Source organism: Duodenibacillus massiliensis (genome assembly GCF_900128485.1).
In the GTDB taxonomy this organism is placed as follows: domain Bacteria; phylum Pseudomonadota; class Gammaproteobacteria; order Burkholderiales; family Burkholderiaceae_F; genus Duodenibacillus; species Duodenibacillus massiliensis.
On sequence record NZ_LT635844.1, the window covers coordinates 1 to 51,446 of the forward strand.

Annotated in this window: 50 protein-coding genes; 31 read left to right on the forward strand and 19 right to left on the reverse strand. The window is 53.4% G+C overall.

Annotated features, from left to right (window positions below; translation table 11 throughout):
* A partial coding sequence (locus BQ7486_RS12005) for a hypothetical protein (RefSeq protein ID WP_162272202.1) occupies window positions 1-279 on the forward strand: 279 nt, incomplete at its 5' end.
* A 168-nt stretch (window positions 280-447) separates the two neighbouring features.
* On the opposite strand, the gene BQ7486_RS00090 is transcribed toward BQ7486_RS12005, so the two are convergent.
* The 3 genes from BQ7486_RS00090 to BQ7486_RS00100 are packed head-to-tail and all read right to left on the reverse strand — an operon-like array spanning window position 448 to window position 3,278.
* Window positions 448-1,770, reverse strand: coding sequence for an AmpG family muropeptide MFS transporter (locus BQ7486_RS00090; protein WP_074008521.1), 1,323 nt, complete (start codon window positions 1,768-1,770; stop codon window positions 448-450).
* Between the two features lie 15 nt (window positions 1,771-1,785).
* Window positions 1,786-2,493: a pseudouridine synthase gene (locus tag BQ7486_RS00095; protein ID WP_022372713.1), complete on the reverse strand. Its 708-nt coding sequence runs from the start codon at window positions 2,491-2,493 to the stop codon at window positions 1,786-1,788.
* A gap of 2 nt (window positions 2,494-2,495) precedes the next feature.
* The gene (locus BQ7486_RS00100) at window positions 2,496-3,278 is read right to left on the reverse strand and encodes an exodeoxyribonuclease III (protein WP_074008522.1); all 783 of its coding nucleotides are present in this window, start codon (window positions 3,276-3,278) and stop codon (window positions 2,496-2,498) included.
* A gap of 121 nt (window positions 3,279-3,399) precedes the next feature.
* On the opposite strand from BQ7486_RS00100, the gene pyrE reads away from it, so the two are divergent.
* A complete protein-coding gene (gene pyrE / locus BQ7486_RS00105; protein WP_022372715.1) occupies window positions 3,400-4,080 on the forward strand; it encodes an orotate phosphoribosyltransferase in 681 nt (226 codons plus the stop codon).
* 58 nt (window positions 4,081-4,138) lie between these two features.
* Here the strand turns inward: pyrE and BQ7486_RS00110 are convergent, their stop codons facing one another.
* The 4 genes from BQ7486_RS00110 to gatC are packed head-to-tail and all read right to left on the reverse strand — an operon-like array spanning window position 4,139 to window position 7,832.
* The gene (locus BQ7486_RS00110; RefSeq protein ID WP_022372716.1) at window positions 4,139-4,558 is read right to left on the reverse strand and encodes a DUF805 domain-containing protein; all 420 of its coding nucleotides are present in this window, start codon (window positions 4,556-4,558) and stop codon (window positions 4,139-4,141) included.
* A gap of 36 nt (window positions 4,559-4,594) precedes the next feature.
* Window positions 4,595-6,046 (reverse strand): Asp-tRNA(Asn)/Glu-tRNA(Gln) amidotransferase subunit GatB, encoded by a 1,452-nt coding sequence (gene gatB / locus BQ7486_RS00115; protein ID WP_022372717.1) that lies wholly within the window; start codon window positions 6,044-6,046, stop codon window positions 4,595-4,597.
* Between the two features lie 23 nt (window positions 6,047-6,069).
* Window positions 6,070-7,527 (reverse strand): Asp-tRNA(Asn)/Glu-tRNA(Gln) amidotransferase subunit GatA, encoded by a 1,458-nt coding sequence (gene gatA / locus BQ7486_RS00120; protein ID WP_022372718.1) that lies wholly within the window; start codon window positions 7,525-7,527, stop codon window positions 6,070-6,072.
* Window positions 7,528-7,544: 17 nt separating this feature from the next.
* On the reverse strand, window positions 7,545-7,832 hold the full coding sequence (gene gatC, locus BQ7486_RS00125) for an Asp-tRNA(Asn)/Glu-tRNA(Gln) amidotransferase subunit GatC (protein WP_022372719.1): 288 nt from the start codon (window positions 7,830-7,832) through the stop codon (window positions 7,545-7,547).
* Window positions 7,833-8,021: 189 nt separating this feature from the next.
* On the opposite strand from gatC, the gene BQ7486_RS00130 reads away from it, so the two are divergent.
* From BQ7486_RS00130 to BQ7486_RS00140, 3 genes are read left to right on the forward strand one after another with little or no spacing between them, the layout of a single operon-like run.
* A complete protein-coding gene (locus BQ7486_RS00130; RefSeq protein WP_022372720.1) occupies window positions 8,022-9,377 on the forward strand; it encodes a septal ring lytic transglycosylase RlpA family protein in 1,356 nt (451 codons plus the stop codon).
* A gap of 6 nt (window positions 9,378-9,383) precedes the next feature.
* Window positions 9,384-10,796 (forward strand): M20/M25/M40 family metallo-hydrolase, encoded by a 1,413-nt coding sequence (locus tag BQ7486_RS00135; protein WP_022372721.1) that lies wholly within the window; start codon window positions 9,384-9,386, stop codon window positions 10,794-10,796.
* Window positions 10,797-10,808: 12 nt separating this feature from the next.
* Window positions 10,809-11,069, forward strand: a complete 261-nt coding sequence (locus BQ7486_RS00140) for a hypothetical protein (RefSeq protein ID WP_074008524.1) — start codon at window positions 10,809-10,811, stop codon at window positions 11,067-11,069.
* A 47-nt stretch (window positions 11,070-11,116) separates the two neighbouring features.
* On the opposite strand, the gene ilvA is transcribed toward BQ7486_RS00140, so the two are convergent.
* Window positions 11,117-12,667 (reverse strand): threonine ammonia-lyase, biosynthetic, encoded by a 1,551-nt coding sequence (gene ilvA, locus BQ7486_RS00145; protein WP_022372723.1) that lies wholly within the window; start codon window positions 12,665-12,667, stop codon window positions 11,117-11,119.
* A gap of 218 nt (window positions 12,668-12,885) precedes the next feature.
* On the opposite strand from ilvA, the gene BQ7486_RS00150 reads away from it, so the two are divergent.
* The gene (locus BQ7486_RS00150) at window positions 12,886-16,794 is read left to right on the forward strand and encodes a DUF3683 domain-containing protein (protein WP_074008525.1); all 3,909 of its coding nucleotides are present in this window, start codon (window positions 12,886-12,888) and stop codon (window positions 16,792-16,794) included.
* A 12-nt stretch (window positions 16,795-16,806) separates the two neighbouring features.
* The gene (locus BQ7486_RS00155; protein ID WP_022372725.1) at window positions 16,807-17,241 is read left to right on the forward strand and encodes an HIT family protein; all 435 of its coding nucleotides are present in this window, start codon (window positions 16,807-16,809) and stop codon (window positions 17,239-17,241) included.
* Here the strand turns inward: BQ7486_RS00155 and BQ7486_RS00160 are convergent.
* The gene (locus tag BQ7486_RS00160) at window positions 17,235-17,879 is read right to left on the reverse strand and encodes a hypothetical protein (protein ID WP_022372726.1); all 645 of its coding nucleotides are present in this window, start codon (window positions 17,877-17,879) and stop codon (window positions 17,235-17,237) included. The two genes, BQ7486_RS00155 and BQ7486_RS00160, sit on opposite strands and share 7 nt — an antisense overlap.
* Entirely contained in the window at window positions 17,876-18,646 is a 771-nt protein-coding gene (locus BQ7486_RS00165) for a type III pantothenate kinase (protein WP_074008526.1), read from the reverse strand. Before BQ7486_RS00165 ends, BQ7486_RS00160 begins: the two co-directional genes overlap by 4 nt.
* A gap of 249 nt (window positions 18,647-18,895) precedes the next feature.
* On the opposite strand from BQ7486_RS00165, the gene BQ7486_RS00170 reads away from it, so the two are divergent.
* From BQ7486_RS00170 to menA, 3 genes are read left to right on the forward strand one after another with little or no spacing between them, the layout of a single operon-like run.
* Entirely contained in the window at window positions 18,896-20,029 is a 1,134-nt protein-coding gene (locus BQ7486_RS00170; protein WP_143182969.1) for a D-alanyl-D-alanine carboxypeptidase family protein, read from the forward strand.
* Entirely contained in the window at window positions 20,026-20,331 is a 306-nt protein-coding gene (locus BQ7486_RS00175; protein WP_022372729.1) for a YbeD family protein, read from the forward strand. Before BQ7486_RS00170 ends, BQ7486_RS00175 begins: the two co-directional genes overlap by 4 nt.
* A 6-nt stretch (window positions 20,332-20,337) precedes the next feature.
* The gene (menA, locus tag BQ7486_RS00180; RefSeq protein WP_022372730.1) at window positions 20,338-21,264 is read left to right on the forward strand and encodes a 1,4-dihydroxy-2-naphthoate octaprenyltransferase; all 927 of its coding nucleotides are present in this window, start codon (window positions 20,338-20,340) and stop codon (window positions 21,262-21,264) included.
* Between the two features lie 77 nt (window positions 21,265-21,341).
* Here the strand turns inward: menA and BQ7486_RS00185 are convergent, their stop codons facing one another.
* From BQ7486_RS00185 to dnaA, 6 genes are all read right to left on the reverse strand, one after another.
* Complete coding sequence (locus BQ7486_RS00185) at window positions 21,342-22,010, reverse strand: BON domain-containing protein (RefSeq protein WP_022372731.1); 669 nt, start codon at window positions 22,008-22,010, stop codon at window positions 21,342-21,344.
* Between the two features lie 19 nt (window positions 22,011-22,029).
* Window positions 22,030-22,758, reverse strand: coding sequence for a cyclic nucleotide-binding domain-containing protein (locus tag BQ7486_RS00190; protein WP_074008528.1), 729 nt, complete (start codon window positions 22,756-22,758; stop codon window positions 22,030-22,032).
* Between the two features lie 687 nt (window positions 22,759-23,445).
* Window positions 23,446-24,387: a 5'-nucleotidase gene (locus BQ7486_RS00195; protein ID WP_022372733.1), complete on the reverse strand. Its 942-nt coding sequence runs from the start codon at window positions 24,385-24,387 to the stop codon at window positions 23,446-23,448.
* A gap of 32 nt (window positions 24,388-24,419) precedes the next feature.
* On the reverse strand, window positions 24,420-26,972 hold the full coding sequence (locus tag BQ7486_RS00200; protein ID WP_084765503.1) for a DNA gyrase subunit B: 2,553 nt from the start codon (window positions 26,970-26,972) through the stop codon (window positions 24,420-24,422).
* A gap of 187 nt (window positions 26,973-27,159) precedes the next feature.
* Complete coding sequence (gene dnaN, locus BQ7486_RS00205) at window positions 27,160-28,269, reverse strand: DNA polymerase III subunit beta (RefSeq protein WP_074008530.1); 1,110 nt, start codon at window positions 28,267-28,269, stop codon at window positions 27,160-27,162.
* 124 nt (window positions 28,270-28,393) lie between these two features.
* Window positions 28,394-29,746 (reverse strand): chromosomal replication initiator protein DnaA, encoded by a 1,353-nt coding sequence (gene dnaA / locus BQ7486_RS00210; RefSeq protein ID WP_074008531.1) that lies wholly within the window; start codon window positions 29,744-29,746, stop codon window positions 28,394-28,396.
* A 508-nt stretch (window positions 29,747-30,254) separates the two neighbouring features.
* Here dnaA and rpmH point away from each other — a divergent pair.
* From rpmH to yidC, 4 genes are read left to right on the forward strand one after another with little or no spacing between them, the layout of a single operon-like run.
* Window positions 30,255-30,395 (forward strand): 50S ribosomal protein L34, encoded by a 141-nt coding sequence (gene rpmH / locus BQ7486_RS00220; RefSeq protein ID WP_022372737.1) that lies wholly within the window; start codon window positions 30,255-30,257, stop codon window positions 30,393-30,395.
* A gap of 44 nt (window positions 30,396-30,439) precedes the next feature.
* Window positions 30,440-30,880, forward strand: coding sequence for a ribonuclease P protein component (locus BQ7486_RS12335; RefSeq protein ID WP_074008533.1), 441 nt, complete (start codon window positions 30,440-30,442; stop codon window positions 30,878-30,880).
* A 4-nt stretch (window positions 30,881-30,884) separates the two neighbouring features.
* Window positions 30,885-31,136: a membrane protein insertion efficiency factor YidD gene (gene yidD, locus BQ7486_RS00230; RefSeq protein ID WP_074008534.1), complete on the forward strand. Its 252-nt coding sequence runs from the start codon at window positions 30,885-30,887 to the stop codon at window positions 31,134-31,136.
* Between the two features lie 44 nt (window positions 31,137-31,180).
* A complete protein-coding gene (gene yidC / locus BQ7486_RS00235) occupies window positions 31,181-32,914 on the forward strand; it encodes a membrane protein insertase YidC (protein WP_074008535.1) in 1,734 nt (577 codons plus the stop codon).
* A gap of 24 nt (window positions 32,915-32,938) precedes the next feature.
* Here yidC and BQ7486_RS00240 read toward each other — a convergent pair whose 3' ends face one another.
* A complete protein-coding gene (locus tag BQ7486_RS00240) occupies window positions 32,939-33,265 on the reverse strand; it encodes a hypothetical protein (protein ID WP_074008536.1) in 327 nt (108 codons plus the stop codon).
* A gap of 92 nt (window positions 33,266-33,357) precedes the next feature.
* On the opposite strand from BQ7486_RS00240, the gene mnmE reads away from it, so the two are divergent.
* The 16 genes from mnmE to BQ7486_RS00325 all read left to right on the forward strand — a co-directional run bounded on the left by mnmE (window position 33,358) and on the right by BQ7486_RS00325 (window position 48,322).
* Window positions 33,358-34,728, forward strand: a complete 1,371-nt coding sequence (gene mnmE / locus BQ7486_RS00245; protein ID WP_074008537.1) for a tRNA uridine-5-carboxymethylaminomethyl(34) synthesis GTPase MnmE — start codon at window positions 33,358-33,360, stop codon at window positions 34,726-34,728.
* An 871-nt stretch (window positions 34,729-35,599) separates the two neighbouring features.
* The gene (gene mnmG / locus BQ7486_RS00255) at window positions 35,600-37,510 is read left to right on the forward strand and encodes a tRNA uridine-5-carboxymethylaminomethyl(34) synthesis enzyme MnmG (RefSeq protein WP_074008539.1); all 1,911 of its coding nucleotides are present in this window, start codon (window positions 35,600-35,602) and stop codon (window positions 37,508-37,510) included.
* Window positions 37,507-38,154: a 16S rRNA (guanine(527)-N(7))-methyltransferase RsmG gene (rsmG, locus tag BQ7486_RS00260; RefSeq protein ID WP_074008540.1), complete on the forward strand. Its 648-nt coding sequence runs from the start codon at window positions 37,507-37,509 to the stop codon at window positions 38,152-38,154. The genes mnmG and rsmG overlap by 4 nt, the downstream gene beginning before the upstream one ends.
* Before the next feature lie 45 nt (window positions 38,155-38,199).
* A complete protein-coding gene (locus tag BQ7486_RS00265) occupies window positions 38,200-38,856 on the forward strand; it encodes a MarC family protein (protein WP_022372744.1) in 657 nt (218 codons plus the stop codon).
* Window positions 38,857-38,883: 27 nt separating this feature from the next.
* Window positions 38,884-39,669, forward strand: coding sequence for a ParA family protein (locus BQ7486_RS00270; protein WP_022372745.1), 786 nt, complete (start codon window positions 38,884-38,886; stop codon window positions 39,667-39,669).
* Entirely contained in the window at window positions 39,669-40,565 is an 897-nt protein-coding gene (locus BQ7486_RS00275) for a ParB/RepB/Spo0J family partition protein (protein WP_022372746.1), read from the forward strand. Before BQ7486_RS00270 ends, BQ7486_RS00275 begins: the two co-directional genes overlap by 1 nt.
* A gap of 99 nt (window positions 40,566-40,664) precedes the next feature.
* Window positions 40,665-41,042 (forward strand): ATP synthase subunit I, encoded by a 378-nt coding sequence (locus BQ7486_RS00280; RefSeq protein ID WP_022372747.1) that lies wholly within the window; start codon window positions 40,665-40,667, stop codon window positions 41,040-41,042.
* A 21-nt stretch (window positions 41,043-41,063) separates the two neighbouring features.
* Window positions 41,064-41,897 carry a F0F1 ATP synthase subunit A gene (gene atpB, locus BQ7486_RS00285; protein ID WP_074008542.1) on the forward strand — a complete coding sequence of 278 codons (834 nt, stop codon included), beginning with the start codon at window positions 41,064-41,066 and terminating at the stop codon, window positions 41,895-41,897.
* A gap of 56 nt (window positions 41,898-41,953) precedes the next feature.
* Window positions 41,954-42,196, forward strand: a complete 243-nt coding sequence (gene atpE / locus BQ7486_RS00290) for a F0F1 ATP synthase subunit C (protein WP_022372749.1) — start codon at window positions 41,954-41,956, stop codon at window positions 42,194-42,196.
* 96 nt (window positions 42,197-42,292) lie between these two features.
* A complete protein-coding gene (locus BQ7486_RS00295; RefSeq protein WP_022372750.1) occupies window positions 42,293-42,763 on the forward strand; it encodes a F0F1 ATP synthase subunit B in 471 nt (156 codons plus the stop codon).
* 2 nt (window positions 42,764-42,765) lie between these two features.
* Window positions 42,766-43,317, forward strand: a complete 552-nt coding sequence (locus BQ7486_RS00300) for a F0F1 ATP synthase subunit delta (protein WP_022372751.1) — start codon at window positions 42,766-42,768, stop codon at window positions 43,315-43,317.
* A 16-nt stretch (window positions 43,318-43,333) separates the two neighbouring features.
* Window positions 43,334-44,875 (forward strand): F0F1 ATP synthase subunit alpha, encoded by a 1,542-nt coding sequence (gene atpA, locus BQ7486_RS00305; RefSeq protein WP_074008547.1) that lies wholly within the window; start codon window positions 43,334-43,336, stop codon window positions 44,873-44,875.
* A gap of 25 nt (window positions 44,876-44,900) precedes the next feature.
* Window positions 44,901-45,785: a F0F1 ATP synthase subunit gamma gene (gene atpG, locus BQ7486_RS00310; RefSeq protein WP_022372754.1), complete on the forward strand. Its 885-nt coding sequence runs from the start codon at window positions 44,901-44,903 to the stop codon at window positions 45,783-45,785.
* Between the two features lie 26 nt (window positions 45,786-45,811).
* On the forward strand, window positions 45,812-47,215 hold the full coding sequence (gene atpD / locus BQ7486_RS00315; RefSeq protein WP_022372755.1) for a F0F1 ATP synthase subunit beta: 1,404 nt from the start codon (window positions 45,812-45,814) through the stop codon (window positions 47,213-47,215).
* Between the two features lie 75 nt (window positions 47,216-47,290).
* On the forward strand, window positions 47,291-47,701 hold the full coding sequence (locus tag BQ7486_RS00320) for a F0F1 ATP synthase subunit epsilon (RefSeq protein WP_022372756.1): 411 nt from the start codon (window positions 47,291-47,293) through the stop codon (window positions 47,699-47,701).
* 213 nt (window positions 47,702-47,914) lie between these two features.
* Window positions 47,915-48,322: a universal stress protein gene (locus BQ7486_RS00325; protein ID WP_022372757.1), complete on the forward strand. Its 408-nt coding sequence runs from the start codon at window positions 47,915-47,917 to the stop codon at window positions 48,320-48,322.
* Here the strand turns inward: BQ7486_RS00325 and BQ7486_RS00330 are convergent.
* Window positions 48,319-48,684, reverse strand: a complete 366-nt coding sequence (locus tag BQ7486_RS00330) for a DUF167 domain-containing protein (protein ID WP_084765504.1) — start codon at window positions 48,682-48,684, stop codon at window positions 48,319-48,321. The genes BQ7486_RS00325 and BQ7486_RS00330 overlap by 4 nt on opposite strands.
* Here BQ7486_RS00330 and hemE point away from each other — a divergent pair.
* Window positions 48,683-49,747: a uroporphyrinogen decarboxylase gene (gene hemE, locus BQ7486_RS00335; protein WP_074008543.1), complete on the forward strand. Its 1,065-nt coding sequence runs from the start codon at window positions 48,683-48,685 to the stop codon at window positions 49,745-49,747. The genes BQ7486_RS00330 and hemE overlap by 2 nt on opposite strands.
* A gap of 302 nt (window positions 49,748-50,049) precedes the next feature.
* Here the strand turns inward: hemE and BQ7486_RS12435 are convergent, their stop codons facing one another.
* On the reverse strand, window positions 50,050-50,583 hold the full coding sequence (locus tag BQ7486_RS12435; RefSeq protein WP_084765505.1) for a zinc ribbon domain-containing protein: 534 nt from the start codon (window positions 50,581-50,583) through the stop codon (window positions 50,050-50,052).
* Window positions 50,584-51,446: the final 863 nt, after the last annotated feature.

Here is a 51,446-nt window from a genome sequence, read left to right on the forward strand (position 1 = left end):
CTGAAGGCTGAGCAATCAGCGCTTGCGAGGCTCAAACAAGTCTCAGGGAACGCCGGATCGATAGTGCAGTACAAACCAGCGAATCGGCAAGACGAAGCAGTCCTTCGCCGGAACCGACGGATCGAGCTGATGAAGCCCGTACCCGTAGAGCGGTTGCGTTTTAATTGTTCCTGTGGTGCAGGGGACGCCCGGGCAGACAAGGCCTCAAAAACCTTGGCTGTTACGGGAAAGCCTGCACTGTGTCAGCAAACTCCGCGCTTTCAAGCGCGGGTTGTTTAGATTGTTGTTGTCAGCAACGGGAGCGCCAAACGCCGTCGTCAGGCGGCTGACAAAATTTTTGATCGGATTAGCCATACGTACCTCCTATAGGGGTCAGCGCTTTAATAAGCTTTCTTAATCGCACAAGCTAATTCAATAGTTTTTGTCTTGTTTTAAGAAAATATTAAACTATTTCAATGCATTAGCATTCTCTGTCGACCGCGTAAAAACCGCGCGGGCACGGGCTGCCAGCCCCGTCAGAATCAGCACCGGAACCCCCAGACAAGCCGTTGCAATGAAAAATCCGGAATAACCGAGTGCCTCAACAGCCACCCCGGAAAAGCCGGCCAGAAACTTCGGCAGTATCAGCATGACGGAACTGAAAAGCGCGTACTGCGTTGCCGAATAGGCTGTGTTGGTAAGTCCCGACAGATAGGCAACAAAGGCTGCCGAAGCCATACCGCCCGCAAGGTTGTCCGCGCTCACCGTGACGATGAGAAAGGCGGTGTTGTGTCCGAGCTGAGCCAGTACGGAAAAAAGCAGGTTGGTGGCTGCCGACAAAAGCGCTCCGAGGAAAAGTACCTTCATCACACCGCAGCGCATGGTGAGAACTCCGCCGACAAAGGCGCCGGCCAGCGTCATCAGAACGCCGAAAACCTTGCTGACGGCCGCCACTTCTTCTTTGGTAAAGCCCATGTCGCTGTAAAACGGATTGGCCATTACCCCCATTACGATGTCACTGATGCGGTAAGTGGCAATCAGAAGCAATACAACCAGGGCCCACCAGCCGAAACGGCTGAAAAAATCCGCAAAGGGCATCCATACCGCCTCTCTGAGCCAGGCTTTCACGCCGCTTCTCCGGGCCGGTGCTCCGGAACTTTCCTGCACCTGCGGCTCAGGGCTCACGAGCACCGTTACGATTCCCGTCAGCAGACTTGCCGCCATCACAAGGTAAGCAATCCGCCAGCCTTCTCCGCTGCCCGCATCAAAAGCTGCTGCAATCGCCAGAGCTCCGGCGCCCGACCACAGCATCGCAAAGCGGTACCCCGTCTGATACATCGCCGCAAATGCGGCCTGCTCCTTCTCGTTACCGGACTCAATACGGAAAGCATCGAGCGAAATATCCTGTGTGGCGCCGAAAAAAGCCGTCACAAGCGCACAGGCAATGACGGTATCAAGGTTCCTTGCCGGATCACAGAACGCCATGGCCGCAAGTCCGGCGGCAAGCCCGATCTGCGACAGCAGCAGCCAGGCGCGTCTTCTGCCGAGGCGCCTGGTCAGCAACGGGATTCTCAGTCTGTCCACAAGCGGAGCCCAGACCCATTTAAGCCCCCAGCAGAGCCCCACCCAGCTCATAAAACCGATCGTCTTTAAGTCAATGCCGCTTTCGCGCAGCCAAAATGACAGCGTTCCCAGCACCAAAAGCAGAGGTAGCCCCGAGGAAAATCCCAGAAAGAGCATCCTCAGACTGGCCGGTTCCCGGTAGACGGACAAAGACCCGAAACGACTCACATTGCCTCCTGCGTCTTACTGTTTTTTCTGCACCAACGCGAGCTCATCCGCGTTAAGCCAGTCCCACGCACCGGGAATCAGTGTTGCCGGGAGGTCGAAAGCGCCGAACATTGTGCGCTGCAGCGCTTCCACACGGTTGCCGGCTGCCGCAATCATCCGTTTGACCTGGTGGTATTTGCCTGAGGTGATCACAAGCCTCACCGTGCGGCTGTCCGTGATCTCACAGCTCGCCGCCCGGGTAAGGTCTTTTTCTCCGTCAAGAAGCACCCCTTCGGTGAGTTTTTTACACATAGCCGGCGACACATCTTCTGCACAGCGGGCAACATAGGTTTTCGGAACGTGCTTTTTGGGGTGCGTAAGCCGGTGCAGCAGCGCTCCGTCATCGGTCAGAAGCAACAGTCCCGTGGTATCTGCGTCAAGCCGCCCCACAGGCTGCACCCCACGTCTTCTTAACGGAGGCGGCAGCAATGTCATGACGGACGGGTGATGCGTGGGTTTCTGAGAACACTCGTAGCCCGCAGGTTTATTGAGAACAATGACGGCTTTCTCATGATACGGCCACGCCGTACCCTCCACAGAAAACACTTTTCCCTGCGGATTAACCTCACTGTCGGGGTCCGTGGAGAGCACTCCGTCAAACGTTACCCGTCCGAGAGAAATCAATCCACTGCACTCATGGCGCGTACCGAACCCCTGGGTGAACAGAATATCCTCAAGCCGCACCGTCACACTCCTTCGGGCCAGTCATAGTCCACAGTGAGAGGCGCATGGTCGGAAAACTTTTCATCGCGGCAAATCGATGTGGCGCGCGCCGTTGCCGCCAAAGCCGGCGTAGCAATTTCATAATCGATGCGCCAGCCCACGTTTTTGGCACGGGCCTGACCGCGCTGACTCCACCAGGTGTACTGATCCGGCCGGGGATCAAGTCTGCGGAACACGTCACACCAGCCGAGCTCATCAAAGCAGTGCGTGAGCCACGCTCTTTCTTCGGGCAAAAACCCCGTGTGTTTGAGATTTCCTCGCCAGTTTTTAATATCGATTTCCTTGTGCGCGATGTTGACGTCACCGCAAAAGGCAATCTCGCGTCCAGTCTTTCTGAGTTCAGTCACATGCGCTTCAAAGGCGCTCAGAAAGCGGTACTTTGCCTCCTGACGGTCATCTCCGCTCGTTCCGGACGGAAAATACACGGAGATCACGGAAAGCCCCTTAAAGTCCAGGCGTACATAACGCCCTTCGGCATCAAATTCGGGGGAACCGAAACCGATCACGACATTTTCCGGTTCAATCCTTGACCAGACACCCACACCCGAATACCCTTTTTTCTGCGCGCAGTGCAGCCAGCTGCGGTACCCTTGCTGATCTCTTACCGCGGCCTGCAGATCCTGCTCCTGCGCCTTTAATTCCTGCACACACAGAATGTCGGCGTTCTGGCCGTGAAACCATTTCCAGAAGCCTTTATCTGCGGCCGAACGGATGCCGTTGGCATTAAAGGTCATGATGCGGAGCACTTTTTATTCCTTTCCAAGATCTTTCAGACTGCCTCATTGTACTGTTTAAGCCTCTGCGCCAACACGCCAAACCGTTAAAATTCAGTGTTCTGTCGTTTCAACTTTTGTGTCGTCATTACCTATGTCCGACAATCACTTTCAGTTCATCGAATTTGCGCTTAAAGCCAACGTTCTGCGTTTCGGCGAATTCAAAACAAAAGCAGGGCGTTTAAGCCCCTACTTCTTTAATGCCGGACTGTTTAATACCGGCTCCTTACTTGATCAGCTCGGTCACTACTACGCCACCGCGCTTTTAAACGCCAAAAAAGCCGGCCGCATTGACTTTGACATGCTTTACGGACCGGCCTACAAAGGTATTCCCCTTGTCGCCACCGTGGCCATCAATCTCGCCCGGCTGGGGCTTGATGTCCCTTATGCCTTTAACCGTAAGGAAGCCAAGGATCACGGCGAAGGCGGCACCATCATCGGCGCTCCCCTGAAAGGCCGCGTCGTCATCATCGACGACGTGATCAGTGCGGGAACTTCCGCGCGTGAATCCGTGACGCTGATTAAAGCCAACCAGGCAACGCCCGCCGGCATTCTGATTGCCCTTGACCGCATGGAAAAAGGCGGCAACGCTGAAGTGATGACCGAAACCTCCGCCGTTCAAGATGTTGAGAAAACGCTCGGCATCCCGGTCGTTTCCATCGCAAACCTCAACGATCTGCTGAGCTTTATGGACGGGTCCTCAGAAGCCGCAAAGACTGCCGCCGCCTATAAAGAGGCCGTAGCGGCCTACCGCAGCCGTTACGGCGCCTGCTGATAAAGCCCCGCTCAGAAGAAAATAAACCGCGGAAACGCTCTGTCGCTGCCGCGGTTTTTTATATTCGGTCCCAACGGTTGAATCCGGCCGACGGCGCCGCAAGAAAATACGCCGTAAGCAGCCAGCCGACAACCGGTACAAAAATGAGCAGCAACCGTATTCCGCTCATACCGGCGTCATGCAGCCGTCGTCTTGCCGCTCTGAAAAGGCAGACCGAGAGCACGGCAAACAAAATAAGCCACGTACAGAGCCACACCCGCAGAAAAAGACTCTCGGGCTCAAGCTGTAGTCGATAGGCAATTTCCAGAGGCACAAAAAACGTGAGCAGCAGAACCACTGCATCGGCGGCCGCTGTTTCCCAGAAAATACGGCGTGACAAACGTCCGAAACGGCAACGGTCAAAAAGCCGGCCGGCCGAAAAGCCGTGCAGCAGGTAACGGAAACCGGCAAACAAAAAGGACAGCGGATTTTTTGTCATCGCAGCTGTCCTTTCCGTTATCCCTCAGATTCGGTCTCAGGCGCCGAGTCTGGCGCGCAGAATCTCGTTGACCTGCTTGGGATTGGCCTTACCCTTGGTGGCCTTCATTGCCTGACCGACCAAAGCGTTAAAGGCCTTTTGCTTACCGGAGCGGAATTCCTCCACCATCTTGGCATTGGCGGCAAGCACTTCGTCGATAATGCCTTCAATCGCGGAAGCGTCTGAAATCTGCTTGAGGCCTTCTTTTTCGATCAAAGCGTCAACGCTCTCCGCTGCGCCGCCCCAGATGAGCTGGAAGAGCTTCTTGGCACCCTTGGCGTTGACGGTCCCGTCGGTGAGCCGCTTGAGAATTTCTCCGAGCACTTCAGCCTTCACAGGAGCCTGGGCGTAGGTCATATTCTCAACGGCATTGACGTTGGCAGCCACTTCACCCATCACCCAGTTGGCGGCAATCTTCTTGTCGGCAACGGCGCTGCTTACCTTCACAAAATAGTCCGCCACATCGCGAGAAGCCGTCAGAACCGCCGCATCGTACTCGGTGAGACCGAAATCACGGACAAAGCGCTCGCGCATTTGTCCCGGCAGTTCGGGCATGCTCTTGGCGACTTCATCCTTCCAGCTCTGCGTGATTTTGACCGGCAGAAGATCAGGATCCGGGAAATAACGGTAATCCATCGAATCTTCCTTGGTTCTCATCTGACGCGTTTCATTGCGGTCCGGGTCATAAAGACGCGTGGCCTGCACGACTTTTCCGCCCGCTTCGATCAGTTCAATCTGACGGTTGACTTCGTAGTCAATGGCGTCCTGCAGGAACTTAAACGAGTTGATGTTTTTAATTTCGCAGCGCGTGCCGAACTTTGTTTCGCCCATGGGGCGCACCGACACGTTGGCGTCACACCGGAAGTTTCCTTCCTGCATATTGCCGTGCGAAATACCGAGCCACACGACCAGCGCGTGCAGTGCCTTGGCGTAGCCCACGGCTTCAGCCGAACTTCTCAGCTCCGGCTCCGTCACGATTTCAAGCAGCGGCGTACCGGCGCGGTTTAAGTCCATACCAGACTTATGCGCGACAATGCCGTGAATACTCTTGCCGGCATCTTCTTCCAGGTGCGCACGCGTGAGGTTGATGGTCTTGACGTAGGGTTCCCCGTTTTTCGGCTCTACCGTAAAGGTGAGCTTGCCGCCCTTGACGACCGGCAGATCAAACTGACTGATCTGATAGCCCTTGGGCAGATCCGGGTAGAAGTAGTTTTTACGGTCAAAAACCGATTTTTCAGCAACTTCCGCACCGATTGCCAGACCAAAGCGGATCGCCTTGTCAACGGCGCCGATATTGAGAACCGGCAGGGCCCCGGGCAACGCCAGATCAATGTAGCAGGCCTGCGTGTTGGGTTCGGCACCGAAAGCACAGGAGGCACCGGAGAAAATTTTTGAGGCGGTTGAAAGCTGAACGTGCGTTTCAAGTCCGATCACAACTTCCCATTGCATTTTCTGTCTTCTTCCTCAAATTCTCAGAAACCGTTCGGATGGCGCTTGTGCCAGTCGGTGGCGTTCTGCCAGGCCTGGGCAATACCGAGCATCTTGGCTTCGTTAAAGCGGGCGCAGGTCAGCTGCACGCCGATCGGACGGCCGTTGGAGTGAATGCCGCAGGGCATGCTCATGCAGGGCAGTCCCGCCAGAGACGCCGGCACCGTGTAAAGGTCTCCGAGGTAAGCGGCAACGGGATCACTCTTGGCGCCGAAGTCGTAGGCTGTGGAAACGGTCACCGGACTCAAAATGGCATCCACCTTTTCAAAAGCCTGATCGAACTCACGGGCAATCAGACGGCGTACCTTCTGGGCCTTGATGTAATAGGCATCGTAATAACCGTGCGAGAGCACGTAGGTACCGATCAGAATACGGCGCTTGGGTTCGGCTCCGAGCCCTTCATTACGGCTCTTTTTGATCATGTCCTGAATATCTTCATATTCAGCGGCACGGTAACCGTAGCGCACGCCGTCAAAACGCGAGAGGTTGGAACTTGCCTCAGCGCAGGCCACAACGTAGTAAACCGACACACCGAGATCGGCGTTGGGCAGATCAATATCCACAATCTCTGCCCCCTGCGCGCGGTACTCGGCAATCACCTTCTCAATTGCGGAGGCCACTTCCGGATCCAGCGACTTCGCAAACCAGGCTCTGGGCACACCGATGCGGGTTCCCTTAACACCCTTTTCAAGGTCACGGGTGAAGTCTTCGGCCGGCATGTTTTCGCTTGTGGAATCCCACGGTTCAAACCCGACCATGTCACCGAGAACCCAGGCAATGTCTTCAACGCTGTGCGCCATCAGACCGGCCGTATCAAGGCTTGAGGCAAAGGCAATCATGCCGAGACGGCTCGCACGTCCGTAGGTAGGCTTTACGCCGGTAATGCCGGTAAAGGCCGCAGGTTCACGGATGGAGCCGCCCGTGTCGGTTGCCGTGGCAATCGGAGCAAGGCCCGCAGCCACGCAGCTTGCTGAACCGCCGGAACTGCCGCCCGGCACAGCCTTTGGATCCCAGGGGTTGAAAACCTTACCGTAGGCAGAATTTTCGTTGGCAGAGCCCATTGCGAATTCATCGCAGTTGAGTTTGCCGAGGGTCACCATACCGCTTTCAGCGAGCTTACGGACAACGGCGGCATCAAAGGGGCTCATGTAGCCCTTGAGCATTTTGCTTGCCGCGGTCGACGCCCAGTCACGCGTCACAAAAATATCCTTGTGCGCAATCGGAATACCGGTCAGACGTCCGGCCTTTCCTTCGGCAATGCGCTTATCGGCGGCCTGCGCCTGCGCGAGCGTCACTTCCGGACGCACGTCCAGAAAACAGTTCAGGTCTTTATGCGCTTCAATCCTTTCCAGATAGGCCTTGGCAAGTTCAACGGCACTCACCTCTTTGGCCTGAAGCGCACGGGAAAGCTCAACAACGGAGCTGAATTTCACATCATTCATGAATTTTTCTCCGCCCGTTATTCCACAACACGGGGCACCAGGAAGAGCCCTTCATATTCTTCGGGGGCATTTTTCATGTTTTCCGCCCGATCGTTGCCGAAGACCACGCGGTCTTCTCTGAAACGCTGCACGCCGTCATGCGGGTGCATCATCGGCTCCACCCCTTCCGTATCGACCGCCTGAATGCGTTCGATCATCTTAAAAATATCGTTGAGTTCCCCCTGCATCTGCACGGCCTGCTCCTGCGAAATATCAATGTGAGCAAGCTCAGCAATGCGGCGGACGTCATCCAATCCAAGGGACATGTTCGTACCTGCGTTACAAGTAATGTCGAAAAAATCGATGCGCTCAGAGGCTGGAGGCTTCCGGATCTGTAAGATAGGAAGCTCAGCAGCTTTCAAAAGAGTAACAGTCTAGCATTACGCCCTGACATGGCACGTGTTTTCAGACGTCTTCTTCGTGTTTTTCCATTCTGCTGACCGGACTTCGTTTTTATGTCTATGGCTACATCGATCAAAGCACAAAATACCTCCGGCCCCGCACGGCATATTTTCTGGCTGACACTGTTGCTGAGCTTTTGCCTGACCGGGTGCGCCGGCAGCGCCAACACCGGCAAATACTATGACCGCGACGGCCCTCCAGGACTTACGGGTACGCTTAAAGCACATAAAGCCGATGAAATCGTCATTAAATCGGAAAAGCCCAACAAATGGGCCAACCGCCCCTACACCGTCATGGGGCAGCGCTTTTACCCGATGACGGGAGATAAACCCCTGGTACAGACGGGCACTGCAAGCTGGTACGGCAAACAGTTTCACGGCAAAAAGACCGCAATCGGCGAGATCTATGACATGTACAGCCTCTCGGCAGCTCACCCCACCATGGAGCTGCCGAGCTACGCACGCGTCACAAATCTCAATAACGGACGCAGCGTCATTGTCCGTGTCAATGACCGCGGCCCCTTTATCGGAGGACGCGCCATTGACATGAGTTACGCGGCTGCCGTCAAACTCGGCTACCAGAAAAACGGCACAACCCGCGTGCGTATTGAACGCATTACGCGCCGGCAAATTGCGCTCGGCAACATTCCGTCGGCCACACACACGTCAACCCAGTTTGCCGAAGCTTCCGGCAGCAAGCTCTCCACAGTGATTTATACCGTGCAGGCGGTTGCAGCTTCAGGCTCAGAAAGTAAAACAAAGAGCGATCTTGCCGCTGTCGCCGTCAAGGAAACCATCCGTCTGATCGGGCAGAAAAAATCCGGCAGCTCAACAAATTCAGTAGCTGCTTCCGGTGAGCACATTGACAAACTGGCCGCTGTCGTAGGTACTGCCTTAGCCGTTAAGGCAACAGTCTCTGAGGCTGACAAGGATCCCCTGGCACGCATTGCCTCCGTGGAGACATTTCCCTCGGCCGTGGATGAAACACAGTCCGAGAACAGTGAACCACTGACTGAAGGCATCACAGAAACCGCGGCTCCCCCTCAGGAACCCGTCATCCCGTCCGTTTCCGAAGGTGTTGTACAGGGCGTGGTGGCAAGTTCCACTGACGTCAATGCCCCCGCGGCGCCGCAGGCAGGCCAAAAAGAACTGCAGTCGCTTGACTCCGTTAAACAGGCCTGGGGCGCACAGATCGGCGCATTCACTCAGAAAGCGAGTGCTCAGGAATTTGCCGCGCACGCCGAAATGATGCTTTCCACGGAAAATATCAGAGACGGTGTGCGCATTGCGCAGTCCGCGGGCAACTGGTGTGTTCTCGTCGGCTCTGCCGCGGATGCACCGCAGGCCCGGGCCATTGTGGAAAACGTTTCAAAGATTCTCGGTATTCAGGCTTTTGCCGCTTATAAGTAAATCATCATGTTTAAAAAAGTAGATCAGACCGTCGCACAGCTTTGGAAAGAAAGCACATTGCCCGCATTGGAAGATTTCGTGAGACTTCCGGCCAAATCACCGGCATTTGATGCCGACTGGGAAGCGCACGGCGTGCTGCTTGATGCCTGCCGCAAAGCGGCCCGCTGGGGACAGATGCTTTTCCCGCAGGCAACGTTTGATGTTTTGACGGCCCCCGGCATCACACCCTGCCTTTTCTTTGACATTCCCGCTTTTGGTACTGATGCGTCCGAAGCTTCCGTGCTCTGCTACGGGCACCTCGATAAACAGCCGGAAAATTCCGGATGGACCGGAAACAGGGCTCCGTTTAAGCCGGTGGTGGAAGACGGCAAACTTTACGGCCGGGGCTGCGCTGATGACGGCTACTGTGTCTACAGTGCTCTTACCGCCGTTAAGGCACTTGAAGTCAACGCCGTTTCTCACCCGAGAATCTGCGGCCTGATTGAAACCGGTGAAGAATCCGGCTCTCCGGATCTCAGTTACTGGCTCAGGATGACGGCGCCGCGCATGAAAAACACGGCACTGATTCTGGTGCTTGACAGCACCGCCGGCGACTATGAAAGACTCTGGATCACATCAAGCTTCCGGGGTACTGTCGGCGTCACTTTGCGTGTGAAAGTTCTCAATCACGGCGTGCACTCGGGCTCAGCCTCAGGAATCGTTCCGGAAAGCTTCATGATCATCCGCGAACTGCTGGACCGCCTGGAAAACAGCCGTACCGGAGAAATTCTTCTTCCGGAATTTCACTGCCGGATTCCGGAAAACCGAAAGGAGCAGATCAGGGCTGTGGCCGATCTGATCGGCGGTGATCTCTGCAGTCACTTCCCCTGGGCCGGACAGACCGCCATGCGTTATGACTCGGCTGCTGAAAACATTCTTGAGCAGACCTGGAAGCCGCAACTTGCCGTGATCGGTGCTGAAGGGCTTCCCGAGCTGCAGCATGCAGGTAACGTCCTGCGCTCTGAAACAGCGCTGCGGCTCTCCATCCGCATTCCGCCCTACACGGAACCGCAGGCTGCCCTTGACGCAATGCGGGCCAAACTGACCTCAGACGTTCCTTTCAATGCCCAGGCCTCACTTGAAGACGCAAGCATTGCCAAAGGATGGGATGCTCCGCAGGAAGCGCCCTGGCTTACCCGTGCGGTGGAAAGCATCGGACGGGAAGTCTTCGGGAAAACCTCGGCCTACATCCCCGAGGGCGGCTCAATTCCGATTCTCAATCTCTTTGCCCAGACCTTTCCGCAGGCACAGTTTGTGGTCACCGGTGTACTCGGACCGCACTCCAATGCCCATGGTCCCGACGAAATGCTTGACCTTAACTATGCGGAAAAACTCACCTGCGCCGTCGCACGCTTTGCCGTTGCGGCAGGCAGCCGTTAAAAGGAGCCCGCCATGCGGCGCGATCTTGTCGTTCAGGTAATCGTCGACTACGGCGACTTTTGGGAAAACTTCGCCACGGCCTACGAAGCGGAAAGTTTCATCAACGCCAACATCGATGAACTGGATCTGCCGCTTTCGGTGTGGCTTGAGGATATGCGCGGCAATAAAAAATGGGACTACGACGTTGTGGACGACGGCTCAGGCACATTTCACCTCGTTGACCGCCCCATAGAAAAGGGACTGCGGCGGTTAATCCGCAATCCCTCAAACTGAAGCTCACCAGGAAAAGCACCGGTACCTTTTAAGACTGCCGGTGCTTTTTACAGGAACTCCCCCAAAAAGAGCTTATAGGCCGGATTTTGAGTTTCATCCCAAAAACGGTAACCAAGCGTCTTTAAAAACGCCTCAAATGCCTCGTTATCAGACTGCGGCACCTGTACCCCGACAAGCACGCGGCCGAAGTCAGCACCGTTGTTGCGGTAGTGGAAAAGCGAAATATTCCACTGCGGCGCCATCGACGTCAGAAACTTCATGAGCGCCCCGGGGCGTTCCGGAAACTCAAACCGGTAGAGCCTTTCATTGGTCGCAAGCTTGCTGTGTCCGCCGATCATGTGCCGCAGATGCAGCTTGGCAAGTTCATCGTGCGTGAGATTGACAGTGGGCAGATGAGACTTTTCAAACGCCTCCACCAGTTTGTCGGCATCTCGGGAATTAGCTGTCTGAATCCCCACAAAAATGTAGGCCTTTTTCGGATCGCTGATACGGTAATTGAATTCCGTGACGCTGCGGTTGCCGATCGATTCGCAAAAACGCCGGAAAGAACCGCGTTCTTCCGGAATCGTCACGGAAAAAAGCGCTTCACGCTCTTCACCGTATTCAGCACGCTCGGACACAAAGCGCAGACGGTCAAAGTTCATATTGGCGCCCGAGGTAACCGCCACCAGCGTTTTGTTGCTGATGTTGTTGCGGCGGACCCAGGCTTTAAGTCCGGCAAGCGACAGCGCCCCCGAAGGCTCCACAATGCCGCGCGTGTCTTCAAAGACATCCTTGATGGCGGCACAGATTTCATCGCTGTCAACGAGGATGATGTCATCGAGATTTTGCCGGCAGAGCCTGTAGGTTTCGTCCCCCACCTGCTTGACGGCCGTACCGTCGGAGAAAAGACCGACGTCAGAGAGCATGACGGGGTGACCGGCCGCAAAGGCCTGCTTCATCGCGTCACTGTCTTTGGTTTCCACACCGAAAACCTTGATGTCGGGGTAAAGCGCCTTGATGTAGGTTGCCACACCGGCAGCGAGTCCGCCCCCGCCGATCTGCACGAAAATCGCATCGGGACGCGAGCCGTCTGCGGGCTGATACTGCCGCAGAATTTCCATACCGATGGTGCCCTGGCCGGCAATGACAAACGGATCATCAAAGGGATGAACAAAGGTAAGCCCTTCTTCCTGCTGCATCTTGACGGCGTGCGCGGCGGCGTCAGAAAAGCTGTCGCCGACCAAAACGACTTCGCCGCCCAAATTCCGGACCGCCTCAACCTTCAGGTTCGGCGCAGTCACGGGCATCACAATCACGGCACGGCACCCCAGGCGCCTTGCCGCCAGTGCCACGCCCTGTGCATGGTTACCGGCTGAAGCACAGATCACGCCGCGGGCGCGCTCTTCAGCCGTCAGATGAATCATTTTGTTAAAGGCACCGCGCAGCTTGAAGGAAAACACGGGCTGCGTGTCTTCGCGTTTTAAAAGCACCTTGTTGCCGATTCGTTTGGAAAGGCGCTTGGCTTCTTCAAGCGGCGTTTCTTCGGCAACGTCATAGACGCGGGCCGTGAGAATACGGCGCAGATAATCCTGGGTTGACATGTCGGTTGCTGCCATCTGATTTTGTCTCCCGTTCAAAATAGGCACAGCATCAAAAAAGGACTCCAACTTTAGGCCACCCTCCTGCTGTTTTCAATCCGATACATTCTTTCTTCGGTGTCTCAAAGCTCGCCGACACCGGTCAGACGCAACTTGTACAATGGTTCTTGTTGCCGGCAAAAATTAAAGAGCTCTTTTCCGGCAAGCTTTGCCCCCCCAACTGAGACCCTAAAAACATGCAGGAAACCGGATTGACTTCTGTTACGGCTGCCGCCAATGAACGCATTCGCGAAATTCCGTACAACTACACATCGTTTTCCGACAGAGAAATCGTCATCCGGCTACTCGGAGAGAAAGCCTGGGAAATTCTGACCGAACTCAGAAACTTCCGCAGAACCGGCCGGTCTTCCCGAATGCTCTATGAGGTACTGGGCGACATTTGGGTTGTCAACCGCAATCCCTACCTGCAGGATGATCTGCTTGAAAACAGACGCCGCCGTGTGCTCCTGGTCGACGCCATGAAACACCGTCTCAATGAGATGGAAAAACGCCGGGATCCGACTGTGCCTGAGCGCGATGCCAAGGTGGCAGAACTTCTTACGCTCGCACATAAAGCCGTGGAAAAGTTTGATGCAGACTTCATTAAGACCGAACGTCTGCGCGGTAAAGCCCGGCGGCTTTTTAAGCAATTTACCTCGGAAGACAATATCCGGTTTGACGGTTTTGCCAGAGCCAGTCACGTCACCGATGCCACCGACTGGCGTGTGGAACTGCCTTTTGTCGTTCTGACACCGGACTCGGAAAAAGAAATTCCGGCACTGGTCAGGGCCTGTATTGAACTCGGTCTTGTCATCATCCCCCGCGGCAGCGGCACGGGCTACACGGGCGGCGCCGTACCGATGAGTGAGCTGAGCGCCGTGATCAACACGGAAAAAATGGACGCAATCAGCGCAGTAACGCTCGAGCAACTCCCCGGCGTTGCCGACGATGTTCCGGTGATCCGTACCGGAGCAGGCGCCGTCACGCGCCGCGTCACGGAAGCCGCAGCCCTTTATGACTACGTTTTTTCCGTCGATCCGGCCAGTGCCGACGCCTGTTCGGTTGGTGGCAACATCGCGGAAAATTCGGGCGGCAAAAAAGCCGTCCTGTGGGGTACCGCGGTCGATAATCTCGCGCAGTACCGTATGGTGACACCCGAAGGCAACTGGCTTGAGGTCACCCGCATCAACCATAACCTCGGCAAGATCCACAAACAGGAAGAAGTTGTCTGGGAAGTGACGCTTAAGGACGGTCAGGAAAAGGATCCGGAAAAAGCGCGCGTACTTCACACCGAAACGCTCAGAATGCCCGGTGCGTCGTTTCGCAAAAAAGGGCTCGGCAAAGACGTCTCCAACAAGTATCTAGGCGGGTTGCCCGGCGTACAGAAGGAAGGCACCGACGGGTTGATCACGTCAGCCACCTGGATTCTGCACAAAATGCCTCCCTGCGGCCGTACCGTATGCCTTGAATTTTTCGGTGCAGCAGGACTTGCCGGTCCCGCCATCGTCGAAATCACAAAACTGCTGGATTCGCATCCGCAGGGCTGCATGCTTGCCGGGCTTGAACACCTTGACGACCGCTATCTGCATGCCGTCAATTACCCGGTCAAAAGCCAGCGCGGCGAATACCCGAAGATGGTTTTGGTGGGTGACATAGTCGGCTATGACGAAAAAGCGCTGGATGAAGTCACCGAAAAAGTCATCCGGATCTGCACCGACCGTAACGGTGAAGGCTTTATCGCCAAAACGGAAACCGAGCGCTTTAAGTTCTGGCATGAAAGAAGCCGTACCGCAGCGATCAGTGCGCATACCAATGCCTTCAAACTTAATGAAGACGTTGTGATTCCGCTTGATAAGATCGGCGAATACACACTGGTGTGCGAGCGCTTCAACATCGAGTGCTCCATTCAGAATAAGCTCGATATGCTCGAAGCTGTCCGCAGCTATCTGCAGGGCTACATTTCCCTCGGCAACCCCTCCATGATCACGGGCATCACCAAGCAGGAGCTGCTGGCAAAAACCGTGCCCGAAGCCCTGCGAAAGCTCGACGAAACCAAGGAGCGCTGGTCATTTGTTCTTACGCATCTAGACGATGCCTTTAAAGACGTCCTCAGCCGTCTTCTGACGCTCGGCATTGCCGCTGACAGCGAGGCCTTTAAACCCTACGCAGGGAAAAAACTCTTTGATGCGGTTTATGACAGAGTGCTGCGGATTTCCTGGAAGCGGGAGATCCGCAGTGAACTCGACCGTATTTTCGGCGGTGATGCGTTTGAAAAAGTCAGAGCCCAGATCGATGAAATCCACAACAAGGTCCTCAGAGGCCGCGTATTCATCGCGCTGCACATGCATGCCGGCGACGGCAATGTCCACACCAACATTCCGCTCAATTCCGACAACTATCAGATGATGAAGCTCGGCGAAAAAGCCGTGCATCTGGTGATGAAAACCGTAAAGGGGCTCGGAGGCTCCGTTTCCGGTGAGCACGGTATCGGTCTCACGAAAATCGAATTTCTGGATCCGGCCGATCTTGCGCCTTTTTACGACTATCTTGACCGCGTTGATCCCGAGCGGCACTTCAATCCCGGCAAACTCTTAAAAGGGCTCGAAAACGCCTACACGCCGAGTTTTAATCTTCTCACCTCTGAATCGCTCATCATGCAGCAGTCGGAATTAAAGGAGATTAACGACGCCGTCAAAAACTGTCTGCGTTGCGGTAAGTGCAAGTCCCGCTGCTCCACGCACGTGCCGCGGGCAAGTCTGCTTTACTCTCCGCGCAACAAAATTATTGCCGTGGGACTGCTCACGGAAGCGTATCTGTACGAAAGTCAGACGCGCCGCGGCCTCAATCCCGAGCATTTGAGCTCCTTTACCGACATTTCCGATCACTGCACGCTGTGCATGAAGTGTCTGCAGCCCTGCCCGGTCAAAATTAATTTCGGTGAAGTCACCGTTTTGCTGAGAAACTTTCTCTCCCGGATGAACTTCACCTCAAAAAATCCGATTAAAAAGGCGGGGCTTGATTTTCTGTCGCTCACCAATCCCCGGGGGGTGGAAATTGCCCGCAAGGCTATGATCGATATCGGCTTCAGGGCTGAGCGCAAGGCCTCAGATGCCCTGAAGCATCTAGCGCAACCGCATATGAAGCGGCCGCCCAACACCACCGGCAAACCCAAAATCAGGGAACAGATCATCACGCTCGTTAACCGCAGGCTGCCCGAGCCCCGCATGCATAAAACACTGCGTTCGCTCTTAAAGCTCACGGATCCGACCACGGTTCCCATCATCCGTAAAAAAGAATGCCGCGACGCCGAGGCCGTCTTTTACTTCCCGGGCTGCGGCAACGAACGGCTTTTCCCTGAGGTGGGAGCCGCCGTTCTCACCATGCTTTATGCCTCCGGTATCCAGACGGTGATTCCGCCCAAATTCCTTTGCTGCGGTTATCCGCAGAAAGGTAACGGTCAGGCTGAATTTGCGCGTCAGATCGTCACCAACAACCGTATTCTCTTTCACCGCATCGCCAATACGCTCAATTACCTTGACATCAAAACGGTGATTACGTCATGCGGCACCTGCCTCAAGCAGCTGAGGGACTACCACTTTGAGGAAATTTTCCCCGGCTGCCGCATTTTGGACATTCACGACTATCTCGCGGAAAAAGGTGTCTCGCTTGTCGGTGAAGAAAATACCCGGTATCTCTTTCACAATCCCTGTCATACCCCCTTTGCAGGGAGTACGCCGCTTCTGACCGTAAACCAACTCATCACGGCCGGCGACGGCACGAAGGTTGAACTCACAGACCGCTGCTGCGGGGAATCCGGCACATTTGCCGTAAGCCGCCCTGACATTGCCAACCAGGTACGCTTCAGAAAGGAAGAGGACATCCTTCTCAGAAAAACGAGGCTTGAAAGTGACGGCTTCTCCGGAGAGGTGAAAATTCTCACCGCCTGCCCGGCCTGTCTGCAGGGGTTAAGCCGCTATAACGACGCCACACAGACTGAAGCGGAGTTTCTGGTGGTTGAAATGGCGCGGCTGCAGTACGGCAAAAACTGGCTTCCGGATTTTCTGCATGACGTCAGTAAAGACGGCATCGAACATGTACTCGTTTAGGAAACTCAAACCATGAGTGAAAATTGTCCTTTATGCGCTTTGCCCGCCGGACAGATTCTCTGGCAGGACGAACTTGTCTGCGTCATCAATCCCGGTGAAAACCGTATTCCCGGCTTTACGCGCGTCGTCCTGAAAAAGCACATTGCGGAGATGAGTGCGCTGAGCGAAAAAGAGCGGATTCACGTCATGAACGCCGTCAACGCGGTTGAGACTCTGATGCTGCGCATGATGCGGCCTGACAAGGTGAATCTTGCCTCTTTGGGCAACATGGTGCCACACCTGCACTGGCACGTTATTCCGCGCTGGAAAAATGATCCCTGGTTTCCTGATTCTGTTTGGTCGGCCGCACGCCGCAGCGACAATGCCGCCGACACCAAAGCCAGGCAACTTCTGGCAGAGCAGTTTTTCAAGGCACTGCCCCGGGCCCTCAACGCCGCCTTTCAGTAGCAGCTTTTGAGCTCTGCTGCGGGATAAAGCTTTGTCAGATTTCTGATGCGGTCCTCCTCCTCAGAAGTGACCGCATTAAAAACAAGATCAACCTGTCCGCTCGGCTCTCCGAGGCGGTTGGTAACCTTAATTCCCTTCATGTCGGGCGCACGCCCGCTCACCAGATATTTTTCAGCGGCCTCTCTTGAAGAAAAGGAAGCTATCTCCACACCGTAGGAAAGTTCTCCTTCAAGAATCGGTTTTACCGTACGGATACCCTGCTGACGGAATTGCTTCACAAAGGCTCTCACGGCCGTCGTGTTGTCATAGGGCCCCAGGTACGCAATAAAGCGTTCCGGCAGAAAACGGTCTGCCACAACCGCCTTCTGTAAAAGCCCACTTCGTGTCAGACGCTCCTGCACGCCGGGCAGATCCTTATGGGCAAAAGGACCGAAAAGCACGCAGCGAAGCGTCTCGCTTGCGGTCTCAGACCGTGCCGTCGGTCCCGCGGTAGCTTGCAGGGGTGCGTCATCCCGCAGCAAAGCAACCGAGGCCCGCCCCTCAAGACGCAACGCACCGTACTGAGACGCATCCTGCATCAGATAAAACGCCGCTGCCCCAGCCAGCACAACCGTTAATACCGCAAGAAGCCCCTTCATGCGGTCAGTCCCTGTTGTGAGGCCTGCTGTGCCAGACCGCGCAGCACCAGGTTATGTTTTAAGACAGCCTGAGGAAAGCGGGCCCGGATGTACGGCGCCAGAAGCGGTGCAGCGCCGCCGGCGAAAACGATTTTGACGTCGGATCCTTTGTCCTGCATTGCTGCCCTGGCGTGCTCAATAACCCCGAGGTGTGCTTCCAGAATGCCGGTGGAAATTGCGGAGTCCGTATTCTTCGGAAACGGCTCGACTGCACCGATTCCGTTCGGACGGCAGCGCGTGCCCTTTACGAGTGACTCATACATCATGGCCGGCCCCGGCAGAATCCGGCCGCCGCAAAACACCAGCCGACCGTTTTCAGAGACGACGGAATCCACAGTTGTGGCTGTTCCCATATGCACCACCAGCAGAGGCTGTCCCGGATAGAGGCTTGCCGCGCCGATGGCGGCAAACCAGCGGTCGCTGCCGAGCTGCCTGCAGTTTTCATAACCGTTGGTGAGCTCAAAATTTCCGCGAAAGACCGGTTCGGAATGAAGCCACTCCCAGGGAATGCCGTGAGCGTTAAAAAACTTCGTAAGTGAGAGCGCAAGCATTTCGCTTGAAACCATGCAGCCGACCACACGGGTTGGTTTGAGCGCTGACCAGGTACGCAGCAGTTCATCCGGAGGCGTTCCGTGTCCTCCGTGCACATACGTCTGAGGCTCTTCCGGCTTATCAAGCGTCGTCCACTTCAGAGCCGTATTTCCCAGATCCAGCAGTAAAACCGTCACAATATGCGTTTCCCGTCCAAACAAAGGCGCCGACCACGGCCCGAAACAAGACCGATTCGTCTGCACGAACTGCATTGTATGCGGCTTACCGCTGAAAATAAACGCACACGGATAACGCGTCATTGTCAGCGGTAAAATCCACTGCTTTCAAAGGATTTTCCGCTCTAAAAGCGGTCCGCAATCCTTGTTTTTTGTGAACTTTCATCATCAACTGTCGTGATCTCACGTTTTCTCGGAACTCTCGCTTTCGTGCCGGTTGTTTTTTGTCTTCTGACGACCGGTAATTCCGCCCTGGCGTTGTCACTCACGCTTTTTGACTCCGTCAGCGGCATGGTGCTCATTGAGAAAGAACAGCATAAAAAACTCAATCCCGGCGATTTTGTGCAGCTGATGACGCTATACACAGCATTGCGGCTGACTGACGGAAAAGACCGTTTATCCCTGACGGTGACTGTGCCGGAAAGCAATATTGCGGCACGGCAGAATGCCCGCAGGCTTTATCTCAGAGCAGGACAAACCGTTTCCTTTAACGGTCTTATTAAGGCGGTTGCCGTCACCAATGCCGAGGAGGCCTGTCATGTCCTTGCCGGTACGAACGGACTCAATACAAGGGAATTTGTGGAAAAAATGAATTTTTATGCCGCAGAAGCCGGCATGAAAAACTCCCTGTTTACCTCCCCGGTGACTGCCCCCGGACAAGTATCAAGTGCATACGATCTGGCGCTGCTCACACAGGAAATCAGAACCCGTTACCCGGACATATTTGCCCTGTTTTCAGAAAAAACATTTTCCTTTGCCGGCAACAATCAGCGCAACAGGAATCTGCTGCTGTGGCGCGGCGACGATATTGACGGCGTGATGAGCAACAAAACATCAACCGCTTTTATCGCCTCTTCGGTTCATAAAAAAATCACAGCTGATACGGAACGCAGACTGATTGCCGTTTACCTCCCTGACAGAAATGCCCGGACCGATGTCTCGATCAATCAGGTGCTGACGCTGTTTCGCAAGGGAAGAGCCGACTTCGAAACAATCCGGCTTTTTACGGCAGGCACTCCGGTTTCAGCGCTTGAAGTACTGGGCGGCAACCGCAACCGGCTCGAAGTTGCCGCTGACAAGGATATCTGGGTTTCCATCGACCGGGCCAAGCTCGCCGCACGCGGCACAGGCGGTATTACCGGCCGCGTGGAATACAAAAAGCCCGTGCTTGCTCCTGTGCGTAAAGGCGATGAAATTGCCCGGCTTCATGTGGAATTTGAAGGAAAAGAACTGTCGTCTTTTCCGCTGAGAGCCATGTACGATATCGGCGAAGGCAGTACCCTGAGCCGCTTTATTGATTCGGTGCGGCTCAAACTCAATGCCGAACCGACGGAGAAAAAATGACTGAACAGAAAACCGACCGCGTCACAATAACGGAAACCTCCGGTGAAGACTCACTTTTAAAATTTCCGACGGAGTTTCCCATTAAGGTGATGGGACTTACCACGCCGGATTTTGCCGAAGTCATCGGCAGTGCCGTCCGGGAAATCGCACCGGACTTTGATCCGGCAGGCATCAAAACCGAATATTCCAAAACCCGTAAATACACATCCCTGACGGTTGTTGTAAATGCTCAGAGCAAAGATCAGCTCGACACCATTTACCGTATGCTCACCTCGCACCCGATGGTCAAGGTTGTTCTCTGATACCAAATGACTCCGGATAAAACCGTAAAGCCCGGCAGTCTTGCTGCCTGGGTAGCCTGCGCCCGCCCGAAAACCTGGCTGATTGCCGTCTCCCCGGTATTGGTAGGGTTACTGTTTGCCTTGGCTGAGACAAAGACACTTGATATCACCACAGCCGCTGCCACGCTCTTAATTGCCGTGCTGATGCAGGTCATCAGCAATATGGAAAACGATGCCGGCTACACGAAACGAAAGGCCGAGCGATCGACACGCAAGGGACTGCCCCGTGCCACCGCAAACGGCTGGCTCACGGTTAAGGCCGTGGAAAATGCCATCCGCCTGCTTGCCCTCGTTGCTGTTCTGGACACAGCCTTCCTCGTTTATAAAGGCGGCTGGGTTTTTATTCTGATCTGTCTGGCTTCCGTCATTGCCGCCTACTGTTACATGGGCGGCCCCAGACCGATTGCCTACACCCCCTTCGGAGAAGCGGTTGTCTTCATCTTTTTCGGGATTACCGCTGTCTGCGGCACCTTTTATCTGCAAACACTGTCGCTTAACACGGAAGTCGTGATTGCCTCTGCGGCTCTGGGCCTGCAGGCAGCGGCCGTTTTAGCCGTAAACAATTTCAGAGATCTTGAGCATGATGCTTCGGTCGGAAGAAAAACGCTCGCGGTGCTTTTAGGTCATCAAGGAATGCTGACCGCCTACCGCGTACTCATTCTCGCACCCTACGCTCTGATTGCGCTTTTAATCGCTATTGAGCCCTCCTACTGGCCCTGCCTGCTTGGCGCCGTCACCGTTTTTTCCGCACTGAAACTTGCCCGGGATCTCGGCCTAAAAAAGGGACTCGAACTTAATGATGTGATGTTCGGCACCATTAAACTGGAACTTCGCTTTGCCGTGTGCCTGATGACAGGAGCCCTGGTGACGTTTCTGCTCACAAACGGTTTTTAAAAAAGGCCGCACTGTAAAAGGCGGCCCGTCCCAAACAATACGGCCGGGGCTTTACACCTGCCGCAGTCAGTACAGAGTTATTCCTGACTCATCCGTTTCTGATGCTCTTCCTGTTCTCTGCGGATCTGCTCAAGCCTCAGGGCACTGAGTAACTCAACATGCGACACAACCCGCACGACGCCGCCCGTTGCTGCCGCCGTTCGGCAGGCTGCCTCATTTTCCTCACTGCTTAAAAGCCCCGTGAGATAAACAATACCGCGGTCCACCGTTACCTTCATCTGATTAATGGAGACGCGTTGGTTACCGATCAGGTTGGCCCTGACCTTGGCGGCCAGTGTTGAATCACTCATACGCTGTCCGAGACCGGAGGGCGTCATCACCGCAAGTTCATTAATGACGCGCTTTACGTCAAGGCTCACTCGGGCCGTGTTTTCCGCGGTCTTTCGGCCTTCTTCCGTCGGTACCTCACCGGTGAGAAGCACCCAACCGTTATAGGCCGTCACAGTGATGTGATTTTGCTCAGCCGCTCCGAGCGCACGGGAGATCTCCCAGCCGACACGCTTTTCGAGCACTTCATCATTTAAGACGGCCCCGGTGGAACGCCGGTCAGCCATTGTTGACACAGTGGTGCTCCCGACAGCCACGGCGCCGCCGAAAATCAGCGGGGCACACCCCGACATCAGTAAAGAAGTACCTGCGGTCGCGCACATCAGCACCGCGCAGACAGCTTTTCTGTTCATTGCCATATCTTTCTATCCATAACTGTTATCTTTCAACGTCAGGCATAACCATCGTATCAGGGACAGCCACCGACTGCTCGATATCTTTCTGCATCTGCAGAAACGGTTTAAGCCATACCCAGTGGTCCAGAAGCTCTGTTCTGCGCATCCATAAGGCTCCGGAAGAATGCATAAACAGATCTCTCGCGATCCAGTCCCTGATGATCTGATCAATCGTTGCGGAGGAACAGGAAATCACGGAAGCCATGAGCTTTCTTGAAGGCAGTGCCGGAAGCCGGATCCATGTGTTCGAAGACTCAAGCTTTGGAATCACGCTTTTAACAGCGCTCACCAGAGCCGCCGTCAGAAATACGCCGAGCCGCCGCTCGGGCTTGGCCACATGACACACCATAAGCCCCAGCCGTTCACTGACGGCTCTTCGCATATGGTACGACGTAAGCTCGTGATTCCATCCGGCATCAACTTCCGCCAGGCGCAGCAAAATCGAAGGATTGACCGTCAGAATCTCTGACTGCGTCAGTGCCCAGTACTTTCTCGGCAGATTATCCAGCCGGCTGAAGGCATTCGTAGTTACGGCAAAACTGCCGGGGCCGGAAAGCGTCAGCATAAACGGAGAATGGCTTCCGGGATTCAGCAGCGCCTGAGCCAAAAATCCCCTTTCCACAAAAACAACGTGGTTAAACCACGTGCGCCCTGCGGCATCCCCGGGCCACAGAGTGAGGCGTCTGCCCAGGTTATGCATGACACGCATCATCTCCGGCGATAAAACCGGCGCGAACCAAGGCATTAGTTCAGAGTTCTGCATGTACTGCTTCTATTCATACTCTAACGACAGACGGACAATACTGTCTAAAACCAAAGACTGCAAGAGCCGGAGCTGCCTTCAGTGGCACCCCTGTGTGAACAAGTCTGTGGAAAAGGCTGAGGATAAAAGAGAATGCCGAAGGGAAAAGGGAAAACTCAAAAATCAGGACAAAGTTTTACACACAGCTCTCCACAGGGTTTCCACAAAGCATTTCAAAGCTTATCCAACAGGTTATCCACAAGCTAACGCATTGAATTTAAAGTTGTTTATTGAATTATTAACAGTTTTTTCCACACCTATTGTTTACTACTGTTAATTTAAAGATTTAAAAACAAATAAAACCCAAGAACAACAAAAATCTCAAGGCCGATACTCACGGAAAATATAGAAAACAAATAAAAATCAATAAGATAAGAAAAACACCCGATCGCACATAAAAAATGGAGCAACCAGTCTTCCGGCTGAACGATGTGCAGTCAAAAACAAGACGGAACTTCTATAAAGCGATGCAATCAGAAGTTCCGTCTTGTCAGGATCAGAAGTTGAGTTTTTTATTAATAAACGGGATATAGCGTTATTTTGCTGTCAAATAACACGATCTTCTACTAACTATTTAAAACAAATATGTGTTTTAAATCAAGATTTCTTGCCGAAATTTGTAATTCCGAACGGTACAAGGACGCTGGGGACTGTTGTTGCCGTTTTCTCGAGGTGTGTGAGCTGATCGTCAAAGAAGATATGGGGTTTGAGCGCAGCGAGAATGTTGCTCTTCGGGAGCCCGTCCAAAAGAAAGAGCTCTGCAGCACTCATCCCCAGAGTCTTTAACGTGGTGATGAGCCGCTGTTCGCTCGGCGCTCCGCGGGAAGTCACAATGGAGACACGGATGGCGGGCTTGTAATAAGGATCATTCTTCCCCCGCTGCGCATCCATTTTCTGAAACGCTGCAATCTTGGTGAAAAGCCGGTTTAAAGGCCCCGGCGTATGGGGCGTATTGGCCTTGGTGACTTCAAGGTGCTGAAATCCGGCGAGTCCCTCTTTCTGATATTCCCGTTCGGCCTCATCATCAATGATGACACCGTCAAAGTCGAAGGCGATCCGAAGCTCGTTGTCGTCTCCGTTGTCTTCTTCGGCCTTCTTTCCGCTCGGAATAACCCACCCGCCGGGCAAACCCTGCTGGATCGCATACATGACGTTTTCCCTGTTGGCGCTCAGAAAAAGCGATACGTCAAAGGATTTGATGTAGGGAAACGTAGATTGCCCGGAAGTGAAGGCACCGGCTTTGACGGGAAGATTGTAGTGGCGGCAGGAGCTGAAAAAGCGCTCACCGGTTTCCGGCGAATTGCGGCTTAAAACAACCACACGGAAGGGTTCGGCCTCGCCGAACAGTTCGTTAAGCTTTAACAGGCGTTTGATGAAGGGAAAGGCGACGCCCGGGGCAAGTGGATCGTCCTTATGACTTTCCTGATAATCCCTGTAGGCGGCGATTCCCTTTTCTTCAAACAGCCGGTGCTCGCTTTCCAGATCAAACAGTGCGCGGGATGACACCGCGACAACGAGTTGGTTTTCTGTTGTTTTCAAGGTGTCCTCCCGGAACTTAAAGGTCAGTGTGACTAGACGTCGATGTTGCTTGCAAAGAGCGCATTTTCTTCAATGAAGTCACGGCGCGGTTCCACTTCATCGCCCATCAGCATTGAGAAAATGTCATCGGCTTTACCTGCGTCTTCAAGGCGCACACGCAGCAGGCGGCGTGTCTGAGGATTCATGGTCGTTTCAAAAAGCTCATTGGCATCCATTTCCCCCAACCCCTTGTAGCGCTGTTTTCTCACACCGGCTTCGGCCTGATCAAGCAGCCAGCGCACAGCGTCTCCGAAGTTTTTCACCTGCTGTGTTTTCTCGCCGCGCACGATACGGGCGCCTTCGCCGATGACGCCCTTCAGAGCCTCTGAGCACTCCGTAAGGACGGCGTAGTCGCGGGAACGGAGAAATTCCGGTTCCAGGTAACTGTGGTGCGTGTTGCCGTAGATGTGATGACTGATGCGGATGTGCCAGCGTTCTTTATCGGTATCCCAAAGGGCTTCGGCTTTGATCTCAGGATCCCGCATATCGCTTTGAAGAGCGGCGGCGCTTGCGGCGGCCTTCTCTTCGTCACTCAGATCGATGCTTACGCCCGAAGAAATCGACAAGAGCGCAGCCCGGTCGATAACCTGGCTCAGGCGTTCGATCACGGACTTAGAGGCTTCAAATTCCTTGATGAGATTTTCCAGTTCGGTACCGCGCAGCCCGATGCCGCTTTCAAAATCGGCTTCGCTCTTATAAAGGATGGCATCCTTTAAGGCGATATTGAGCAGATAACGCGCCATTTCCGCGTCATCTTTGAGGTAAATCTTGCGTTCTTTGTTCGTCTTTTTGTCGCGGCCGCCGATCAGAACACCGTAAAGCGGAGGTTGGGCGATGTAGACGTGGCCTCCCTCGATGAGTTGCGGCATCTGACGATAGAAGAACGTGAGAAGCAGCGTACGGATGTGCGCACCGTCCACGTCGGCATCGGTCATCAGAATAATGCGGTGATAACGCAGTTTTTCGAGATTGAACTCATCCTTGAGCTGCGTGCCGAGCGCAAGAACCAGTGTGCGGATCTGCTCGGAATCGAGCAGTTTGTCCACAGAAGCTTTTTCCACATTCAGAATCTTGCCGCGCAGCGGAAGAATTGCCTGGAATTCACGCTTTCTGCCGGTTTTGGCCGAGCCGCCTGCCGAGTCACCCTCCACAATGAAGACTTCGCTTGCGGCGGGGTCTTTGCTGGAGCAATCGGCCAGTTTGCCGGGAAGGCCGCCGCCGAAAATCTGTTTACGTGTGACTTCACGGGCTTTACGGGCCGCCTCACGGGCGCGTGCAGCCCCCACGATTTTGTTGCAGATTTCCTTGGCCTGATCCGGATTTTCTTCCAGGAATGTTTCAAGGCCTTCACTGACGGCTGCGTAGACCGCGGGCTGCACTTCACTCGTGACAAGTTTGTCTTTTGTCTGTGAGCTGAAAGAAGGCTGCGGGACTTTGACTGACAAAACACAGGTGAGACCTTCGCGCATGTCTTCACCGGAAATTTCAAACTTATCGCCTTTTTTCAGAAAATCATTGTTGGCGATGTAGTTCTTAAAGACCTGGGTCATTGCCAGGCGCAGACCGGTGACGTGCGTGCCACCGTCACGCTGAGGAATGTTGTTGGTGTAGGCGGCAAGCGACTCGTTGTAGGAGTCATTCCACTGCAGAGCCACTTCAACGTAAACCGGAATTTCCTTGGTGTTGTCCTTGGCGGTTTTCTGTTCAATGGTCTTTTGGATATAAATCGGATCTTTATGAATAGCCCGGCGCGTCGTGTTTTTATAAAGTACAAAGGAGCGGACGCCGCCTTCGCTTTCAAGGCGGACATGCTTTCCCGAGCGCTCGTCGCTTAATTCAATATCCACACCGGAATTGAGGTAGGAGAGCTCTCTTAAACGCAGCAGCAGCGTGTCGTAGTCAAAATCAGTGACAGGTTCGAAAATGGACTTTTCCGGCAGAAAATGAACTTCAGTGCCGCGTTTTGTGGTCTCGCCAAGATCCTTCATGGGGCTGACTTCCACCATTTCACCGGTCAGAGGCGACTTGACGGTTTCAATGCGTCTGTCGACAACGACGCCTTTTTCAAAGCGCAGAAAGTGCGTTCTGCCGTCACGGTGAACTTTGAGTTCAAGCCAGGAGGAAAGCGCGTTGACGCAGGAAACACCGACGCCGTGTAGACCGCCTGAAATTTTGTAGCCGTTGTCGTCGAATTTGCCGCCGGCATGCAGTTCGGTCAGTGCAATTTCAGCAGCCGAACGCTTGGGTTCGTGTTTGTCGTCAAATTTGATGGCGGTGGGAATGCCGCGGCCGTCATCAACAACGCTCACGGAGTTGTCCATGTGAATTGTGACGAAGATATTTTTGGCATAGCCGGCCATGGCTTCGTCGATGGAATTGTCCACCACCTCATAGACGAGATGGTGCAGACCGGAGCCGTCGGAGACGTCGCCGATATACATGCCGGGGCGTTTCCGTACGGCTTCCAGACCTTCAAGGATTTTGATGTTGGTCTCGTTATAAGTGGAAGACGTATTGCCGGCTGTGTTTTTTTCAGGAGATTCCATATCAGTCACAAAATATTCACTAGGCGGATAAAAAGCTTTTTTCCGGCGGCGGTTATGTCACTTGCACCGGTTTGTTCTTCAGAAAAAATGTTACTCAGATACGCACTACGCCAATGCAGCTGACTCACACAGTCTGCATTGGCGCAGTTCTTGCCGGACTCTCTGACGGAGTTAACCGTCACTGCCGTCAGATGCGCATCGGCATCAGTACGTAACGGAACTGTTCGCTCTCGGGCATTGTCAGAAGCGTCGCCCCCTGAGAAGAGGAGAACGCAAAGCAGACGTCGCTGTTTTTCAGATTACCGAGCACGTCAAGCAGGTACGTCACGTTAAAGCCCAGATCGAGATCGGGGCCTTCATAATTGATCTTGATGTCTTCCGAGGCCTCTTCCATCTCGTTGTTTGCGCTCTGGATATGGAGCTTGCCCGGTGTGATGACCCAGCGCAGGCCCTTGAATTTTTCGTTGGCCAAAATGGCGGCGCGGCGCAGGGCTCCGATCAGTTCCTCGCGGTTGACAAGAAAGCGCTTGTCATTGTTGGTGGGAATAACGCGGCTGTAATCGGGGTACTTGCCGTCAATGAGTTTTGTCAGAAACTCAATTTCACCGAACGTGAAGCGGGCCTGCTGCGGCCCCATGTCGATCGTCACGGGATCATCATTGTCAGGCAGCAGTTTCATGAGCTGCTGAATGGTCTTGCGTGGCAGAATCGCTTCGACTTTTTCCGTGACTTCCATGTCCATTTCAGAGTCGCAGCACGCCAGGCGATGGCCGTCGGTGGCAACCGCACGCACCATTTTCCCGTCCAGCACAAGAAGCATGCCGTTCAGGTAGAAGCGCACGTCCTGCTGAGCCATGGCAAAGTGCACCATCTGAATCAGATGCTTTAAAACCGATGCGGGCAGTGTGATGTGCACGTCCATTTCGGAGACGGGCAGCTGAGGATAACCGTCAGCCGGCAGTGGCACGAGGCTAAACTTGGAAGCATTGGCTTTCAAAAGGATATGACGGCCGTCATTTTCAAGGCTGACTTCCGTGCCGTTACCGGAAATGGCGTTTAACAGTGCCGTGAGTTTGGCTGCCGGCAGCGTGGTGCTGAAATCGCCTTCTCCGCAGCCGACGGCGGCCTTGGTTTTGGTCTGAATTTCAAGATCGGTTGTTGTGAAGTAAACCGTCTCGTTTTGCTTTTCGATCAGGATGTTGGACAAGATGGCGACGGTCTGACGCCCTTCCACAATCCCGCCGACAGTCTGCAGCGGTTTCAGAAGTGCTTCGCGGGTGCACTGAATAAACGGCATTTAAGAATTCCTTCTGTTCAACAACAAGTCGTGATGACTTGAATTTTCAATATTATCAGTGGATTTTAATCGAAAAAACGTCCGAAAACCCTTGTTTTCCGTACTTTTCACGGGAAGAACCGGGTTAGTTCTTCAGGCGTTGTTCCAAAATGTTGAGTTCGTGTTTCAGAGCTTCGTCCGTATTGCGGCTTGTCATGACCTTTTTACAGGCATACATCACGGTAGTGTGATCTTTTTTACCGAAAAACGAAGCAATTTCCGGAAGACTCTTTTGAGTGAGTTCCTTAGCCAAGTACATGGCAATCTGTCGGGCATACACCACAGGGCCCTTGCGGGATTTCGAATACATGTCCGAAACCTTCAGGTTGTAGTACTCGGAGACGACCTGCTGAATATTTTCCACCGTCACGGGAACCGCACTCACATTAAAGACGTCACGCAGGGCGACTTTGGCGGTTTCAACGGATACCGGAAGATTGTGGAAATTCGTGTAGGCCAGAATCTGCTGAACGGCACCTTCGAGTTCGCGTACGTTGCTTTTAAGCCGTTTGGCAATGATGACGGCAACTTCTTCCGGCATTTCAAGCCCGGATCTGTCGGCTTTCTGCAGCAGAATCTGAATACGCATGTCCAGTTCCGGCGGCTCAACCGAGACAACCAGCCCCTGCGTCAGACGTGAAAGCAGCCGTTCCTGGAAAGCCTTCAGATTGCGGGGATAGGTATCGCTTGTGAGCACAATCTGTTTGCCGTGCGGCACCATACGCTCAAAAGCAAGGAAGAAGTTTGTCTGAGTACCTTCGCGGCTTGCAAAGCTCTGAATATCATCGATAAGCAGAAGATCGAGATTTTGGTAGCGGTTCTCGAAGGTCTGCATTTTCTCCGGATGATTGTTGTTGAGCCCGCGGACGGCATCGGTAAATTCATTGATGTACTGTTGGGCCGAAATACAGCGGACGCGGGCACCGGGATGCGTTTTGATGTACTGATGGCCGATAGCCTGCATCAGGTGTGTTTTACCCAGACCGACGCCGCCGTAGATAAAAAGCGGGTTGTAAATGGCATTGGTGCTGTTGGCCACCTGCTGAGCTGCGGCATAAGCAAGCTGGTTGGCCTTACCCTCAACAATGTTTTCAAACGTGAGGTTGGGCAATAACCCCGTATCCTGCAATGCCGTCTGAACTGCCGCCGGTGCAGACTCGGCGGTAAACGGTGCCGTAGCGGGCTTTACTTCGGATTCGCTCACTTCCCAGGTAATGTCGATTTCCCGACCGGCCGTCTGGTTGATGACCGTCTGAATCTGAGCGCCGTACGAAGTCTGCAGTGTGCGCGCCTTTGCGCCGGAATCAGCTATGAGCGTGAGCGAGCCGCTCTCAAGCCCCGTTTCATCTGCCTGAAGATCGGCAAACCAGTTTTGAAAGACTTCCTGCGCGTATCTTTGACGAAGTTCTTCTAGGCAACGATTCCAAAATTCAGACATAAAACAACCACACTTCTGTTTTTTCGGGGGCAGGACAAAATCTTTGCATAGCAGCCCGGAACGGCAGTCCGTACTGACGCAAAAAGCAGACAACACCCGGATCTTTGAAAAAAGGTTTGAAATTTTAGACGCTTGCAGGGGATTCACCAAATGCACGCAGATCTATGATAAATAAACGTATTTCTAAGTTATCCACAATGAATAGTGTTAGCGGTTTTTGATGACTACAAGATGCGGCGTTCGGAATTTTTTCCGGTGCCGGTTTCTAAAAAATTACGAGGGTTTTCAGGGTTTTGAGTTGACAGGAACACCTAAAATAGGGTGTAATATCGGGTTCCCGCAGAAGCGCGTGGGCGAAATGCGTTTCGTCCGGGCTCTGCGGTTGCTGTTCACAGACCGGATTTTTAGTGTCTGTTGCTCCATTTTTTCTTTGGTTTTGCCGTCCTTTATCGCTGACGGGGAACCGTTGTTTTGTGACCTTTATATTCAAATAAGGTAAGGATTAATCATGGCTACCAAACGTACTTATCAGCCTTCCAAGATCAAGCGTGTCCGTACGCACGGCTTCCTGGTTCGCTCCCGCACCAAGGGCGGTCGTCACGTTCTCGCTCGTCGCCGCGCCAAGGGGCGTCATAAGCTCGCCCTCTGATCGGCTCTCGGCTGATGCCGGGCTGAATCGTGAGTTCTGATCATATGCGATTGGGTTTTCCCCGTACCGTCCGGATCATCCGGTCCGAGGATTTCGGGGAGTTGTTACACTCGGACAGCCCTGCGACCATTCGACTCGGACGTGAACTGGCATCTGTTTCAGTGATTCTGAACAGTTGTGTCGGTCGCGTCCGATTTGGTTTTACGGTGGGTAAGCACAATGCGCCGAGGTCTGTGGACCGGGCGTTGGTTAAACGTGTCATGCGGGACTGCTGCCGCAATAAGCTGCCGCAGTTTCGAGCTTTGGCTGCTCAACACGGTGTCGGACTGGAAATCGGTCTGCGCCTGAGAAGACCTCTGGGGCGTGTCGGCTCGGAGGCCATGACCGTGGATAATGCCAAGCGTCTGGTGCGCGAGAGCTCTGAACTCTGCCTTCAGGCCGTCGTCAGACGACTGCCGAAATCAGTTTCTCTGTACCGGAAGTGACGCGATGGCTGCAAAAGTGTGTATTGCCCTCATCCGTTTCTACCAGTTGGTATTCTCCGGCTGGGTCGGCTGGCAGTGCCGGTTCATACCGACCTGCTCCAATTACGCCATTGAAGCATTTCAGCGTTTCGGAGCAATCCGGGGACTGTGGCTGACGGCAGCGCGTCTGTGCCGTTGTCATCCTTTGGGCGGCAAGGGGTATGATCCTGTGCCTGAGACGTTCAGCTGGCGGTGCTGGAAGCATAGGGACAACTGAGCTTTCTGCTTTGTTTATTCAAGACTTTATAAGATAGACCGGATATGGGTAGCGATTTTCAACGTACGATCCTGTGGGTTATTTTGGCCGCTTCAGTGTTTATGCTGTGGGATAACTGGCAGGTTTATAACGGCAAACCGTCCTTTTTCGGAACGCCGACGGCACAGACCGAGACGGCTGATGGTAAGCAAGGCACTCAAACCCCTGCGGTTCCTGTTGCCGGAGCCGGTTCTGAGGCTGTTGCTAAGGGGATGGTGCAGACCACCAAGGCAGTGCAACTTCAGAATGATCTTTTAAAGCTCAATATTGATGAACAGGGCGCTGTCGTCACGCGTGCCGAACTTCTGAAGGAATACAAAGAAGCAGACTGGACTGAAGTCGGTCTTGCCGGCATGATTCTCGGCAAGACGGCTCCCAAGCGCGAAAACATCGTGCTTTTTGATGTGACCCCGAAGCACGTTTATGTGGCGCAGAGCGGTCTGATCGGCGGTGACTTTCCCAACCATAAATCGGCTTATAAATATATCGGAACGGAAACGTCCAACGCGATGGATAAGGAGCTTGGCCGGGAAGTCAAGGTGACGACGGCCAACTTTGAAAGCTCCCAGGGCGGAGTGACTGTTAAAAAGAGCTTCATCCTCTATGACGGACACTACGGCATTACGGTCCGCGATACGATCGTTAATAACGGAACCGCGTCGGTGCAGCCGAGCATTTACTATCAGCTGACGCGTGACAGCGCCAAGCCCGAGGGTGAAAGCTCCTTCTACTACACCTACACCGGGCCTGCCGTTTATACCGAAGACGATAAGTTCAAGAAGATTGACTTTGATGATGCGGCAGAGCAAAAGCCCATCAAGTCTGATAACGGCTGGGTAGCTATGATCCAGCACTACTTTGTGTCTGCCTGGGCTGATGTCCGCGGACAGAATGTGAAGACGCCGCGTGAGCTCTACACCTCCAAGCTCGACAATGATCTGTATGCCGTCGGTTCGATCATCCGCATGAATAAGATTGATCCCGGTCAGAGCGTTGTCAAGGAAGAAGTGCTTTATGTCGGACCTCAGGATCAGGCACGCCTTGCTTATATTGCCGACGGTCTGGATCTGGTGGTTGACTACGGCTGGCTCACGTTCCTTTCCAAGCCGATTTATTCAGTGCTGAATTTCCTCTACGGTCTGGTCGGTAACTGGGGCTGGGCGATTGTGCTTCTGACCTGTCTGGTGAAGGCTATCCTCTACCCGATTTCCGCTGCCGGCTATAAGTCAATGGCCCGCATGAAGGAAGTGACGCCCCGCATGAAGGCCTTGCAGGAGCAGTACGGTAACGACAAGCAGCGCTACCAGCAGGCAATGATGGAACTCTATAAGAAAGAGAAGATCAACCCTGTGGGCGGCTGTCTGCCGATTGTGCTTCAGATTCCGGTGTTCCTGGCGCTTTACTGGGTGCTGCTTGCCAGCGTGGAACTGCGCGGCTCTGAATGGATTTTCTGGGTGACTGATCTTGCGATGCCGGATCCCTGGTTTATTCTGCCTGCCGTGATGATGCTCACGATGTTCCTGCAGATTAAGCTCAATCCGACGCCGACCGATCCGATGCAGGCCAAGATGATGGTCATCATGCCGCTGGTTTTCGGTGTGATGTTCTTCTTCTTCGCTTCCGGCCTGGTGCTCTACTGGCTCACGAACAATATTCTGTCCATTTGGCAGCAGTGGTACGTGAACCGTCAGATTGTGCAGGAAAGAGCCAACCGCATTGCTGCGGCTAAAGCGAAGTAAAACAAGCTCACAATCAGATTGAATCTAAGTGCGGGAGGATGTTTCTTCCGCACTTTTTTTCGCTCTGAGTTTCCACATCAGCAAGGGAATCGGCCATAGCCAGGTGCTGATAAACCATAAAAGAATGTGACCGGCTGAAAATTTGGATTCAGCGCGGCAGGTCATTAAAAACACGGCGACAGCTCCGGTTACCACCCACAGCAGGAGGCCGCCGTAGATTGCAACACGCATGTTGTAGGTGTCGCCGAAACTGGCGCCGAGGTAAGCAGTGATCGGGACTGATGTTGCCACTGCAATGCAGGCACCGAAAAGGCCGGACAACGATATGGAAGATTTTTTTCTTAACGGCATAATGAAGGCAACTATTGTTCAAGTTCCGGGAATGTTACCTCAGACGACGAAATCGTCTGACGTGAAGCCGATAGACACAAAAAGACTCTGATATGTCCAACACTGATTACGATCCGATTGTTGCAAGGGCTACAGCCGCAGGACGCGGAGGCATCGGCATTATTCGCGTTTCAGGAAGTACTCAGGCTCTCTCCGTCATTTGTGAAGCGCTTTTTCCCGGAAAAGTTCTTAAACCGAGAACGGCCTTTCTGCTGCCTGTGCGAAGCGCAGCAGGAGATCTGATTGACCAAGTTGTTGTGCTGAAGTTTCAGGGCCCTCACTCCTACACAGGAGAAGACGTTTTGGAAATCCAGGCCCACGGCGGACCGGCGGTCTTGCAGATGATTCAGAGCCGGGTTCTGGAGGTCGGTGCAGCGGTCGAACTGCGACTTGCCGAGCCCGGAGAGTTTTCCAAAAGAGCGTTTTTAAACGGACGGATGGATTTGACGCAGGCCGAAGCCGTGGCCGACCTGATTGATGCCGGAAGTGCGTCTGCCGCGCGGGCCGCAGCCCGTTCCCTTCAGGGCGTTTTTTCGCAGAAGGTTTATGAGATAGCCGAACATCTCACCAATCTTCGTGCCTATGTTGAAGCTACACTCGATTTTCCGGAAGAAGACATTGACTTTATTAACGACGGCAGAGTTGCCAGACAGGTTGATGATATTCTGAAGGAACTGACAGATCTTGAAGAACGTGCACTTTATGGAAAGGTATTGCGCGACGGCTTGACGGTTGTGATGGCCGGGGCTCCGAATGTCGGGAAAAGTTCGCTGATGAATGCTTTGGCACAAAATGAAGTTGCCATTGTGACTGATATTGCTGGAACGACCCGCGATCGTATAGAGCACGATATTGATCTGGATGGGCTTTTGATTCATCTGATAGATACGGCCGGCGTCAGAGAGACGGATGATCCGGTGGAAAAAATTGGTGTTGAAAGAACTCTGCAGGCGGTAGAGACGGCGGATGTTGTTTTGACTTTGGTTGACGGTACAGACAAAACGGCGGTCAGTGATACGGCTCAAACCTGGATCCGAAACAGACTGCGCGAAGGTGTTACAGAAGTGTTGGTCATGAATAAGATTGACCTTGGGGTTGATCAGGGCAAGATTCCGGACGGAGCCGTCTGTATTTCAGCCAAGACCGGAGAGGGTATTGATGCATTACTGGAGAAATTAAAGAAGATTTCCGGAAATGGCATTGATTTTGAAGGAAATTTCTCAGCGAGAACCCGTCACTTGACAGCGATTGCAAAAGCGAAGTCGCATTTGATTCAAGTGCAGGAATCTTTGCAGTCTATGACGCTGGAACTCGTTGCTGAAGAACTTCGCCTGGCGCTTAATGAGTTAGGTACGATAACCGGGCAGATTTTGCCGGATGATCTCCTTGGAATCATTTTCTCTAAATTCTGCATTGGAAAATAAGGCGAATGTTTCACGTGAAACATTCGTGCAGCTGAATCTGTTCCTTTATCAAAAAAATCTGAGTAGCAGAAGACTGAGAATTTGCCGTCAACAGATATCGGAATCAGTCATAAGTTCCTTAACGGTCCACGTGAAACATTTTTGTTGTACACGCCTTGCGAATGGATAACGTTAATCCACTATTAGATGCTGAAGTGATCCGATGACTTCTATGTGGACGGTTTTGATGTCCGGTGGTTGTGTTTTCGGATCTAATGGTTATTGAGCAAGGTGTAAGTGGGATTGAAATGTTTCACGTGAAACATTCATGCAGCTGAATCTGTCGCTTTATCAAAAAACTGAGTGGCAGAAGACTGAGTATCTGCCGTCAACAGAGGCCGGGATCTGGCACGAGTTTCTTTATGTTCCACGTGAAACATTTTTTATCTTGTTTCACGTGGTCTGGAAATGGATAACGTTCATTACTGTAAAGACGTTGAATCGACCTGATGAACTTCTGTGTGGCTTGTTTTTGTTGTTCGCAAGTCGGGTTCTTAGATTTGGTAAGAGTATTGTGTAGGGCGTAAAGGGAGTTGAAATACTGATGTTGTCAGTGTTTCTGAGCTGTCTTACGGGTGTTTTACAAGGAATTGAGATAGGGTGTTTGTTTCACGTGAAGCATTTTGACCGGGGAACTAAAAGAGAAATAGTGGAGGTGATAACATTCCGCCTGAGTTTTGGTAATAATTGTTTCACATTCGGAATCATGAATTGTTCCACGTGAAACATTAAAACTCCCCCGGAATCTTCTCTTGTGGATGCGGATTTGTAGCTGAATCCGATTGTACTGATTGATGAAAACCGATGTTCCACGTGAAACATCGTTCGTAAAATGAATTATCCGGATACTTTTGATGTCGTTGTAATCGGCTGCGGGCATGCTGGTGCTGAGGCGGCTTTGGCTTCTGCTCGGATCGGAGCTAAGACCTTACTTATTACACATAACGTTGAGACGATTGGTCAGCTCTCTTGTAATCCCTCAATCGGTGGAATCGGAAAGGGACATTTGGTTAAAGAACTGGATGCAATGGGCGGAGCCATGGGGGCTGTGACGGACTGTGCCGGTATCCAGTTTCGGATATTAAATAGTTCGAAGGGGCCGGCTGTACGCGCAACACGTGCTCAGATTGACCGGAATCTCTATAGAACAGAGATGCGGCGCAGAGTTGAAAATCAGATGAATTTGTGGATTTTTCAACAGGAAGCTGAAGATATTCTTCTTGAGAACGGCGCGGTTTGTGGCGTTGAAGTCAGAGCCGGCCTTCGTTTTAAGTGCCGGAAAGTTGTATTAAGCGCAGGAACATTTCTTAACGGTTTGGTCCATATCGGACTGGAACATTATTCTGCGGGCAGAGCAGGAGATCCTGCTTCGCTTCGTTTGGCGCAAAAGTTGATTGATGCTGGGCTGATCCAGGGACGTCTTAAAACGGGGACGCCGGCCCGTATCGACGGACGTACGATTGATTTTTCAAAGTGTATTGAACAACCCGGGGATCTGAATCCGGTTCCGCATTTTTCTTTGATGGAACCGTATATTGATCATCCGCGGCAGGTGCCTTGCTGGATTACACACACGAATAAGGAAATGCACGAGATTATCCTGAGTAATCTGGACAGATCTCCGATGTATTCCGGTGTAATCAAAGGAATCGGACCCCGTTATTGTCCTTCGATTGAAGATAAGGTTCAGCGTTTTGCCGGTAAAGACAGTCACCAAATTTTTTTGGAGCCCGAGGGCTTAACGACAAATGAGTTCTATCCGAACGGTATTTCCACCTCTTTGCCGTTTGATGTGCAGCTCAAAATGATTCATTGCGTCCCCGGGTTGGAAAATGCCTACATGGTGCGCCCCGGGTACGCTATTGAGTATGACTTTTATGATCCCAGGGATCTTCACCGGACCTTGGAAACAAAAAAGATTAAGGGACTCTTTTTTGCCGGTCAGATCAACGGAACAACGGGGTATGAAGAAGCTGCTGCACAAGGTTTGCTTGCCGGTGCCAATGCTGCACTGAGTGCCTTGAATCGTGAGCAGTGGACGCCGAGCCGGACAACCTCATACCTTGGTGTGATGGTGGATGATCTGACCACGAAGGGGGTGACCGAGCCCTACCGAATGTTTACAAGCCGCGCCGAATACCGCTTGAGCCTGCGTGAGGATAACGCTGATGCGAGACTGTCGGAAACAGCACATAAGCTCGGCCTTCTTTCTGAAGAAAAATGGGCCCGCTATGCTCGTAAACATGAGGCGGTACAGCGAGAAATCGAGCGATTGAAGTCGACCTGGGTGAATCCGATGATTGTGAGTCAGGCCGATTGTGAACGTGTTCTCGGTAAGAAAATTGAGCGGGAGTATTCACTCGCTCAGCTTTTGTCCCGTCCCAATACCGTTTATGAAGAGCTGATGACGCTTAAAAAAGCGGACGGATCGTTGGTCTCTGATAAAAAACTCGGAGATGCGGCACAAGTCGAGCAAGTCGACATTGCCATGAAGTACAGCGGTTATATAGAAAGGCAGAAGTCGGAAATAGCCAAGACAACTGCTAATGAAGAACTGCGTATTCCTTCGGATATTGATTACGACACGGTGGGCGGATTATCTTTTGAAGTCAGACAAAAGCTCAAAGCAATGAGACCGGAAACACTCGGACAGGCGGGACGAATTTCCGGTGTAACTCCAGCAGCTGTCTCGCTGCTCTTAATCCATCTGAAACGTCGTCAGTTCGGCCTGGAGAAGTTATGACAACATGGACGGTCACTGAAACTTCTGTGCGTGATGCCGTTGCTCGGACGGATCTGGATGTCAGCGCTCAACAGATCGGGCAACTGACCCGGTATGTGAATCTCTTGCTGCAGTGGAATTCCACATACAACCTGACAAGCATCACGTCGGTTGATTCTGTACTGAAACTGCATCTGCTCGATTCTTTATCGCTTGTCTCTGCTCTGAACACAAAAGTTATTGATGGGAAACGCCTTTTGGATGTCGGCAGTGGCGGCGGACTGCCCGTGGTTCCTTTGGCTGTCATGAGACCGGATATTGACTGCAGTGCCGTGGATGCCGTTAAAAAGAAGACTGTCTTTTTAAAGCAGGTAAGCGCGGTTTGCGGGCTTAAAAATCTGCATGTCTGTCATGACAGGGTTGAAAAGCTGCAGCTTCCGGCTTTTGACGTGATTACAAGCCGCGCTTTTGCCTCATTGATTGACATGGTCACCTGGACCGAACATCTGCTCTCTGAGAACGGTCAATGGCTCGCCATGAAAGGAAAGTTGCCTGTTGATGAGATCGCAGCGCTTCCGGCTGATCGGTTTGATGTCTCTGTTTCTGATCTGATTGTTCCGGGATTGGAGGCGCAAAGGCATTTGGTTTGTATTAAAAAGAAATAATTTCTTTTTAAATCAATTAATTAATATTTTTCTTGGGGATGCAGCATGTTTGAAACAGAAATTTCCAATGCATACTCAACAGCCCTGTTCGTTTTTGTCTCATTTTTCCCGGTATTGAACGCCATCGGCGGTGCCATGTTTTTTCTGACACTCACCAACGGTGTGGATTCAGCCTCAAGAGCGCAGCTGGCAAACCGCATTGCGATCTACTCGATTATTGTGTTGTTTGTCAGCATGTATGCCGGCAACATCATTCTGAACTTTTTCGGCATTTCGATCGCAACGCTGCGCGTGGCGGGCGGTATTGTGCTTTTTGGTGCCGGCTGGCAGGCTTTGAATGCGCCGTCACAGGATGACAGTGATGCGCCGCCCAAACCGAAAAGTGCGAGAGCTCTGTCTTCGATGGCGTTCTATCCGTTCACATTGCCTTTGACGACCGGTCCGGGGGCTATTTCGGTGGCCGTGGCTGTCGGTGCCACACCGGTAAGAGACGTCGGTGACGTGATCGGCTGTATCGTCGGTGTTTTACTGAGCGGTTTTGTGATCTGGGTCTGTTACCGGTTCTGCGACCGCATCAACCGTTCAGTGGGAGCAGCCGGAGCAGATGCGCTGGCAAGAATTTTTGCATTCATTCTGATTTGTCTTGGGGTTACGATCTTCTGGACAGGTTTTTCAGAACTTTGGGCAACGTTGCCGCGATGATCAGGTTTTATTAAAAGGGAGTCACTCATGTCGCACGTTTTTTGTGTCGCCAACCAGAAAGGCGGGGTCGGTAAAACGACAACGACCGTCAATCTCGCTGCAGCGCTTGCCAAAAAAGGAAAAAAAGTACTGCTCATCGATCTGGATGCTCAGGGGAATGCCACGATGGGATCCGGCATTGAAAAAAGTGAGCGCTCACAAACTATTTACGAACTGCTGATCGGAACAGCCAAGTTTGAGGATGTGCTTGTCCGCAGTGAGCAGGGAAAGTACGATGTACTGCCTTCCAACAGGGATTTTGCGGCTGCTGAACTTGATTTGGCCGAGTGTGATGATCCCGACATGCGGCTCAAAAAGATTCTGGAAAGCGTGGCCGACAGGTATGACTATGTGCTCATTGACTGTCCGCCTTCGCTTTCCATTGTGACGGTGAACGCGCTGTGCGCTGCTGCCGGTGTCATTATCCCCATGCAGTGTGAGTATTTTGCGCTTGAAGGGTTAAGTGACCTTGTTAATGCCGTCAAGCGGGTCCGGTTCAACAAAAACCCGCAACTGAGGATGATCGGACTGCTTCGGGTGATGTTTGATCCCCGGATCACTTTACAGAAGCAGGTGAGTGAACAATTGAAGGAAAACTTCGGAGAACGTGTGTTTGACACAGTGATTCCCCGTAATGTTCGTCTGGCTGAGGCGCCTTCCTACGGTCTGCCCGGTGTTTTATACGATCCTTCCAGCCGCGGGGCAAAAGCCTATCTTTCATTTGCACGCGAAATTCTGAAAAGAACCAACACTACAGCCAAGGAGTCGAAGTAATGGCTAAACCGAGAGGATTGGGACGAGGGTTGAAATCACTGTTGGGTGACGACCTTACTTTGGCGGTGATGCCGGATAAGAGTAACGGGATCACGGAAATTGAGCTCAGTAAGCTGCAGGCTGGCAAATACCAGCCGCGTACGGCGATGGAGCAGGAGAAGCTGCAGGAACTTGCAGATTCAATCCGTGAGCAGGGGGTGATCAGTCCGATCATCATCCGCCCGATTGCCGCCGACAAGTACGAAATCATTGCCGGTGAGCGGCGTTTCCGTGCATCCCAGCTTGCCGGAAAGGAGTCCATTCCGGCAATTATCCGCGACTTTGATGACAAGACGGCACTGGCGGTTGCACTGATTGAGAACATGCAGCGCGAGGACCTCAATGTGATGGAAGAAGCGCTCGGCGTGAAACGTCTCATTGAAGAATTCGGATTTACGCATGAAGATGCCGCAAAAGCAATCGGCAGAAGCCGTCCGGCAACCAGTAACCTGCTGCGGCTTCTGAATTTGGCTGCACCGGTACAGAAGATGCTGTCTGAGGGCAAAATCGAGATGGGGCACGCCAGAGCGCTGCTGAGTCTGCAGCCCGCGGAGCAGATTCTTGCCGCCAATGAAATCGTCAATCAGGGGTCAAGTGTCCGTCAGGCTGAAAAACTGGTGGCCGGCTGGGGTGCTAAGGCTGAATCGAAGAAAACGGTCAAAAGTAAGCCCGAGAAAACCCGTGATGACGTCATCCTGGAAGAAAAACTCAGTGACGCGCTCGGCGCGGCAGTGAGCATCAATGTGGGACGCCAGGGAAAGGGGCAGATTCTGATCAGTTTCTCTGATCTCGATGATCTGCAGTCGATTATTGATAAGCTGATGCCGGCGGAAAACGGGGAGCAGTCAGAGGAGTAGAGGGTTAACACTTACTCCTTAAAACCTAGTACCATCCCTCTTTTTGATACTTGTTAAAAAGTGTTTAGGGACGTAAAATACGGCCGATTTCAGTAAACCATGGACTTTTTGTCACCTGACCGTATGAACCGGACTGAGCTGATCCGCATTATTGTTTGTCAGTTTGCTCTGGTTTCGGCAGTTGCTTTGTTCGCAGCCTTTTTTGGCTTGAATGCAGGGCTCTCCGCTGCTGTCGGCGGTCTCTGCGTTGCTGTTCCCAACACTTTGGTAGTGGTCAATCTTTTGGTGTGCAACGCCTTGAAAAAGCCGTTGCCGCCGATGGTGATATTGGTTGCGGAGTTTCTGAAAATCCTTGTTACGTGCGCACTTTTTGTGCTCGCAGCAAAACTGTGTGCGGGGTTGAACTGGCCGGCAATGCTTTCCGGAATAATTGCCGCCGCAGGCAGTATGTTTCTGCTGCCTCTTTTTAAACGTTGAGACCAAAGGATCGGTTAACTTATGGCTACCGCAGGCGCTCAGAGCCCTACCGAATATATGGTTCATCACTTGACGCACAATTCCTCCGGGAAGATGTCGTCAATTGTTGATTTCTCCGTTATCAACTACGACACAGTCGTATTCTCCGTGCTGTTGCTTTTGGTGTCTCTGTGGTTGCTGTACATGGCCGCCAAGAAAGCCACCAACGGCGTTCCCGGCAAGTGGCAGTGTGCGGTGGAAATGGTTGTGGACATGGTGGAAGAGCAGAGTAAGTCCATCGTCCACGGCGACCGTTCCTTCATTGCACCGTGCGCTCTGACCGTGTTTGTCTGGGTGATCCTGATGAACGCGATCGACCTTATCCCGGTTGATCTGCTTCCCGCAATTGCTTCTTTGTTTGGTGTGCATTACCTGCGCCCGCTTCCGACGGCGGATCTGAACGGAACACTCGGCATTTCCGTGAGCGTTCTGGTTCTGTGCATCTATTACAGCCTTAAAATCAAGGGTGCCGGCGGCTTTGTCCACGAGCTCTTTACCGCTCCCTTCGGCAACAATATTCTCCTGTGGCCGTTTAATCTGGCCCTGAACCTCATCGAGTACCTTGCGAAGACCGTGTCTCTGGGCATGCGACTCTTCGGCAACATGTACGCCGGTGAATTGCTGTTTTTCCTGATCGCGCTTTTAGGCGGCTACGCACTGTCTTTCGGTGTTGTGGGCGGCTCTCTGAGCGTGCTCGGACAAGTCGTGGCCGGCCTGTGCTGGTGGCTGTTCCACATTTTGATCGTTCTGCTGCAGGCGTTCATCATGATGATGCTGACACTGGTTTATCTGGGTCAGGCACATGACGTCCACTGACAGTTTTTTCTTCTTCTTTTACTTTTATTCCTAATTGGAAATCTAAGGAGTTTGCAATGACCAACGTTGCTATGGTTGCCCTGGCCACTGGCTTCATCATCGGCTTAGGTGCTCTGGGTGCCTGTATCGGTATCGGCATCATGGGTTCTCGTTACCTCGAATCTGCTGCCCGTCAGCCGGAACTGATGAATGCCCTGCAAACCAAGATGTTCCTGCTCGCCGGTCTGATCGATGCCGCCTTCCTGATCGGTGTCGGTATCGCGATGATGTTCGCCTTTGCTAACCCGTTCGCCGGCTAATTGAAGTCGTCGGTTCACGTCTTTCTTATTAATGACGCCGTCAGTGCCGCAGCCTTTCCCTGTGAAGGGCCGGTGCTGACGTAACGGGGTTCCATAATGAACATCAATGCAACACTGTTCGTACAGATGGTGGTGTTCTTCATCGGCTGCTGGATTACGATGAAGTACATCTGGCCGCCTTTGATCAAAGCGATCGAAGAACGCCAACAGAAAATCGCAGACGGTCTTGCAGCTGCCGACAAGAGCAACATCGCTCTTGCTGAAGCTCAGGCTAAAGGCAAGGAAATTGAGGCCGAAGCCCGTGCACGTGCCACGACGATTGTCTCCGACGGCGAAAAGCGCGGTGCCAAGATCGTTGAAGCGGCCAAAGAGCAGGCTCGTACCGAAGCTGATGCCATCATCAGCGCAGCCAAGGCTGAAGCGCAGCAGGAAATTCAGCGTGCGCGGGAAGAACTTCGCGGCCAGGTGGCAGCGCTTGCTGTTGCCGGTGCTGAGAAGATTCTGCAGCGTGAAGTTGATGCGGCTGCTCACGCGAAAATGCTTGATCAACTTAAGGCGAAGCTTTAATCATGGCAGAACTTTCAACGATTGCGCGCCCGTATGCAGAAGGTCTTTGGCAGGCTTTGACCGAGCATAAGACATCTGCTGCGAAAATCGCCAAGATCGGTCAGGTGTTGGAAAGCTTGGCTGACATGGCGAAGGATCCGCAGGTTTCTGAACTTGTCAGAGATCCCAAGCTCACCGATGATCAGATTTTTGAAGCTGTTACCGGTGCTCTCGGCAAGGGGCTTTCTCCCGAATTGTCTGGACTGATCCGTGTCGTGATTGAAAACGGTCGTTTGGAAGCTCTCCCTGAAATTGCCGCGCAGTACCGCGCTCTCAAAAACGAATCCGAAGGTGTCGCTGACGCCTACATTGAGACCGCTTTCCCTCTGGATCAGAAGGAACTGGAAAAGGTGCTCGGAGATCTGGCCGACAGATTCCCGGGTGTCAAGCTCAACCCCATCGTCAAGGTCAATCCCGCATTGATCGGCGGGGTGAGTGTGTGCGTGGGGGACCAGATCCTCGACGTGTCCGTTCGAGCCAGACTGATGCAGATGCAGGCGGCGCTCACCGCATAAATTTCGGAGCTCAATGATGCAACTCAATCCCAGTGAAATCAGCGAACTGCTCAAGCAGCGAATTGAAGGCCTTGGCGTCTCCGCTGATCTCCGTACTCAGGGAACCGTAATTTCGGTTACCGATGGCATTTGCCGTGTTCACGGTCTTCACGACGTGATGCAGGGTGAAATGCTTGAATTCCCCAATAACACCTACGGCCTCGCGCTGAACCTTGAACGTGATTCCGTCGGCGCAGTTGTTCTCGGTGATTACGAAAAGATTTCTGAAGGCGATACGGTCAAGACGACCGGCCGCATTCTTTCCGTGCCCGTCGGCCCGGCTCTGATCGGCCGTGTGGTCAACGCTTTGGGCCAGCCCATCGACGGCAAGGGTCCGATCGACACCAAGGAATTCGACGCTGTTGAAAAGATCGCTCCGGGCGTGATCGAACGTCAGTCCGTGAGCCAGCCGGTTCAGACCGGTCTGAAGTCCATCGACGCGATGATTCCGATCGGCCGCGGCCAGCGCGAACTGATCATTGGTGACCGCCAGACCGGTAAGACGGCCATTGCGCTTGATACGATCATCAACCAGAAGGGCAAGAACCTGATCTGCGTTTATGTCGCTATCGGCCAGAAGGCTTCCACCATCGCCAACGTTGTCCGCCAGCTCGAAGAGCACGGCGCCATGGAATACACGATCATCGTGGCTGCTTCTGCCTCTGAAACGGCAGCTCTGCAGTACATTGCACCGTACGCCGGTGCCACGATGGGCGAATACTTCCGTGACCGCGGTCAGGACAGCCTGATTGTTTACGACGATCTGACCAAGCAGGCCTGGGCCTACCGTCAGATTTCCCTGCTGCTTCGTCGTCCGCCGGGACGTGAAGCCTACCCCGGCGACGTCTTCTATCTGCACTCTCGTCTGCTCGAACGTGCAGCCCGCGTGAATCCGACTTATGTCGAACGTTTCACCAAGGGAGAAGTCAAGGGTAAGACCGGTTCCATGACGGCTCTTCCGATCATTGAAACCCAGGCAGGCGACGTCACGGCCTTCGTTCCGACGAACGTGATTTCCATTACCGACGGTCAGATCTTCCTTGAAACGGACCTCTTTAACGCCGGTATCCGTCCCGCTATTAACCCCGGTATCTCGGTGAGCCGCGTGGGCGGCGCTGCCCAGACCAAGGTGATTAAGAAGCTCGGCGGCGGTGTGCGTCTGGCTCTGGCCCAGTACCGTGAACTTGCGGCATTCGCACAGTTCGCGAGCGACCTGGACGAAGCCACCCGTAAGCAGCTGGAACGCGGCCGTGTTGTGACTGAACTCATGAAGCAGCCCCAGTACCAGCCTCTTCAGGTTTGGGAAGAAGCTGTGACGCTGTTTGCCGTCGAAATGGGCTTCTACGACACTGTTGCCGTCAAGGATGCTCTGCGCTGCGAACGCGCTATGCGTGAGTTCCTTCAGACCAAGCATTCCGATCTGATTGCCCGTATCGAAGAGCAGAAGGTCCTTTCCAAGGAAGACGGAGAGGCTCTGAAGGCTGCGATCGAAGACTTTCAGAAGAACGGCGCTTACTAATTGCGCATCAGTTTGAGAGGACCACATGCCTAGTACAAAGGAAATTCGCGGAAAGATCAAGAGCGTGCAAAACACGCGCAAGATCACCAAGGCGATGGAAATGGTTGCGGCCTCGAAGATGCGCAAGGCACAGGATCGGATGCGTCAGGCTCGTCCGTACGCTGACAAGATTCGCAATATCATTGCGCACTTGGCGGCTTCTTCGAGCAGCTACACGCATCCCTTCCTCGTCAAGCACAAGGAACAGACCGGTACGTCGGCAATCATCATTGTTGCTACGGATAAGGGTCTGGCGGGCGCGCTCAACACCAACGTTCAGCGCCTCGTGCTTCATAAGTCTCAGGAACTTCACGAGAAGGGTGAAAACCTCGTGGTGACTGCTATCGGCAGCAAGGCTGTCGCTTTCAGCGGTCACCTCGGTCTCGAAGTGATGAGTCAGGTCGTACAGCTCGGTGATCGTCCGAATCTGGAAAAACTGCTCGGTGCCATCCGCGTCCAGCTGGATGCGTATGCTCAGGGTAAGGTCGATGCCGTTTATCTTGCTTACACGCAGTTTGTCAATGCGATGAAGCAGGTTCCGGTGGTCGAGCAGCTTCTGCCGCTCACAACGGATAAGCTCAGTACGATTGGTGAAGAACCGCGTCAATACTCGTGGGATTACATCTACGAACCGGATGCGCAAACTGTGCTCGACGAGTTGCTCAAGCGCTACGTCGAAGCTTTAATTTATCAGGCGGTTGCTGAAAATATGGCTTCTGAGCAGTCTGCCCGTATGGTCGCCATGAAGGCGGCTTCGGACAACGCGAAGAAACTCATTGATGATCTGCAGCTCGTCTACAACAAGACCCGTCAGGCCGGCATTACAAAAGAAATCACCGAAATTGTCGGTGGTGCCGCTGCGGTGTCCTAAAAGATTTGAATACCGAGGATTACCCCATGAGTATCGGACAAATCGTTCAGGTTATCGGCGCTGTGGTGGATATCGAATTCCCCCGCGACGACATGCCGAAGGTTTACGACGCACTTGTCCTGGAAGAGGACAAGTCCAATACCCTGGCCGAGGCAGGCCTGACTTTCGAAGTGCAGCAGCAGCTGGGCGACGGCGTGGTTCGTACCATTGCCATGGGCTCTTCTGACGGTCTGCAGCGCGGCATGAAAGTGAAGTCCACCGGCGCAGGTATTTCTGTTCCTGTCGGTCACAAGACTCTCGGCCGTATTATGGACGTGCTGGGCCGCCCGATCGATGACTGCGGCCCCATCGGCGAAGATGAACGCCGTACGATTCACCGTGCAGCTCCGAAGTTCGACGAACTGAGCCCGGCTGTTGACCTGCTGGAAACCGGCATTAAGGTTATTGACCTTATCTGCCCGTTTGCCAAGGGCGGCAAGGTCGGTCTGTTCGGCGGCGCCGGTGTCGGCAAGACCGTCAACATGATGGAACTCATCAACAACATCGCTAAGGCTTACGGCGGTTATTCCGTGTTTGCCGGTGTCGGTGAACGTACCCGTGAAGGCAACGACTTCTACCATGAAATGGAAGAGTCCAAGGTGCTCGACAAGGTCGCCATGGTGTTCGGTCAGATGAACGAACCCCCGGGCAACCGTCTGCGCGTTGCTCTGACGGGCTTGACGATGGCTGAAGCCTTCCGTGACGAAGGCCGCGATATCCTGCTCTTCATTGACAACATCTACCGTTATACCCTTGCCGGTACGGAAGTGTCCGCTCTGCTCGGCCGTATGCCGTCAGCTGTGGGTTATCAGCCGACGCTGGCAGAAGAAATGGGTAAGCTGCAGGAACGTATTGCTTCCACGAAGACCGGTTCCATTACGTCGATTCAGGCCGTGTACGTGCCTGCTGACGACTTGACTGACCCGTCTCCGGCCACCACGTTCAGCCACTTGGACGCCACCATCGTTCTGAGCCGTGATATTGCTGCTCTGGGTATTTACCCCGCTGTGGATCCGCTCGATTCCACCAGCCGTCAGGTTGACCCCAACATCATCGGTGAAGAACACTACAACACGGCCCGCCGTGTTCAGGAAACGCTTCAGAAGTACAAGGAACTGCGCGACATCATCGCCATTCTCGGTATGGATGAACTGTCTCCGGAAGACAAGCTCGCCGTGACCCGCGCCCGTAAGATTCAGCGCTTCCTCTCCCAGCCTTTCCACGTGGCCGAAGTGTTCACGGGTACGCCGGGTAAGTATGTGCCGCTGAAGGAAACGATCCGTGGCTTCAAGATGATTGTTGACGGCGAATGCGATGCATTGCCCGAACAGGCCTTCTACATGGTCGGCACGATCGACGAAGCCTTTGAAAAGGCCAAGACGATCAAGTAATAAGTCGGTTGCGGGGGTGCAGCGGTGAGCTGCCCCCGGCAGCCACACTTGATTGCCGATTACACGGAGCAACATATGTCCACGATTTTTGTTGATGTCGTCAGTGCGGAAGAGGCCATCTTCTCCGGTAAGGCGAGCTTTGTGGCTCTGCCCGGTCAGGAAGGTGAGCTCGGTATTCTGCCCGGACACGTTCCTCTGATTACCCGTATTCGTCCCGGTGCCGTCCGCATCAAGACGGAAGAAGGTCAGGAAGAAGACGTGTTTGTTGCCGGCGGCATTCTTGAAGTGCAGCCCGATCGCGTGACGGTGCTTGCTGACACGGCTGTCCGCAGCAAGGATCTTGATGAGGCTAAGGCCAAGAAGGCTCTCGAAGAAGCCAAGCAGGCCAGAGAGCAGGCGAAGAGCAATGTTGAAATCGCCAAGCTCGAAGCCACGATGTCCGCCTTGGCGGCACAGCTTGCCTACATCAGAAAACTCCGTCACTGAGAAACGAGTTTGCGGTAACGACTTTCCGAAAGACGTCCCGGCAGAAGCTGAGGACGTCTTTTTTTGCCCGGTGACAAGTTTTGCAGTAGCATGGAAAGATAGGGCGGCAGAAGGGGCCGGACTCCGTTGCCGTTATGGTCAGAAAAGCCCGGAGCACTCAATGAGGCGGACGCGGCTTTAGTACTTTAAGAGATTAAAAAAGGGGTATTGAGCATGCTCAAGGATGTTGTTCAGGTCTGTACCGACGGCAGCGATCTTTCGCACAAAGGCATTGAATCGGCCGTGGAAATTGCCAAGGCACTGCATCTGCCGGTGGTCGGAATGACCGCGGTTTTATCCAAGCCCAACACAGTGCACGGTCTTGAACATGAGGACAAAGCCGTGCAGGAGAGACTTGCTGCGGTGAAAAACCTCGCTGAAGCCGCTGAAATTCCGTATGAACTCGTGGCGGAGCACTGTGAGTCGGTGGCTGACGGTATTCTCAATGTGGCGGACCGTCATGACGCCCGCTTTATTGTGATGGCAAGCCGTGGCCTGGGAACGTTGGGCAGCCTGATCCTGGGCTCAGAAACCCAGAAGGTTCTCGCGCAGGCCGACCGTCCCGTGCTTGTGATCCGTTAAGCGTTTTTTGGACTGAAGGCGGCTGCCGCGTCAGCGGAACTTAGCCCCCGGATGCGGACGCGCTTTGTGCGTGAGGTCTCGCCGCTGATGACAGCAACGGCAGACTTCGGTACACCGGCTGTTTCAGCAATGAAGCGGATCAGCATGGCGTTGGCTTTGCCGTCCACCGGAGGTGCGGACAGAGCAATTTTGAGTCTGTCGTTGTAGATGCCCGCGACGGCATTGCGTTTGGCGCCCGGTTGGGCGTGAACCGCTAAAATGCAGCCGTCCTCACCGGTACTGAGCCAAACGGGGCCCGCGGGGGAGGCTGTATTCCCCGTTTTCCCGGTCTGTGTAATTTCCCTCTGCTTTTTAGAACTCATGAAACCGAGCAACGATACTTTTCTGCGTACTTTAAAACGTGAACACACTGAATATACCCCATTGTGGCTGATGCGTCAGGCGGGAAGGTACCTGCCCGAATACAACGCAACGCGTGCCAGGCTCGGCAGTTTCATGGCACTGGCGCAGTCGCCTGAAGGGGCTTGTGAGGTAACGCTGCAGCCGGTGGAAAGATTCGGGCTCGATGCGGCGATTCTTTTTTCGGACATTCTGACCGTACCGGATGCCATGGGGCTCGGCCTGCATTTTGTGGCCGGCGAAGGCCCTGTGTTTGACCATCCGGTTCAGACCGAAGAAGCGGTGGCCAAACTTTTTGTGCCGGATCCCTGTGAGAAACTGAAGTATGTGACCGATGCTGTGAGCCTGATCCGCAAAACCCTGAACAATAAGATTCCTCTGATCGGTTTTTCGGGCTCGCCCTTTACGCTTGCCTGCTACATGGTTGAGGGCGGATCCTCCAAGGATTTCTCCACCATTAAGAAGATGCTCTACACGCGTCCGGACCTTCTCAAGCGCATTCTGGAAGTCAATGCTGCATCAGTGGCGGCATACCTTAACGCGCAGATCGAGGCGGGCGCTCAGGCTGTTCAGATTTTTGATACCTGGGGCGGCGCGCTGGCCGACGGTGTTTACCAGGAATTTTCTCTGAAGTACATGGCCGACGTGATCCGCGCGCTGAAGCGTGAAAATGAGGGCGAGAAAGTGCCGGTCATTGTTTTCACCAAGGGATGCGGCAACTGGCTTGAAGATCTTGCGGCCTGCGGTGCGGACTGTGTGGGTGTGGACTGGTGCGTCAATCTCACGACGGCCCGCAGCCGTGTGAAGGATCAGGTGGCTTTGCAGGGCAATATGGATCCGATGGTGCTTTTTGCCGGTGAAGAGGCAATCCGCCGGGAAGCCCGCCGCGTTATTGACGCTTACGGGCCGGTCGGAAAAGGCGGTCATGTCTTTAATCTCGGCCACGGCATCAGTCAGTTTACGGATCCCGAAGCCGTCCGTATTCTTGTGGATGAAGTGCACAGTTATTCACGCGGCCGTCATTAATTCAACAGCTGATTCCACAGAGTTATCCACAGGAAGAAAGTCAAAGACCGCTGCCGTAAAAGATTCGGCAGCGGCCTTTATTTTTCTATTGAATTCGTTTCAATAGATTGAAAATAAAGAAAATTAATTTTCTTAGCGCTTCGGAAAACACGCCTCTTTGTTTTACACGGTTACCGGTGCTTCGGCGCCGGTGGAAAACTCTCCACAAAGTTATCCACAGGATGGGCTTAAGCGGGTAGAAGTGCCCTCAGAACCGTTCTATCAAACCTGTGTAAAAGTCGGTTTGCTCACATCTGAACCTATTATTCGCTCTTCGTCCCGACACAGCCGAACTGCTGTCCCGTGTGAATGGCGGGGACTGTGTCTGAGCATCCCGGGCCTTGCGGTCCGGCCGAAGTCCTGCCGTGAACGGTAGAGCCCGAGGGCTCCTCCAAGCGGCGACGGAACCTGGCTTCAAGCTCGGCCTTCACATACTGCCTGCCGAGCTTTCGGGCGAGCTTTTCATCGCCGTCCCGTGATACCAGGTTCGCAGCAGCAACCCTGTCCGAGTGCCCCGACCAGCCGCAATATGTGCACTTAAACGAGTCCCCGTGGCGGTTGCGTTTGTCAACGCAGCCGCAGTGAGGGCACGTGGTCGAGGTATACGCCGGATTGACGCTTACTAAAGTCACTCCGTAACGTCTGCAGTAAAACTCCAGTCGTTCCCGGATATAGCCGCGCAACCAAGTGCTAAACAACCCGCGCTTGAAAGCGCGGGGTTTCCTGACAAGGTGCAGGCTTTCCCGTAACAGGCAAGGTTTTTGAGGCCTTGTCTGCCCGGGCGTCCCCTGCACCACAGGAACATTTAAAACGCAACCGCTCTACGGGTACGGGCTTCATCAGCTCGATCCGTCGGTTCCGGCGAAGGACTGCTTCGTCTTGCCAATTCGCTGGTTTGTACTGCACTATCGATCCGGCGTTCCCTGAGACTTGTTTGAGCCTCGCAAGCGCTGATTGCTCAGCCTTCAGATCGTAGCTGTCAGTGGCGGGATCCGCGAAACGTACAACCGCGCAGAGAACACAGTCATCAGTGTGATGACGTTACGCACAAGTTCCGTTTCAAAGGCTTCTTCCCTTGCGGCATCCAAAATTACAACCTGTGCCGCCTGCCGACGGCAGATGGCAAAGATGAGTTCAGTTCCGAAACGCGGTTTTCGTGTGTGAGAACAAGCGTTTCAACCTCATCGGAAAGCAGTGCACTCATTAGACGCTTTAATCCCGGCTTGCGGCAGTTAAGCCCGTAACCAAGGCCCGTGATGACCTCATCGCATCCGTATCTCTGAGGCGCTGCGCCTGTGTTTCAAGATCCGCTTTCTGATCATGGCCGCTTACGCTGGCATAACCTATTTTTTCGGCGGGCTTTGCCGTTTGCGTCATTGAGCAGGTGCTTGTAATCTGAGTGAGCAAAGTGGCGATGGTTGCCTGCCGTGCGCAAAGTTCTTTCAGACGCCCCTCACGGCACCAGCGGCGTACTGTGCTCACGCTGACGCCTAAAACCTGACTTTTAAAGCAAACTAACTTTTTGAGAGCCCGTAAAGCCGCACGGGCTCTTATTTTTGTGCCTTTTTCTAAATTGTTTCCTTGTTGTATTCTGTTGTCTTTCCTGATATAATTTCCTTAGAAAATCAAGGTCTCTTTGGGGAAAGACTATGTTCGTAAA

Coding starts and splice junctions, on each gene's coding strand:
- pyrE (WP_022372715.1), top strand. CDS start 3,400: ATGTCCGACAATCACTTTCAGTTCATCGAATTTGCGCTTAAAGCCAAC.
- BQ7486_RS00110 (WP_022372716.1), bottom strand. CDS start 4,558: ATGACAAAAAATCCGCTGTCCTTTTTGTTTGCCGGTTTCCGTTACCTG.
- gatB (WP_022372717.1), bottom strand. CDS start 6,046: ATGCAATGGGAAGTTGTGATCGGACTTGAAACGCACGTTCAGCTTTCA.
- gatA (WP_022372718.1), bottom strand. CDS start 7,527: ATGAATGATGTGAAATTCAGCTCCGTTGTTGAGCTTTCCCGTGCGCTT.
- gatC (WP_022372719.1), bottom strand. CDS start 7,832: ATGTCCCTTGGATTGGATGACGTCCGCCGCATTGCTGAGCTTGCTCAC.
- BQ7486_RS00130 (WP_022372720.1), top strand. CDS start 8,022: ATGTCTATGGCTACATCGATCAAAGCACAAAATACCTCCGGCCCCGCA.
- BQ7486_RS00135 (WP_022372721.1), top strand. CDS start 9,384: ATGTTTAAAAAAGTAGATCAGACCGTCGCACAGCTTTGGAAAGAAAGC.
- BQ7486_RS00140 (WP_074008524.1), top strand. CDS start 10,809: ATGCGGCGCGATCTTGTCGTTCAGGTAATCGTCGACTACGGCGACTTT.
- ilvA (WP_022372723.1), bottom strand. CDS start 12,667: ATGGCAGCAACCGACATGTCAACCCAGGATTATCTGCGCCGTATTCTC.
- BQ7486_RS00150 (WP_074008525.1), top strand. CDS start 12,886: ATGCAGGAAACCGGATTGACTTCTGTTACGGCTGCCGCCAATGAACGC.
- BQ7486_RS00155 (WP_022372725.1), top strand. CDS start 16,807: ATGAGTGAAAATTGTCCTTTATGCGCTTTGCCCGCCGGACAGATTCTC.
- BQ7486_RS00160 (WP_022372726.1), bottom strand. CDS start 17,879: ATGAAGGGGCTTCTTGCGGTATTAACGGTTGTGCTGGCTGGGGCAGCG.
- BQ7486_RS00175 (WP_022372729.1), top strand. CDS start 20,026: ATGACTGAACAGAAAACCGACCGCGTCACAATAACGGAAACCTCCGGT.
- menA (WP_022372730.1), top strand. CDS start 20,338: ATGACTCCGGATAAAACCGTAAAGCCCGGCAGTCTTGCTGCCTGGGTA.
- BQ7486_RS00185 (WP_022372731.1), bottom strand. CDS start 22,010: ATGGCAATGAACAGAAAAGCTGTCTGCGCGGTGCTGATGTGCGCGACC.
- BQ7486_RS00190 (WP_074008528.1), bottom strand. CDS start 22,758: ATGATGCGTGTCATGCATAACCTGGGCAGACGCCTCACTCTGTGGCCC.
- BQ7486_RS00200 (WP_084765503.1), bottom strand. CDS start 26,972: ATGGAATCTCCTGAAAAAAACACAGCCGGCAATACGTCTTCCACTTAT.
- dnaN (WP_074008530.1), bottom strand. CDS start 28,269: ATGCCGTTTATTCAGTGCACCCGCGAAGCACTTCTGAAACCGCTGCAG.
- dnaA (WP_074008531.1), bottom strand. CDS start 29,746: ATGTCTGAATTTTGGAATCGTTGCCTAGAAGAACTTCGTCAAAGATAC.
- rpmH (WP_022372737.1), top strand. CDS start 30,255: ATGGCTACCAAACGTACTTATCAGCCTTCCAAGATCAAGCGTGTCCGT.
- BQ7486_RS12335 (WP_074008533.1), top strand. CDS start 30,440: ATGCGATTGGGTTTTCCCCGTACCGTCCGGATCATCCGGTCCGAGGAT.
- yidD (WP_074008534.1), top strand. CDS start 30,885: ATGGCTGCAAAAGTGTGTATTGCCCTCATCCGTTTCTACCAGTTGGTA.
- yidC (WP_074008535.1), top strand. CDS start 31,181: ATGGGTAGCGATTTTCAACGTACGATCCTGTGGGTTATTTTGGCCGCT.
- BQ7486_RS00240 (WP_074008536.1), bottom strand. CDS start 33,265: ATGCCGTTAAGAAAAAAATCTTCCATATCGTTGTCCGGCCTTTTCGGT.
- mnmE (WP_074008537.1), top strand. CDS start 33,358: ATGTCCAACACTGATTACGATCCGATTGTTGCAAGGGCTACAGCCGCA.
- mnmG (WP_074008539.1), top strand. CDS start 35,600: ATGAATTATCCGGATACTTTTGATGTCGTTGTAATCGGCTGCGGGCAT.
- rsmG (WP_074008540.1), top strand. CDS start 37,507: ATGACAACATGGACGGTCACTGAAACTTCTGTGCGTGATGCCGTTGCT.
- BQ7486_RS00265 (WP_022372744.1), top strand. CDS start 38,200: ATGTTTGAAACAGAAATTTCCAATGCATACTCAACAGCCCTGTTCGTT.
- BQ7486_RS00270 (WP_022372745.1), top strand. CDS start 38,884: ATGTCGCACGTTTTTTGTGTCGCCAACCAGAAAGGCGGGGTCGGTAAA.
- BQ7486_RS00275 (WP_022372746.1), top strand. CDS start 39,669: ATGGCTAAACCGAGAGGATTGGGACGAGGGTTGAAATCACTGTTGGGT.
- BQ7486_RS00280 (WP_022372747.1), top strand. CDS start 40,665: ATGGACTTTTTGTCACCTGACCGTATGAACCGGACTGAGCTGATCCGC.
- atpB (WP_074008542.1), top strand. CDS start 41,064: ATGGCTACCGCAGGCGCTCAGAGCCCTACCGAATATATGGTTCATCAC.
- atpE (WP_022372749.1), top strand. CDS start 41,954: ATGACCAACGTTGCTATGGTTGCCCTGGCCACTGGCTTCATCATCGGC.
- BQ7486_RS00295 (WP_022372750.1), top strand. CDS start 42,293: ATGAACATCAATGCAACACTGTTCGTACAGATGGTGGTGTTCTTCATC.
- BQ7486_RS00300 (WP_022372751.1), top strand. CDS start 42,766: ATGGCAGAACTTTCAACGATTGCGCGCCCGTATGCAGAAGGTCTTTGG.
- atpA (WP_074008547.1), top strand. CDS start 43,334: ATGCAACTCAATCCCAGTGAAATCAGCGAACTGCTCAAGCAGCGAATT.
- atpG (WP_022372754.1), top strand. CDS start 44,901: ATGCCTAGTACAAAGGAAATTCGCGGAAAGATCAAGAGCGTGCAAAAC.
- atpD (WP_022372755.1), top strand. CDS start 45,812: ATGAGTATCGGACAAATCGTTCAGGTTATCGGCGCTGTGGTGGATATC.
- BQ7486_RS00320 (WP_022372756.1), top strand. CDS start 47,291: ATGTCCACGATTTTTGTTGATGTCGTCAGTGCGGAAGAGGCCATCTTC.
- BQ7486_RS00325 (WP_022372757.1), top strand. CDS start 47,915: ATGCTCAAGGATGTTGTTCAGGTCTGTACCGACGGCAGCGATCTTTCG.
- hemE (WP_074008543.1), top strand. CDS start 48,683: ATGAAACCGAGCAACGATACTTTTCTGCGTACTTTAAAACGTGAACAC.
- BQ7486_RS00330 (WP_084765504.1), bottom strand. CDS start 48,684: ATGAGTTCTAAAAAGCAGAGGGAAATTACACAGACCGGGAAAACGGGG.